The sequence below is a fragment of the Enterococcus italicus genome, assembly GCF_023743875.1.
In the GTDB taxonomy this organism is placed as follows: domain Bacteria; phylum Bacillota; class Bacilli; order Lactobacillales; family Enterococcaceae; genus Enterococcus_G; species Enterococcus_G italicus.
Genome location: NZ_JAMRVB010000001.1, coordinates 622893 through 680563, shown reverse-complemented (window position 1 = coordinate 680563; position 57671 = coordinate 622893). Strand labels below are relative to the sequence as shown.

At 39.8% G+C, this 57671-nt stretch carries 55 protein-coding genes and 1 pseudogene (1 of these 56 only partly in view); 4 read left to right on the top strand and 52 right to left on the bottom strand.

The genetic code is table 11. The features are described 5' to 3' along the window. Window positions 1-1456 carry the 5' portion of an excinuclease ABC subunit UvrA gene (gene uvrA / locus NE257_RS03285; protein WP_251885762.1) on the bottom strand. 1367 nt of this gene lie to the left of the window's left edge, so the window shows 1456 of its 2823 coding nt (coding positions 1-1456); its start codon is at window positions 1454-1456; its stop codon lies off the left edge, out of view. An 11-nt stretch (window positions 1457-1467) separates the two neighbouring features. Beyond that, window positions 1468-3462, bottom strand: a complete 1995-nt coding sequence (uvrB, locus tag NE257_RS03280; RefSeq protein ID WP_276532297.1) for an excinuclease ABC subunit UvrB — start codon at window positions 3460-3462, stop codon at window positions 1468-1470. Window positions 3463-3706: 244 nt separating this feature from the next. On the opposite strand from uvrB, the gene NE257_RS03275 reads away from it, so the two are divergent. Continuing rightward, a complete protein-coding gene (locus NE257_RS03275) occupies window positions 3707-5875 on the top strand; it encodes an amino acid ABC transporter substrate-binding protein/permease (protein ID WP_251851403.1) in 2169 nt (722 codons plus the stop codon). A 1-nt stretch (window position 5876) separates the two neighbouring features. After that, window positions 5877-6614, top strand: coding sequence for an amino acid ABC transporter ATP-binding protein (locus tag NE257_RS03270; protein ID WP_251851402.1), 738 nt, complete (start codon window positions 5877-5879; stop codon window positions 6612-6614). A gap of 146 nt (window positions 6615-6760) precedes the next feature. Here NE257_RS03270 and NE257_RS03265 read toward each other — a convergent pair whose 3' ends face one another. The 24 genes and pseudogenes from NE257_RS03265 to NE257_RS03155 all read right to left on the bottom strand — a co-directional run bounded on the left by NE257_RS03265 (window position 6761) and on the right by NE257_RS03155 (window position 32265). Beyond that, on the bottom strand, window positions 6761-7297 hold the full coding sequence (locus NE257_RS03265) for an Asp23/Gls24 family envelope stress response protein (RefSeq protein WP_251851401.1): 537 nt from the start codon (window positions 7295-7297) through the stop codon (window positions 6761-6763). Window positions 7298-7312: 15 nt separating this feature from the next. After that, window positions 7313-7510, bottom strand: a complete 198-nt coding sequence (locus NE257_RS03260; protein WP_007208540.1) for a DUF2273 domain-containing protein — start codon at window positions 7508-7510, stop codon at window positions 7313-7315. Window positions 7511-7520: 10 nt separating this feature from the next. Beyond that, on the bottom strand, window positions 7521-8096 hold the full coding sequence (gene amaP / locus NE257_RS03255) for an alkaline shock response membrane anchor protein AmaP (protein WP_251851400.1): 576 nt from the start codon (window positions 8094-8096) through the stop codon (window positions 7521-7523). Window positions 8097-8234: 138 nt separating this feature from the next. After that, window positions 8235-8840 (bottom strand): annotated as a pseudogene (gene hemH / locus NE257_RS03250) (ferrochelatase). Between the two features lie 17 nt (window positions 8841-8857). Next, a complete protein-coding gene (locus NE257_RS11640; protein ID WP_338127543.1) occupies window positions 8858-9160 on the bottom strand; it encodes a ferrochelatase in 303 nt (100 codons plus the stop codon). 88 nt (window positions 9161-9248) lie between these two features. Continuing rightward, a complete protein-coding gene (dnaJ, locus tag NE257_RS03245; protein WP_007208545.1) occupies window positions 9249-10412 on the bottom strand; it encodes a molecular chaperone DnaJ in 1164 nt (387 codons plus the stop codon). A gap of 123 nt (window positions 10413-10535) precedes the next feature. Further along, the gene (gene dnaK, locus NE257_RS03240; RefSeq protein ID WP_007208546.1) at window positions 10536-12362 is read right to left on the bottom strand and encodes a molecular chaperone DnaK; all 1827 of its coding nucleotides are present in this window, start codon (window positions 12360-12362) and stop codon (window positions 10536-10538) included. Window positions 12363-12394: 32 nt separating this feature from the next. Then, window positions 12395-12961 (bottom strand): nucleotide exchange factor GrpE, encoded by a 567-nt coding sequence (gene grpE / locus NE257_RS03235; protein ID WP_338127562.1) that lies wholly within the window; start codon window positions 12959-12961, stop codon window positions 12395-12397. Window positions 12962-12988: 27 nt separating this feature from the next. Beyond that, on the bottom strand, window positions 12989-14020 hold the full coding sequence (gene hrcA, locus NE257_RS03230; RefSeq protein WP_251885760.1) for a heat-inducible transcriptional repressor HrcA: 1032 nt from the start codon (window positions 14018-14020) through the stop codon (window positions 12989-12991). Between the two features lie 160 nt (window positions 14021-14180). Beyond that, a complete protein-coding gene (hemW, locus tag NE257_RS03225) occupies window positions 14181-15338 on the bottom strand; it encodes a radical SAM family heme chaperone HemW (protein WP_007208549.1) in 1158 nt (385 codons plus the stop codon). A gap of 129 nt (window positions 15339-15467) precedes the next feature. Then, window positions 15468-17285 carry a cation:proton antiporter family protein gene (locus NE257_RS03220; protein ID WP_251851398.1) on the bottom strand — a complete coding sequence of 606 codons (1818 nt, stop codon included), beginning with the start codon at window positions 17283-17285 and terminating at the stop codon, window positions 15468-15470. Between the two features lie 272 nt (window positions 17286-17557). After that, entirely contained in the window at window positions 17558-19297 is a 1740-nt protein-coding gene (locus NE257_RS03215) for an ABC transporter permease/substrate binding protein (RefSeq protein WP_007208551.1), read from the bottom strand. Continuing rightward, window positions 19290-20507, bottom strand: a complete 1218-nt coding sequence (locus NE257_RS03210; protein WP_040366759.1) for a quaternary amine ABC transporter ATP-binding protein — start codon at window positions 20505-20507, stop codon at window positions 19290-19292. The genes NE257_RS03215 and NE257_RS03210 overlap by 8 nt, the downstream gene beginning before the upstream one ends. Before the next feature lie 210 nt (window positions 20508-20717). Continuing rightward, window positions 20718-21353 (bottom strand): GntR family transcriptional regulator, encoded by a 636-nt coding sequence (locus NE257_RS03205; protein WP_040366763.1) that lies wholly within the window; start codon window positions 21351-21353, stop codon window positions 20718-20720. A gap of 16 nt (window positions 21354-21369) precedes the next feature. Beyond that, window positions 21370-22308 (bottom strand): riboflavin biosynthesis protein RibF, encoded by a 939-nt coding sequence (gene ribF / locus NE257_RS03200; RefSeq protein ID WP_007208554.1) that lies wholly within the window; start codon window positions 22306-22308, stop codon window positions 21370-21372. Next, on the bottom strand, window positions 22295-23233 hold the full coding sequence (truB, locus tag NE257_RS03195) for a tRNA pseudouridine(55) synthase TruB (RefSeq protein ID WP_251851397.1): 939 nt from the start codon (window positions 23231-23233) through the stop codon (window positions 22295-22297). The genes ribF and truB overlap by 14 nt, the downstream gene beginning before the upstream one ends. A gap of 160 nt (window positions 23234-23393) precedes the next feature. Then, entirely contained in the window at window positions 23394-23741 is a 348-nt protein-coding gene (gene rbfA / locus NE257_RS03190) for a 30S ribosome-binding factor RbfA (RefSeq protein WP_251851396.1), read from the bottom strand. Between the two features lie 16 nt (window positions 23742-23757). Continuing rightward, window positions 23758-26355, bottom strand: coding sequence for a translation initiation factor IF-2 (gene infB, locus NE257_RS03185; protein ID WP_251855007.1), 2598 nt, complete (start codon window positions 26353-26355; stop codon window positions 23758-23760). Between the two features lie 12 nt (window positions 26356-26367). Beyond that, on the bottom strand, window positions 26368-26670 hold the full coding sequence (locus NE257_RS03180) for a YlxQ-related RNA-binding protein (RefSeq protein ID WP_251855008.1): 303 nt from the start codon (window positions 26668-26670) through the stop codon (window positions 26368-26370). Next, window positions 26663-26959 (bottom strand): RNase P modulator RnpM, encoded by a 297-nt coding sequence (gene rnpM, locus NE257_RS03175; RefSeq protein ID WP_040366765.1) that lies wholly within the window; start codon window positions 26957-26959, stop codon window positions 26663-26665. The genes NE257_RS03180 and rnpM overlap by 8 nt, the downstream gene beginning before the upstream one ends. A gap of 19 nt (window positions 26960-26978) precedes the next feature. Then, a complete protein-coding gene (gene nusA, locus NE257_RS03170) occupies window positions 26979-28109 on the bottom strand; it encodes a transcription termination factor NusA (RefSeq protein WP_251855009.1) in 1131 nt (376 codons plus the stop codon). Between the two features lie 21 nt (window positions 28110-28130). Beyond that, the gene (gene rimP, locus NE257_RS03165; RefSeq protein ID WP_040366767.1) at window positions 28131-28604 is read right to left on the bottom strand and encodes a ribosome maturation factor RimP; all 474 of its coding nucleotides are present in this window, start codon (window positions 28602-28604) and stop codon (window positions 28131-28133) included. A 198-nt stretch (window positions 28605-28802) separates the two neighbouring features. Then, window positions 28803-30755: a threonine--tRNA ligase gene (gene thrS, locus NE257_RS03160; RefSeq protein WP_251855010.1), complete on the bottom strand. Its 1953-nt coding sequence runs from the start codon at window positions 30753-30755 to the stop codon at window positions 28803-28805. 313 nt (window positions 30756-31068) lie between these two features. Then, window positions 31069-32265, bottom strand: coding sequence for a peptidoglycan bridge formation glycyltransferase FemA/FemB family protein (locus NE257_RS03155; RefSeq protein WP_251885759.1), 1197 nt, complete (start codon window positions 32263-32265; stop codon window positions 31069-31071). A 145-nt stretch (window positions 32266-32410) separates the two neighbouring features. Between NE257_RS03155 and helD the strand changes: the two genes are divergently transcribed. Then, the gene (gene helD, locus NE257_RS03150) at window positions 32411-34684 is read left to right on the top strand and encodes an RNA polymerase recycling motor HelD (protein WP_251855012.1); all 2274 of its coding nucleotides are present in this window, start codon (window positions 32411-32413) and stop codon (window positions 34682-34684) included. A 159-nt stretch (window positions 34685-34843) separates the two neighbouring features. Here the strand turns inward: helD and budA are convergent, their stop codons facing one another. Both budA and alsS read right to left on the bottom strand, forming a co-directional pair. Continuing rightward, window positions 34844-35545, bottom strand: a complete 702-nt coding sequence (gene budA / locus NE257_RS03145; protein WP_251855013.1) for an acetolactate decarboxylase — start codon at window positions 35543-35545, stop codon at window positions 34844-34846. A 16-nt stretch (window positions 35546-35561) separates the two neighbouring features. After that, window positions 35562-37226, bottom strand: a complete 1665-nt coding sequence (gene alsS / locus NE257_RS03140; RefSeq protein WP_251855014.1) for an acetolactate synthase AlsS — start codon at window positions 37224-37226, stop codon at window positions 35562-35564. Between the two features lie 327 nt (window positions 37227-37553). Here alsS and NE257_RS03135 point away from each other — a divergent pair, with 327 nt between their 5' ends. After that, entirely contained in the window at window positions 37554-38246 is a 693-nt protein-coding gene (locus NE257_RS03135) for a hypothetical protein (RefSeq protein WP_211205539.1), read from the top strand. 180 nt (window positions 38247-38426) lie between these two features. On the opposite strand, the gene NE257_RS03130 is transcribed toward NE257_RS03135, so the two are convergent. The 24 genes from NE257_RS03130 to fabT form a co-directional block, all read right to left on the bottom strand. Next, complete coding sequence (locus NE257_RS03130) at window positions 38427-39149, bottom strand: YebC/PmpR family DNA-binding transcriptional regulator (protein WP_251851384.1); 723 nt, start codon at window positions 39147-39149, stop codon at window positions 38427-38429. 90 nt (window positions 39150-39239) lie between these two features. Beyond that, on the bottom strand, window positions 39240-40400 hold the full coding sequence (locus NE257_RS03125) for a nucleotidyltransferase (RefSeq protein ID WP_007208570.1): 1161 nt from the start codon (window positions 40398-40400) through the stop codon (window positions 39240-39242). 141 nt (window positions 40401-40541) lie between these two features. Continuing rightward, window positions 40542-41270, bottom strand: coding sequence for a class I SAM-dependent DNA methyltransferase (locus NE257_RS03120; protein ID WP_251885758.1), 729 nt, complete (start codon window positions 41268-41270; stop codon window positions 40542-40544). After that, complete coding sequence (gene rsfS, locus NE257_RS03115) at window positions 41270-41629, bottom strand: ribosome silencing factor (RefSeq protein WP_338127542.1); 360 nt, start codon at window positions 41627-41629, stop codon at window positions 41270-41272. Before rsfS ends, NE257_RS03120 begins: the two co-directional genes overlap by 1 nt. Before the next feature lie 13 nt (window positions 41630-41642). Further along, a complete protein-coding gene (gene yqeK / locus NE257_RS03110) occupies window positions 41643-42239 on the bottom strand; it encodes a bis(5'-nucleosyl)-tetraphosphatase (symmetrical) YqeK (RefSeq protein ID WP_251851492.1) in 597 nt (198 codons plus the stop codon). After that, window positions 42229-42864, bottom strand: coding sequence for a nicotinate-nucleotide adenylyltransferase (locus NE257_RS03105; RefSeq protein WP_251855292.1), 636 nt, complete (start codon window positions 42862-42864; stop codon window positions 42229-42231). Before NE257_RS03105 ends, yqeK begins: the two co-directional genes overlap by 11 nt. Window positions 42865-42877: 13 nt before the next feature. Beyond that, on the bottom strand, window positions 42878-43189 hold the full coding sequence (gene yhbY / locus NE257_RS03100) for a ribosome assembly RNA-binding protein YhbY (protein WP_007208575.1): 312 nt from the start codon (window positions 43187-43189) through the stop codon (window positions 42878-42880). Window positions 43190-43201: 12 nt separating this feature from the next. Beyond that, entirely contained in the window at window positions 43202-44311 is a 1110-nt protein-coding gene (gene yqeH, locus NE257_RS03095) for a ribosome biogenesis GTPase YqeH (protein WP_251885757.1), read from the bottom strand. Continuing rightward, window positions 44308-44835, bottom strand: a complete 528-nt coding sequence (locus NE257_RS03090; protein ID WP_007208577.1) for a YqeG family HAD IIIA-type phosphatase — start codon at window positions 44833-44835, stop codon at window positions 44308-44310. The genes yqeH and NE257_RS03090 overlap by 4 nt, the downstream gene beginning before the upstream one ends. Window positions 44836-44921: 86 nt before the next feature. Beyond that, a complete protein-coding gene (locus NE257_RS03085) occupies window positions 44922-46397 on the bottom strand; it encodes an amidase (RefSeq protein ID WP_251885756.1) in 1476 nt (491 codons plus the stop codon). A 20-nt stretch (window positions 46398-46417) separates the two neighbouring features. Beyond that, window positions 46418-46942, bottom strand: coding sequence for an acyl-CoA thioesterase (locus NE257_RS03080; RefSeq protein WP_007208579.1), 525 nt, complete (start codon window positions 46940-46942; stop codon window positions 46418-46420). 219 nt (window positions 46943-47161) lie between these two features. Continuing rightward, window positions 47162-47857: an amino acid ABC transporter permease gene (locus NE257_RS03075; RefSeq protein ID WP_251885755.1), complete on the bottom strand. Its 696-nt coding sequence runs from the start codon at window positions 47855-47857 to the stop codon at window positions 47162-47164. 16 nt (window positions 47858-47873) lie between these two features. Then, window positions 47874-48725, bottom strand: coding sequence for a transporter substrate-binding domain-containing protein (locus NE257_RS03070; RefSeq protein WP_251885754.1), 852 nt, complete (start codon window positions 48723-48725; stop codon window positions 47874-47876). A 193-nt stretch (window positions 48726-48918) separates the two neighbouring features. Continuing rightward, window positions 48919-49704 carry an acetyl-CoA carboxylase carboxyl transferase subunit alpha gene (locus NE257_RS03065; protein ID WP_007208582.1) on the bottom strand — a complete coding sequence of 262 codons (786 nt, stop codon included), beginning with the start codon at window positions 49702-49704 and terminating at the stop codon, window positions 48919-48921. A 2-nt stretch (window positions 49705-49706) separates the two neighbouring features. Then, a complete protein-coding gene (gene accD, locus NE257_RS03060) occupies window positions 49707-50567 on the bottom strand; it encodes an acetyl-CoA carboxylase, carboxyltransferase subunit beta (protein WP_007208583.1) in 861 nt (286 codons plus the stop codon). A 12-nt stretch (window positions 50568-50579) separates the two neighbouring features. Next, on the bottom strand, window positions 50580-51944 hold the full coding sequence (locus NE257_RS03055; protein ID WP_251885753.1) for an acetyl-CoA carboxylase biotin carboxylase subunit: 1365 nt from the start codon (window positions 51942-51944) through the stop codon (window positions 50580-50582). A gap of 8 nt (window positions 51945-51952) precedes the next feature. Continuing rightward, window positions 51953-52381, bottom strand: a complete 429-nt coding sequence (fabZ, locus tag NE257_RS03050; RefSeq protein ID WP_007208585.1) for a 3-hydroxyacyl-ACP dehydratase FabZ — start codon at window positions 52379-52381, stop codon at window positions 51953-51955. Window positions 52382-52384: 3 nt separating this feature from the next. Continuing rightward, complete coding sequence (accB, locus tag NE257_RS03045; RefSeq protein ID WP_251851377.1) at window positions 52385-52852, bottom strand: acetyl-CoA carboxylase biotin carboxyl carrier protein; 468 nt, start codon at window positions 52850-52852, stop codon at window positions 52385-52387. Next, window positions 52849-54090, bottom strand: a complete 1242-nt coding sequence (fabF, locus tag NE257_RS03040; RefSeq protein WP_007208587.1) for a beta-ketoacyl-ACP synthase II — start codon at window positions 54088-54090, stop codon at window positions 52849-52851. The genes accB and fabF overlap by 4 nt, the downstream gene beginning before the upstream one ends. A gap of 12 nt (window positions 54091-54102) precedes the next feature. Continuing rightward, on the bottom strand, window positions 54103-54840 hold the full coding sequence (gene fabG, locus NE257_RS03035) for a 3-oxoacyl-[acyl-carrier-protein] reductase (protein ID WP_251885752.1): 738 nt from the start codon (window positions 54838-54840) through the stop codon (window positions 54103-54105). A gap of 9 nt (window positions 54841-54849) precedes the next feature. Next, window positions 54850-55779 (bottom strand): ACP S-malonyltransferase, encoded by a 930-nt coding sequence (gene fabD / locus NE257_RS03030; RefSeq protein WP_251855288.1) that lies wholly within the window; start codon window positions 55777-55779, stop codon window positions 54850-54852. A 53-nt stretch (window positions 55780-55832) separates the two neighbouring features. Beyond that, entirely contained in the window at window positions 55833-56057 is a 225-nt protein-coding gene (locus NE257_RS03025; RefSeq protein ID WP_007208590.1) for an acyl carrier protein, read from the bottom strand. A 31-nt stretch (window positions 56058-56088) separates the two neighbouring features. Continuing rightward, a complete protein-coding gene (locus NE257_RS03020) occupies window positions 56089-57042 on the bottom strand; it encodes a beta-ketoacyl-ACP synthase III (RefSeq protein ID WP_040367358.1) in 954 nt (317 codons plus the stop codon). 9 nt (window positions 57043-57051) lie between these two features. After that, window positions 57052-57492, bottom strand: a complete 441-nt coding sequence (gene fabT, locus NE257_RS03015) for a fatty acid biosynthesis transcriptional regulator FabT (protein ID WP_251851373.1) — start codon at window positions 57490-57492, stop codon at window positions 57052-57054. Between the last annotated feature and the right edge of the window lie 179 nt (window positions 57493-57671).

Sequence of the window (57671 nt, the reverse complement as noted above, 5' to 3'; positions counted from 1 at the left end):
TTCCAGAAGAGCGACTCAATGTTAAATAATCCAAGCCCACATTTCTTAAAAAACTCAAGCGGTCGCGAACTTCTTTTACGATTGGTTTGGCGATTGTTTGTTCTTGCTCCGATAATGCAACTTGTTCAATAAATTGAAGTGTTTCATTGATTGGCTTTTCACTCAATTGACCCACATGAATGCCACCGACTTTGACACATAGCGCTTGTTCGTTTAGACGATAACCATGACAGGTCTTACACGTTAGTTCCGTCATATATAACTTCATCTGCTCACGGGTATAGTCACTAGCAGTCTCATGGTATCTTCTTGAGATATTTGTCACGACACCTTCGAACGGTACGTCAACATCTCGGACACCGCCAAAATCATTTTGATAATGAAAATGAAACGGTCGCTCACCTGATCCGTATAAAATCAAGTCTTGCTCTTCTTTAGGTAGCGCTTGAAAAGGTGTGTCCATATCAATAGAAAAACTACGACACGCTTGTTCCAACATTTGTGGGTAATACTGTGAACTAATCGGGTTCCAAGGGACAAGTACCCCTTCATTTAGCGTTTTTGTAGGATCAGGAATCACCAAATCTAAATCCACTTCTAATTTCATTCCTAATCCATCGCAGTCAGGACATGCTCCAAATGGCGCATTAAAAGAAAACAATCGTGGCTCTAATTCACCAACCGTAAAGCCACAATACGGACAAGAATAATGTTCACTAAATAAAAGTTCCTTTTCACCGATAATATCCACTACGGCATACCCCTCTGACAGCCGCAGTGCCGCTTCGAAGGAATCAAATAGTCTAGAGCGTATCCCTTCCTTCACTACTAAACGATCGATTACGATTTCAATTGAATGTTTTTTGTTTTTTTCTAGTGCTGGCACTTCCGAAAGATCAAAGACCTCTCCATCCACGCGCACACGCACGTAGCCTTCACGTTGTATTTTTTCAAATACTTTTTTGTGTTGTCCTTTTTTTTCATGCACAATTGGCGATAGGACTTGGATCCGACTTCTCTCAGGTAAGGCTAGAACTTCATCTACCATCTGTTCCACTGATTGACTCGTGATTTCTACATGGTCATTTGGACAAATAGGGTGTCCCACTCTGGCATATAACAACCGCAAATAATCGTTGATTTCCGTCACTGTTCCGACTGTTGAACGAGGATTTTTACTGGTGGTTTTTTGATCGATTGAAATGGCAGGACTCAAGCCATCAATACTGTCCACATCAGGCTTATCCATCTGTCCTAAAAATTGTCTCGCATAGGCAGATAGGCTCTCAACATACCTCCGCTGACCTTCTGCATACAGCGTGTCAAACGCTAATGAACTTTTCCCAGAGCCTGAAAGTCCCGTAACAACAACCAGTTTGTCACGGGGGATTGTCACATCAATATTTTTTAGATTATGTGCCCTTGCACCATGTATCACTATTTTGTCATTAGCCAACTAAAATCCTCCTAACCCAATTCCGCTTTTAATTCTAATATCGTATCTCGTAACGTTGCAGCTGCCTCAAAGTGCAAGGCCTTCGCTTCTTCGCGCATTTCTGCTTCTAGTTTTACAATTAATTCTCGCTTGTCTTTTTTCGATAAATCACTCAGCTTAGCCAGTAGCGGTTCTGGTGTGTCTTCGGCTACTTTTGAGACTCTGATGAGATCACGAATTTCTTTTTTGATTGTGACTGGAACGATACCGTGTTCTTCATTGTAGGCTTCCTGCAGGCCTCTTCTCCGAGCGGTTTCTTCAATTGCTCGGGTCATCGAGTCCGTCATTTTATCTGCATACATAATGACTTTCCCAGAAGAATTACGAGCTGCACGACCAATTGTTTGAATCAACGATCGTTCGCTACGTAAAAAGCCTTCTTTGTCGGCATCTAAAATCGCAACCAACGACACTTCTGGTACATCCAATCCTTCTCTTAATAAGTTAATACCGATTAGGACGTCAAATTTTCCTAAGCGCAAGTCTCGAATGATTTCCGTCCGCTCAAGTGTTTTGATATCGCTATGCAGGTACTTAACTTTTATTCCTAGTTCATACAAATAATCGGTCAAATCTTCGGACATTTTCTTCGTTAATGTGGTAATAAACACCCGCTCGTCACGATCGACACGCTCATTGATTTCACCGACTAAGTCATCTATTTGCCCCATAATCGGTCTGACTTCAATCAATGGATCTAACAAACCGGTCGGCCGAATAATTTGTTGCACGACCAAATCAGTATGCTCGTATTCATATGGTCCTGGTGTAGCGGATACGTAAATAATTTGATGCACATGCTTTTCAAATTCTTCAATCCGCAAAGGGCGGTTATCTAGAGCTGAAGGCAAGCGGAAGCCATAATCAATCAACATCTGCTTCCGTGCACGATCACCATTATACATTCCGCGAATTTGTGGCATCGTGACATGGGATTCATCCACGACAATGAGAAAATCATCTGGGAAAAAGTCGAGCAATGTATAAGGTGGCTCGCCTTCTTTCCGGCCATCCATATGACGAGAGTAATTTTCGATACCTGACGTGTAGCCCATCTCTCGCATCATTTCAATATCATAATTGGTTCGTTGTTCCAATCGTTGAGCCTCTAGTAGCTGGTTATTTTCTCTTAATACTGCTAAGCGCAAGGCCAACTCTTCTTGGATGGCTGCTATTGCCACTTCCATATGATCGCCATCAGTCAAAAAGTGCGTCGCAGGGAAAATGGAGACATGCTCTGTGTCGGCATACACTTCACCAGTCAGTGCATCTACTTCACGTATGCGATCTACCTCATCACCAAAAAATTCAATCCGTAAGGCACGCTCATCTCTAGAAGCTGGGAATACTTCGACTACATCGCCACGCACCCGAAATCTCCCGCGTTGAAAGTCAATATCATTGCGCTCGAACTGAATATCAATCAGACGACGCAATACCTCGTCACGTGATATCTCCATTCCTTCTCGAATGGAGACCACTTGCTTTTGATATTCAAAAGGAGACCCCAAGCCAAAAATACAAGAAACAGACGCGACAACAACAACATCATTTCTTTCAAGAAGTGAACTTGTCGCTGAATGTCGTAATTTGTCTATTTCATCATTGATACTAGCATCCTTTTCAATGTATGTATCACTAGAAGGAACGTACGCTTCCGGCTGATAGTAATCGTAGTAACTTACAAAATACTCTACCGCATTATTGGGGAAAAATTCTTTGAACTCACCATATAATTGACCCGCTAATGTTTTATTGTGAGCCAAAATTAATGTTGGTTTATTTACTTGCTGGATGACATTGGAAATGGTATATGTTTTTCCCGTACCCGTTGCTCCTAGCAAAATTTGTTCTTTTTTTCCTTCTTTAACATGCTGAACTAACTGTCGAATCGCCTCTGGTTGATCGCCAGCTGGTTGATACTCCGATACTAATTGAAATTGATTGGACATCACGCGATTGATCATCAACAACACTCCTTCAAAAAACTGTCTGGCCTTAGTTTACCATAGCGAACATATTTTCGCCATTTGTCTGAATTGAATTTGAGAAAGAAGTAGTTTGGTTCAATCTTTCTTGTTTTGTTAAATCATCTAACATGAGATGTAAGCAATCATTTTGAAAATTACGCATTTCTTGGTATAGTAAGCCAATGATTAAAAATATTTGGATAAACGAAATATTTTTAAGGAAATAAGGGGGAATTATTTAATGAAAAAAAGGTTGTTTTTTTTAACGCTTTTTTCTATCATGATGACGTTTTTTCTAACGTCTGTAACATCTGTTTCAGCTGATGAAAAAACGTATCAAATCGGGACGGATGTCACGTTTGCACCATTCGAGTTTCAAAACGATAACAAAGAGTACGTCGGAATTGATATCGATCTCTTAAAGGCTATTGCAAAAGATCAAGGGTTCGACATCAATATCCGAGCATTAGGATTCGATAGCTCGATACAAGGTGTACAATCAGGGCAATTGGACGGTATGATTGCCGGCATGAGTATTACGGATGAACGTAAAAAATCATTTGATTTTTCAGATCCTTATTTTGACAGTGGCATTCAAATGGCTGTCAAAGGTGACGATACGAGTATTTCATCTTATGAAGACTTAAAGGGCAAAACAGTCGGAGCGAAAGTCGGTACTGAAAGTGCAACGTTCCTAGATGAAAACAAAGACAAATACGGCTATTCCGTGAAAACTTATGACGATGCAACTGGTTTATACGGTGCGATTGACAATGGTACTGTCCAAGCTATTTTTGATGACTATCCTGTTTTGGGGTATGCCATTACTAAAGGGCAAGATTTGAAATTAGTCGGTGATGCAGAAAAAGGAAACTCGTATGGCTTCGCAGTCAAAAAAGGCCAAAACACTGAATTATTAGAAAAATTCAATGCCGGCTTAAAGAAGTTAAAAGCATCTGGCGAATATGACAAAATTGTCGCCAACTATATTTCATCTACAACAAGCACTTCAGATAGTTCAAGTGAAATGAAAAAAATCACTCCTAAAAAAGACACATACGTGATTGCCAGTGATTCTGCTTTCGCACCGTTTGAATTTCAAAATTCATCAAATGAATATGTAGGAATTGACGTTGACTTATTGAAGCGTGCTGCTGAACTACAGGGGTTTAACATTGAATTTAAGTTCATTGGATTCTCTGCAGCCGTTCAAGCTGTTGAGGGCAATCAAGCAGATGGTATGATTGCTGGGATGACGATAACGGATGAGCGTAAAAACTCATTTGACTTTTCAAATGCTTACTTCCAAAGTGGCATCCAAATCGCTGTTAAAAAAGACAATACTTCCATCAAATCCTATGAAGATTTAAAAGGAAAAACAGTTGGTGCAAAAGTTGGTACTGAAAGTGCTGATTTTCTAGCAGCAAATAAAGACAAATATGGCTTTAAAGTAAAAAATTATGATGCTGCCGATCAGTTGTATGAGGCAGTCAAAGTCGGTGCAGTCGATGCCATCATGGATGACTATCCAGTAATTGGTTATGCAATTTCTCAAGGTCAAGAACTCGCTACACCTATTGCCAAAGAATCTGGTGGTGAATATGGCTTCGCAGTGAAAAAAGGCCAAAACTCAGAGCTGATTGATATGTTCAATGAAGCGTTGGCAGAAATGAAACGGACCGGTGAGTACGATCAAATCGTAAACAAATATATCTCCGATGGTAGCGAGACTGCTGCAGAAAAAACAGAGAAAGCTGATAATTCAACACTCTGGGGTATTCTTCAAAACAATTACCAACAATTGTTAGCAGGTCTTGGTAAAACAATGGTTCTTGCATTGGTATCATTTGCATTGGCTTTAGTGGTTGGTGTTATCTTTGGTCTAATGAGTGTCGCACCAATCAAAGCCGTTCGCATCGTCGCTTCAATCTATGTTGATATTATCCGCGGTATACCGATGATGGTACTGGCCTTCTTTATCTTCTTTGGATTATCAGGAGCAACAGGTATCACCATCCCTGACTTTGCAGCTGGGATTATTACGTTGACGTTAAATGCAAGTGCCTATATTGCCGAAATCGTTCGTGGTGGTATTAATGCTGTTCCAGTCGGACAAATGGAAGCATCTCGTAGTTTAGGTTTGTCTTATGGTCGTACGATGCAAAAAATCATCTTGCCTCAAGCAATCAAAATTATGATTCCTTCATTTGTTAACCAATTTGTTATTTCATTAAAAGACACAACCATCATTTCCGTTATCGGAGTGGTCGAGTTATTACAAACTGGGAAGATTATCGTTGCAAGTACACTCCAAAGTACGTATGTGTACTTTATTATTGCAGTGATGTATTTAATCATCATTACAGCATTGACCCGAATTGCAAAATTATTAGAAAAGAAGGTGAAATAAAATGGCTGAAAAAATACTCGTTGAAAATTTAGTAAAGAAATACGGTGACAATACCGTACTGAATGATATTACAGCGTCGATCAATGAAGGCGATGTTGTTTGTATTATTGGTCCATCGGGATCAGGAAAATCGACTTTCCTACGCTGTTTAAATCGTCTGGAAGATCCGACAAGCGGTGCCATCATCGTCGATGGCGCTGACTTAACAGATAAAAATACCGATATTAATTTGGTTCGCCAACATATCGGTATGGTTTTCCAACACTTTAACTTGTTCCCTCACTTATCCGTATTGGAAAATATTACACTTGCACCAACTGATCTTGGCAAGCTATCAAAAGCTGACGCTGAAAAACGAGCCATTCAACTACTGGAAACAGTTGGTTTAGCCGAGAAAAAAGATATGTATCCTGACAACCTATCAGGTGGTCAAAAACAACGGGTCGCCATTGCACGTGCATTGGCAATGAATCCTGATATTATGTTATTCGATGAACCAACCTCTGCACTTGATCCAGAAATGGTCGGCGATGTGTTAAACGTCATGAAAAAATTAGCAAAACAAGGAATGACAATGGTTATTGTTACTCACGAAATGGGATTTGCGAAAGAAGTCGCTAATCGTGTGATGTTTATTGACGGTGGTAATTTCCTAGAAGATGGGACGCCCCAACAAATCTTTGAGAATCCTCAAAATGATCGAACCAAAGATTTCTTGAATAAAGTTTTAAATATTTAAAAGATATAGAACATGGTTTAGCTCTCCCAGTCTTCAAAAGTTCCAAATTGATTCGCAAATAGTTGAGAACTTTTGAAGGCTGTTAGAGCCAGTTTTACCCATATTAAAAAGGGAGTGTGACGAAGTCACACTCCCTTCTATTTGAATTATTCGACGCGTGGTTCTAAGTTTTCTTTTACATTTTCTGTTCCACGGTCAATTGATTTTTTCGCTTTGCCTGCTTGTGTAGAGATGTAACTTCCAGCAGTTCCAGCAGCGTCACTTACTTTATCTTGAACTGTTTCGCTGTCTTTTTCATACTCTTCTTTTGTTTTAATATCAACAACATTCACGTTAATTTCAATCACATCTAGGTGAGTCATTTTATCGACTTCAGTTTTGATTACACGTTTAATTTGGTCGTAAATGTCACGAACATCTCTACCGTATTCAACGACAACGTTTAAATCAACAGCAACTTGTTTCTTACCAACTTCTGTGCTGATTCCTGAAGTAACATTATCAGTGTTTACTAATTTTTCTGCGATATTAGAGAAAAATCCGCCATCGACTGTCAATAAACCTGGAATATCTTTTAATGCAATCCCAATAATTTTTTGAATCACTTTATCCTCATAAGTTAATTCACCGTTTACGTTTTGTTCTACTTTCTTTGTTTCATGTGGTAATGTTTTGTTTTCCATTCTTCATTCCTCCTGTTATTTGTTCTTATTGTTCATAAATTCTTGGAACAAACCATTTCTTTCTAAATATTGACCTAGGAAAAATCCTCCCACGGTCAAGAGCAGTAAAAAAATAGTTCTAAAAAAACCTAATGTTAAAAATAATGCTGCTAATACAAATCCACACCCAGCGACAGTGAGCGGATATGAATTATCATAAAAAAACTGTTTCATCGTATCCCTCCTATATCACTCTTGCTGTTTCCCGGTCGCTTGCATCATTAGCCTGACGTTCAGCTGTATTCTTCAGTTTTACATGTACTGCGATAGATTGCTGCACTCCCAGTAAATTTTTCAACTGCATTTCTAATGAACGAGCCCATGCCTCTTGTTTACCAATAAGATCTGATGTCCGCTTAATGTCACCACTCACACGGATTTTTACCGTCTTCTTGTACAAATGGGCGTTAACTTTCGGCGATTTTACAAAATCTGCCTTATTGATACTTGATGCTACAAATCCTTCGATTGCTCGCTTGGTAATCGTCAAGTCGCCATTCTCTGTTTTTACTTCTAAATAATTCGTACTCTTCGGATAAAAAATCACTAAAAGAAGAATTACCAAGAATGCAATGAATAAAAAGAATGTGAGCCCAAAAATAAAGGTTCCAAAATAATTATTTCCAAGTATAAATAGCTGCAAATTTCTTACATCCCAGTTCCAATTCGAGACTGGAAAATAAATAAGAAGAAGTGTGCCAAAAACTATAAGAAATAACAAATCGACAACGATCCATAAAAATTTCTCTGCACGATTCATCTAAGCCCCCCCTTTCTGATAAAAGATCGTTAAAAATATTGGTTACGATTATTATTATATATTCTTTGTTACCTAACGTAAAAACTCAGCAATTCAAATAGAATTACTGAGCATATAGTTTGCTTATTTGGTCGGATTTCAATATAAGTCGACAACGATTTTTGCTAATTCTTTATCCGCATTAAATGGTGCGAAATAACGATACGCCTCTCCACCTGCCTCGATAAAGTATTCTCTATTTTCCTCTCCTAGTTCTTCAATGGCCTCTAAGCAATCAACGACAAATCCAAGAGCGACGACTAATACTTTTTTATGCCTTCCCTTTAAACGGTCAGAAGTCGCGGGTTGAAGCCATTTTCCTGGTCCAAATTTTGATTAAAAAGACACATGAGTAGGAATATTAGGAAGCTTTTCAACTAGCAGGTCGGTCGTTTTCCGACACTCAATTTGATAGGTATCGCCATCTTTTTCATAACGTTCTGGAATACCATGATAGGAAAAAAGAATCGCATCAACGGGTTCCTCTTGGATTGTGTTCTTAATCTTGCTTACATAATAGTCAATATATAACGGATGGTTGTAAAAATTGCGAAAAAAAGTTAGGTTGATTATTTTATCACTTTTTACAAAGTATTTCGAAACTGTATCAAATATTGAACCAACTGTTGTGCCAGAATATTGCGAATATAAAGGGACAATTGTCAGTGATTCCGTACCGTTTTCTAATGAAGCGATCCAAGACATCCTCAATGAAAGTTGAACTATACGACATCGCATATTCTACTTGTAGATCTGATAATGCTTCTTAAATCGTGGCTGCCTGTGCCTTGGTGTATTCGAGAAGAGGAGAGGAGACCCATTTTCGGTCCATATTTTTGATATAATGCTGCAGATTTTTTGGGTCTAACTTGCATGATCATGCCATGAAGAATAGCTTGCCATAGTAATCGTGGCATTTTAATCGCACGCTGATCGCTTAAAAATGACGCTAGAAATTCTTTTACTTTTTGAGGATTCGCTTCATCAGGTGTTCCTAAATTAACTATCATTAATCCTTTTTTCAATTAACTCATCTCTTTGATTTAAAATAAAAAAAACCAATCCCAGTTAGCTACTGTACAGCACAACTAGCTACAAGGATTAGTTTTTTACTTATTTCTTTTTGCCTCCAAAGGCATCTTTCACTTTGTCAAAGAATCCTTCAGGTTGTTGCTCTGATGTACTTAGTCCTGAGACTTTAGCAAATAATCGCAACGCCTCTTTTTGCTCCTCGTTCAAATTCTTTGGTGTCAAAATTTTAACAGTTACTTGTTGGTCACCTGTGCCATTGCCTCTTAATCTTGGTGCACCTTTGCCACGCAAGCGGAATTTCGCTCCTGTTTGTGTGCCAGCAGGTATTTTCAACTTAACTTCACCATGGACAGTTGGTACTAAGACTTCATCACCTAAGGCCGCCTGTACAAAGTTTAATGGCAATTCATAGTAGATTTCTGACCCATCTCGATCAAATATATCGGAAGCTGCGACTCTAAAGACCACATACAAATCACCATAAGGGCCGCCATTCGTACCCGCCTCACCTTGGTTTGCTAGGCGCATTTGTTGATCATCTTCGACACCAGCCGGTACATTGACTTTCACCTTATGCGTTCGTTTTTCTCTACCAGTACCATGACACGTTTCACATGGATGCGCGATTTCTTTTCCTGTACCATGACACACATCACACGTTTGACGGCTCATCACGCGTCCTAGTGGTGTTTGGCGTTCAACATTAATCGTTCCTGATCCTTGACACTTTTTACATGTTTCCGGTTGGGTTCCTGGTTTGGCACCATTTCCGTGACACGTGTGGCATGTTTCTTCACGCTTGTATTTTAGTTCTTTTTCGACACCGAAAATAGCTTCCTCAAAGGTCAAATCAACCATATACTGTAAATCTGCACCTTGTCTTGGTGCATTCGGATTTGCATTACGGCCGCCGCCCCCACCAAAGAAGGATTCGAAAATGTCTTCAAAGCCACCAAAACCTGCACCCGAGAAGCCACCATTGCCAAAGCCACTGAAACCGCCGGCGTCACCATAGTTTGGATTCGTTCCAGCATGGCCGTATTGATCATAGGCTGCTCGTTTTTGCGGATCACTTAAAATCTCATAAGCTTCAGATATTTCTTTAAACTTATCTTCTGCATCGGCTTCTTTGTTGATATCTGGATGATATTGTTTGGAAAGCTTGCGATACGCTTTTTTGATTTCATCGTCCGAAGCCCCTTTTTGCACTCCAAGGACTTCATAATAATCACGTTTTGTTGCCATTGGCTTCCCTCCATCTTTCTATTTCATACTGTAATAGTTTACCATATTTTTCTATACAATGGCATGCAAATTAATTCAAAGAAAGAGCCAAAGTGAATGACTTTGGCTCCCTCAATAACAATATTATTTATCGTTATCTACTTCTTCAAAATCCGCATCAACCACGTCATCCGCGCCGCCTTGAGCTGCTTCTGGATTTTCTTGTGCTTGTTGTTGAGCAGCTTGTTCATACAATTTTACTGTTAAGTTTTGTACGATTTCGTTTAAAGCATCGCGTTTTGCTTTCATATCTTCAATGTTGTTTGCTTCAACAGCAGCTTTTAATTCATCGCGCGCTGTTTCTGCTTTCTTTAATTCTTCTGCATCAACTTTGCCTTCTAATTCTTTCGTTGTTTTATCAACAGTGAACAATAAAGAATCAATTTCGTTACGTAAATCAACTTCTTCTTTTCTTGCTTTATCAGCTTCAGCATTTGCTTCCGCATCTTTCACCATACGATCAATTTCTTCATCTGTTAAACCTGAAGAAGATTTAATAGTGATTTTTTGTTCTTTTTGCGTACCTAAATCTTTGGCTGATACATTTACGATACCATTTTTGTCAATATCGAACGTTACTTCAATTTGTGGAATACCTCTTGGTGCAGCTGGTATATCTGTTAATTGGAAACGACCTAATGTTTTGTTATCCGCTGCCATTGGACGTTCACCTTGTAATACATGAATATCTACAGCAGGTTGATTATCAGCAGCTGTGGAGAAGACTTGTGATTTACTTGTTGGAATGGTTGTGTTACGGTCAATTAATTTTGTGAACACGCCACCCATTGTTTCAATCCCTAGAGAAAGAGGTGTAACATCTAATAAAACGACATCTTTTACATCACCAGTAATCACACCGCCTTGGATCGCAGCACCCATCGCAACCACTTCATCTGGGTTTACAGATTTATTTGGTTCTTTACCAGTTTCTTTACGTACTGCTTCAACAACAGCTGGAATACGTGTTGATCCACCAACTAGAATTACTTCGTCGATTTCTGATTGTGAAAGACCAGCATCTTTTAATGCTTGACGGACTGGAACTTTAGTACGTTCTACTAAGTCGGCTGTTAATTCATCAAATTTCGCACGAGTTAACGTCATTTCTAAGTGAAGAGGTCCTGCTGCGCCAGCTGTAATAAATGGTAAGCTGATTTGCGTGCTTGATACACCTGATAAATCTTTTTTCGCTTTTTCAGCAGCATCTTTCAAACGTTGTACAGCCATTTTATCTGAGCTTAAGTCAATGCCGTTTTCTTTTTTGAATTCAGCAACCATGTGGTCAATAATTTTGTTATCAAAGTCATCCCCACCTAGATGGTTATCACCCGCTGTCGATAATACATCAAAGACGCCATCACCTAATTCAAGAACAGAAACGTCAAAGGTACCACCACCTAAGTCAAATACTAGGATTTTTTCGTCGCGATCCGTTTTATCTAAACCATAAGCTAATGCTGCAGCAGTTGGTTCATTTACGATACGTTCAACTTCTAAGCCAGCAATTTTACCTGCGTCTTTCGTTGCTTGACGTTGTGCGTCGTTAAAGTAAGCAGGAACAGTAATAACTGCTTTTTCAACTTTTTCACCTAAGTAATCTTCAGCAAAACCTTTGATGTATTGTAGAATCATTGCTGAAACTTCTTGAGGTGTATAAGATTTTCCTTCAACTTCAACTTTGTAGCCAGCTTCGCCCATGTGGCGTTTGATTGATGAAATCGTGTTAGGGTTTGTCACTGCTTGACGTTTTGCTACTTCACCTACTTGAATTTCACCATTTTTAAATGACACAACAGATGGCGTTGTTCTATTTCCTTCTGGGTTTGTAATAATTTTTGCTTCTCCGCCTTCTAATACGGCAACAGCAGAGTTCGTTGTACCTAAGTCAATACCGATAATTTTAGTCATAATAGATTCTCTCCTCTTCTTTTATCTCTTTATTATTGAGCAACAATGACCATACTTGGTCGTAAGACGCGGTCATATAATTTGTAACCTTTTTGAAGTTCTTCAACAATTGTATCAGCCTCTTGGCCTTCTTGCGCTGGCACCGTTTGGACTGCTTGATGAAGAGTTGGATCAAATGCTTCACCTTTTGCTGGGATTTCTTCAATTCCTTCTTCTTTTAAGGCGTGACGCAAGCTTTCGAGTACCATTTCAACACCTTTTTTTAGGTTTTGGCTGTGCTCATCTTTGGCCTCGATTGCCATCGCTCGTTCCAGATTATCTAATGCTGGTAAGACTTTTTTTGCTAAGTCTTGTGAACGATATTTTTGCAATAATTCACGTTCATTGCGATTACGAGAAGTAATGTTGGCAATTTCAGCTGAAGCTCTTAGAAATTTGTCTTCCATTTGGTCGACTTGTTTCTTCAAGTCTTCCACTTCAGCTAAGATGGGATCGACTTCTTCAGCAATTGCTTCTTCTGTCGCATCCACTTGTTGCTCGTCGTTAGTTTCGGGTAACTCTTGCTCTTGTGCTTCTTGTTTGTTTTCTTCTGTCACTATACAAACTTCCTTTCCAATATTATTGAATCATTCTAATTCTTGGTAATACCCATTTAGTTTCTGAGAAAGTTCTTTACTGAATGTATCCAATAATCCATACATTTTTGAATACGGCATACTTGTCGGACCAATTAATGCAATCGTACCTAAGCCATGATCTTTTATCGAGTAGTTGGCTTGAATCAAACTCATATTATGAAGCATCTTAACCCCTATCTCATCACCGACTCGAATTTGAATATCTCCTTCTCTGGATGAGAACAGCTTGGTTAATTGCTCCGAGTTCTTCATGAATGAGTACATGGATTTGATGGCTCGTGAATCAAGGGTTGTTTCATAATCCAAAAGATTCATCCGTCCACCGACATATACTCGTTCTTCAAACGCCTTTCCTAATACATGCTCGAAAAAGTCTAAAATGCCATCTGTCGTTTGAAAATAACGACTCATGGTCATTGGTATTTCAGTCCGCAAGCGCTGATAGACAGTCCATAATGATTCATTAACCATGCGGTCATTGATAATTTGGACAATTTTCTCAACATCCGTTGACTGAAATGTTGCTGGTATTGTGTAGACTTGACTTTCAACATTGCCTTTATCTGTCACAATAATCGCGACAATTTGACGATTGTTCAATGGGACAATTCGAAATCCCGTCAACATTCGATCTGTTAAGTTTGGCCCTACCGATAAAGCAGTGTAGTTGGTCAGTTTTGACAAAACAGTAGCCGCATATTGAATCACATCATTTATTTCGTGGAACTCACGATTCAATCCACGTCTAATCTGCTCAACATCCCCTTTTGAAGAAGTCATCGGCTCCAATAGATGATTGATGTAATAACGATACCCTTCAATCGAGGGGACACGTCCCGAAGAAGAATGTGTCTTGGTTAGTAAGCCAAATTCTTCTAGAGCCTTCATCTCATTTCGAATTGTTGCAGAACTCGCTTCAATTCCCGATTCCATCAACTTTTTTGAACCAACCGGAATTTCATTTTCGGTATAGCTCTGGATGATAAGACGCAAAATATCTTGTTGTCTCTTCGTTATCATGTCATCACCCCTTGTTAGCACTCGATATATCTAAGTGCTAATACGATTATAAATATACCACATCTCTATAGAATGTCAAGAGATTGCCCTTAAAAAATTAGCACTCTTAACAAAAGAGTGCTAATCGATTTTTTTATTCTATTTTATACTGTTCGCTGCATCAATTTATCTCCTTGTCTAGCAAAAATTGCTCAAAGACATCATTTCCGACATACATTCCTTGCTTTGTTAGAGCGACGTGTTGATCATCTGTTAGTAACCAGCCTTTTGCTACAAGACTGGTCACGACATCTCCATAGATTCCATCAAACGATTGGCCAAATTTTTTTTCAAATGCCTTCTTTGATACACCAGCTAACTTTCGTAAACCTAAAAATAATTCTTCTTCTATTTGTTCTTTTCTTAACACAGACTCACTCTGATAGATTGGTAATGTTCCTTCGCGTAAAGGCTTCAAATAATGCTGGATTGGCCCAAAATTACGATATCTCTTTTGATCAACATAGCCACTTGCCCCCGCACCAAAACCGTAATACTCCTCATTGTCCCAATACATTAGATTGTGCTGAGATTCATATCCCGGTGTAGCAAAATTACTAATTTCATATTGAAATTTGCCCGCCTTGGTCATCGCGTCAATTGTCTCTTCAAACATTTGCAACTCGACTTCCTGTGAAGGTAGGACCATATTACCTTTTCTCATCCAATTCATAAACATTGTTTTATTTTCCAAAATCAAGGAATAAAGCGAATAATGGGGCAAATCAAAGGTCAGTGCTTGCGTTAGTGTTTGGCGAAAATTATCCAGTGTCTGTCCAGGTAGGGCATAAATCAAATCAATACTCACATTCGAAAAACCCTTCGCTTCCAATAAATGCAAAGTTTCTGTCACATCTTGCGCCGAATGTTTCCGACCGATTTTTTTTAATAAGCGATCATCAAAGGATTGTACGCCCATCGATACGCGATTTACGCCATAATTTTGGATGATTGCCAACTTTTCCTCCGTCAAATCGCCTGGGTTAGCTTCAATCGTAAATTCTTTGGTGTCTGCTAGCGATACTCGCTCGGTAATTCCCGCTAACAGCTTATCAAGTTGGGTGGCCGTTAAAGATGTTGGTGTACCTCCGCCAATATAGATTGTCGGAAAAGAGGTAGTTTTATTTTTTGTTCCCCATTCAATTTCGTCAAGTAAACGATCAACATATTCATCTACTGGCTGCCCTTCAAGAAATACTTTGTTGAAATCACAGTAATAACAGATGTGTTCACAAAATGGGATATGGATATACATTGATTTTTGTTTGTTGGTGTTCATTATGCCATTCCTTTGGTCTTATTTGCACAGAAAAAGAGAAAGCCATTTGACTTTCTCAAATTTTGCTACTTTCTTTATTGGAACCTAGTGTACCATTAATCACGCAGATAATCGAATGATTGGAATTTTTTAGTTCGTCAAGCTCAATACATGCCGTAATTCTTTGACTGTTTCTTTGTTACCTGTAAAAATCAGGTGATCACCCAGTTCGATAACCGTATTTCCACGGGGGGCAATGAATTCATTGTTGCGGTAAATACGACTGATTGTAATTGCTTCAATAAATGGCAATGATTTGATAGGAATCCCTGTGTATCGACGATTGTTTACCGATACTTCATATAGTCCTGACTCCGTATCCGTCAGCATTTTCAGTGTAGATGGTGAGTCGATCATTTCCCTTAGTAAACTAATATTTACATCAAAGGTATTAAACAACTCCGCCCCCTTGGCTTGAAGCTGCTCGTACTTCGTATCAGTTAAGTCATGTGACTCTAAGCGGACAATCACTCGTGGGACTTCATATTTCGCTGCAAGCTGAGCCATTTCATAATTAATGGCATCGTCACGATACCCAAGTACCAATACATCAGCATCGAAGATTTGTTTGTCAAACAATGTCTGTTCTTCGCGATTTTCCAAAAATAAGACATGATCCATCGCACTGCGAAACGTTTCATAATGCTCGCGATCGTCCGTCACCATTTGAATATCATACCAGCCTTTTGCAAGTTGTTGAGCAACAGGGATTGTTAGCACATTGGTGCCAAAAAAAGTCACTTTGGTTAATTGTTCTTCTTCTTCGGTAGATTGGTAAAATTTATTAAAGAAAATAGGTGCAAGAATACAACAAAGGACCGCCGCTAACGTAAATTCGCCTACTTGGACTTCCGTAATTTGATCCAAATGTGCTGCTACCTCTAGCGTTGGTAACACCAACGTAATAGTTGTCGCAGAAATACATGCGCCGGCCAGTGCATTGGTGCGATTGAAGGACTTTTGCATAGTAAAAAAGAGCCCTGCTTTGGCTACCATAAAACAAACAAATAATAATAAAATCATTAACCATGCTTCTGGTTGGATAAGCAGACTTCTTAGCTCCAACTTGGCCCCGGTCATAATAAAGAATACTGGAATAAAAAAGCCATAGCCGACTGAGGTTAACTTCTCTTGCGTACTTTCACTTGGTTGCAAGAGCTTCATCACAATCCCGGCCAAAAATGCCCCTAAAATATTTTCTGCACCGACTGTTTCAGCCACAGTAACCAAAGTAAAGACGATAAAAAATGCCAAGCGGATATCGAGTTGCGTCGTCGATTTATCAACCTTTGCAAAAAAATCATAAATCCCACGAAAACGCCACAGTAACAGGATGGCTACCAAGAAAATCACTAGTATCAGCCAGATTTGCTCCGACTGTCCGCCATTCAATGCAGCATATGCCGATAAGGCAAGCAAAGGAATGATTTCACCTAAAACGGCAATTAGCAATAGCGTTTGTCCATAAGGTTTGCTTAATAACTCTTTTTCCTTTAGTGCCGCAATCACGACACCTAAGGCAATCGTTGAAAACAAAATTGTCGAAAGCATAAGATTATCAAAAATACCAAGAAATTTCACGACAAATGCCAATAGCACGGATGTCCCGAGTATCGCAACAAACGAAAGTATCGCCATCGGCAACGGCTGCGTTCCCTTTTCTTCAGATGATTTACTTTTAAATAAGCTAAAATCAATTTCCATACCGGATAAAAAAATTAAAATAATCACCCCTAAGCTAGAGAGAAATGATAAATTATTCGTCGTTTCAACGAATTGAAACCCCGTTCTTCCGATAATAATTCCCACAATAATTTCCGCAATTGCTGTTGGCACAGCTGTAATCTTAAAGCGCGCCATCGCAAGTGGAATCATTAATGCAGCAAATAATACAATTAAAAGTGACATTGGTTTGACTTCCTTTCCAACCTTATTGTTTTATTATATAGATATTTATTAAATATGAAAAAATATATGATTAAAAATTTGCTTTAACAATACCTGTTAGCATCGACCAATCCTCTCAAACATCCCGCTCGCCTTCCTCATTTTTTGTGTATTGCCATTTCATACATGGAACGCAAAACAAAAAGACCAGCAAATTCAAAAGTTTGAGCAACTTATGAATTTCCGGTCTTTCTGGCTTTTAACTGAACCATATTGACTCAGCTTTTATCATCTTATTTCGTCCATTCGTCGACTTTCTCTTGGTTCGCCTCGATCCAGTCTTTCGCAGCTTGTTCTGGCGTTTGACCATCGTTTATGGCCAACATCACAGATTCAATGTCATCTGTCGTCCATTCAAAGTTATCCAAAATTTGGTTTGCTTCGGGAAAATCATCAGCGAACCCTTTTCTCGTCATTGTATGGATACTTTCTTCGCCACCCATTGTGCCTTGTGGATCTTCTAAATACTTCAAATCATACTTAGCAAACATCCAATGTGGTGACCAACCAGTAATGACAATTGGTTGTTGGTTTTTATACGCTTGTTCTAAGGCGACCATCATCGCACCTGAAGAAGAAGTCGAGACGGTCCAATTTGAAAGATTAGCATAGGTTTGTTGCGTCGTTTCTGCTGCAGCAACAACACCCGCACCAGGCTCAATCCCTACAATCGTTTGATTCGCTTGATCGGTTAGATCTTCGATTGAATCCACATCCATATAACTAGGAACGACTAGTCCCAGTTTTGCACCTTCTAGGTTTGCACCTAAATCAGTGACCTGGTCTTTGTACTTATCATATTGCGCTTTATGCGTGTTAGGTAACCAAGCAGCTAGCATCGCATCAGATTGTCCTTTAGCGACAGACTCCCACATAATCGCATTGTCTAACGGTGTGATATCTACTGTGTAGCCTTGCTCTCTCAATATTTCAGCCATGACGTTCGTTGAGGCAACTTCAGTGTCCCATTCAACATAAGCTAGATGAATGGTTCCCTTTGATGCATCATTGGCTGATTGAGTGGTTTTCGTTTGCCAAACATTAACAAAAATGGATCCTAAAATGGCTACGACTGATACCAATGCTACGACACGTTTGGTTTTTTTGCTGATCTGTCCTTGTTCCTTTTTGTGTGAGGGCTTATTAATTAATTGGGTGAAGCGGTCCATCACGATAGCCAAGATAACTAAAGCTAGCCCATTAACGAAACCATTGCCTACTTGGGCATGTTGCAATGCTGATAAGACACCTCTACCTAGCCCAGGTGCACCAATCATTGAAGCAATGACGACCATGGATAATGCTAACATTGTCGTTTGATTAATCCCAGCTAAAATTGTGCTTTTGGCAAGCGGTAACTCAAGCTTAAACAACCGTTGCTTGCCTGTACTACCAAATGAATCTGACGCTTCGACCAATTCTTTCGGAATTTGACGAATCCCTAAATTCGTGAAACGAACAGTAGGTGGCAATGCAAAAATAACTGAAGCAAAGACCCCAGGCACCATACCAATGCCAAAGAAGGCTACGGCTGGAATCAAGTACACAAAGCCGGGCATCGTTTGCATAAAATCAAGGATTGGCTGAATGATTTTTTCAGCACGATCGCTTTTCGCCATCCAAATACCAAGCGGTACCCCGATAATGATCGACACTACGCTTGAGACAATAACTAAGGTCACGGTACTCATCAAGTCTGACCATAAGTTTTGATTGTAGATATATAAAAGGCCAATCAAACTAAACAACACTAAGCCCCATTTTTTCCCGGAAATGATAAACGCAATCAGGCTGACGACTAGAATCAGCACAAGTGGATGAATCATCATAAGGACATCCGTAAAGCCATTCATCACGCTAGAGCCACTGTCTTGAATGACCTGAAACAGTCCTGAAAAGGTATTTGTCACCCAATTTGTAGCCCTTTCAACCCAATTTGCAACAGGTATTGCTTGTTGTAAAAAGTTACTCATTTGTCACGTCTCCCTCTTTTTCATTTACTGAAGTCTCCGTGTCCGCTAAAGCTTCAATGACACTCCCGCGAATCACGACGCCCATCAAGCGATCTTGTTCATCAACAACGGCTAATGGCGTCGGTGAATCATAAATTAATTTAAAGATGTCGGTTACTAAAGTATCTGGATGAACTTTTTTGACATTTTTATCGATGACTTCTTTTAGTGCTTGACCATTTTTACGGGCATCAAGTGCCGACTCAGCGGTCAAACTACCTTTCAGTTGGCGCTTTTTGTCCGTCGCTAATAGCATGCTGACTTCTTCTTTACGCATCCGATTTAAGGCAACATTTGGTCCATCAATTTCAATATTGGTGGTCAACGCTGGCACCATAATGTTCGCAGCAGTCAGAACTTTAGAACGGTCGACATCTTCGACAAATTCTCGTACAAATTCGTTGGCTGGATTGGTTAAAATTTCCTCACCTGTACCAATTTGCATAATTTGACCATCTTTCATTAAAGCAATTCGATCGCCAATTCGTAGTGCTTCATTCAAATCATGTGTAATAAATATAATGGTTTTTTGAACTTTTGATTGTAGCTCCAAGAGTTCATCTTGCATTTCTCGACGAATAAGCGGATCTAAAGCTGAGAATGCTTCATCCATTAGTAAAATCTCAGGATCATTTGCTAATGCTCTTGATAAGCCTACACGCTGCTGCATTCCACCGGAAAGTTGGTCAGGATATTGGTCTTTAAAAGAAAGTAATCCTGAGTTTGCGAGGGCTTGTTCAGCTTTCACCGTTCGTTCTTCTTTCGGCACACCTCTTACTTCTAATCCATACTCAGTATTTTCAAGAATCGTTCGATGTGGAAACAGACCGAAATTTTGAAAAACCATATTAATTTTATGGCGACGAATGTCACGCAAGGCTTCTTTATCCATTTTTGCGATATCTTCTCCATCAATAAATACATCGCCATATGACGGTTCAATCAAGCGATTAATTAAGCGTACCAAGGTTGATTTCCCACTGCCGGAAAGCCCCATGATCACAAATATCTCGCCTTCATTCACTTCAAAGTTGGCATCGTACACCCCAACTGTCGCGCCTGTTTTTTCTAAAATTGTTGTTTTGGCTTCATTTTTTTTAACAAGTTCGAGTGCCTGTTGCTGACGCTTCCCGAAGACTTTAGTTAAATGTTCTACACGAACTTTGATCAAATCTTTCACACTCCCTAAAAATTTTCATGTTTTATTCAAACTGACCTTTCAATGTTAACATCGTGTGGTCACTTTGTCAAAAAATTAAGAAGCAATTAAGACAATATCTGCAGCTATATTCAATTAGCTACAACGAAAGACCAGAAAATCCAAAAGCTTGAGAAGCAACTTCTGGATTTTCTGGTCTACTGAACTATATTTTCTAGTTTATTACTCATAAAAGAAGCGCTGAACGCGATCAAAAACAGTCTCTGTCCCTACAAAATACAAATGATTCCCAATACTAAGCTTGGCGTATGGCCCAGGTGACAACAAAAGTTCTTTATCCGTCTGAATTGCAACGATCGTGGCACCTGTTTGATGCCAAAAATTTAGTTCATTAATACTTATTTCTAAATTTTGTGCCTGAGAAGTCAATTCTATTTCATAAGGAACAAAGGGCAATTGATCGTGAACATTTTTAGTACGTGCAACGAGTTGGTCTAATAATTGATTTAAGTGATTGGTTTCTGTGCGCTGCCTCTCGATGCTCGCTTGCATCTGTTGGCGAATGGATAAAATAGACTGACTGGCTTTAAACTGTGTAACATATTCCGCCGCCTTCTCCTTGGACACAACAAAAGCACCACTGCCATGCTTCACATCCATTATCCCTAAATCAACCAATATACTGATCGCTTTTCGGGCTGTCTCAGCAGAAACATTAAAATGAGTAGCCAATGTCGAACGCGCATGAATTTTTTCCCCTTCAACATATCGGCCTTCCACAATCCGCTCCGATATTTCAACGGCTACTTGCTGGTAACGTGGTAGCTGACCCACTCGCTCATTTGGTTGCTCACTCATCTGGATTCCTCCTTGCTCAATTTCCGAAATAAGTCCGTGTATCTTTTTCATCTTGTTGTAACTGATCAATCAATGCCTCCATCGACGGAAAAGCGACCTGTTCTCTTAAATAATGTACCCAGCGAACGCGAACATGCTCGCCATAAATATCTTGATGGAAATCTAAAATATTTATTTCGACAGTTACCGGACGATTTTGTTCAAAGGTATTATTCGTGCCAATCGATCCCATTGAAGGGAACCAAGTGTCTCCTACTAAGATCTCAGTCACATAGACCCCTTCTTTGGGCAGTCGCACACTCGCCTTTGTCTGAATATTGGCTGTCGGATAGCCTAATGTGCGGCCTCTAGCATCGCCATGAACGACAATTCCTTCTGTTTCATACGTTGTTCCTAACATTGCGGTCACTTCTTCCATTTCTCCATTACTTAACGCTTCACGAATATTTGTTGAACTCACTTTTTCTCCTGCCAACGTCTCTTTCGGTACAGTCACAATCTCAAAACGATTTTTAGCGTATTCTGCTAAATGTGGCATATCTGCGATGTCTTTTGGACCGTATGTATAGTCAAATCCCGCTACGACAACTTCCGCATGCCAACCAACAATATATTGATCTACAAATTCTTGCGGCTTTAATCCCGCAAAAGCTGACGTAAAATCAACAAAAAACAAGAAATCCACACCATTTTCGGCCATTTTTTCTTCTTTTTGCTTCAGGCTAGTCAAGTACTTCATAGTGTCAGGATTGATTTTTTGAAAGACGATGGACGGGTGTTGATTAAATGTCATAACTGCCAATTTCAGGCCTCTTTGATTGGCAATTTTGCGACCTGTTTCAATTACTTTTTGATGTCCTTTGTGTACGCCATCAAAAAAGCCCAAAACCAAAACGATTGGTTCGTCTGGTAGCTGATCTTGATGGTAAGGATGTCTAATTTCAATTACGTTCATCTTCCCACTCATTTCGTATAACTTTTAAAGGTTTTAATTGATCACTGTCTTCACGATAGGTAGCATAAATACTGACCACTTTTTCTTGATAGAAAATGGCGATCGGTTGGTCCGGTATCTGAGTTAAACCAAAATCCGCTGCACTTAGGCGCATACCATTTTTCACTTTGGACCATAAGGCATCAGAAATGGCGACTTGTTCAAAATTTTTCACACCAAATTCAATTGGAAGCAAATACTTGTCAACTATGCCAGCCTCTTTATAAGTAGCTACTTGTGCAAGTGTGATGGCTTGCTCTTTCGTAAATCCGCCACTTGCTAATCTAGTCAGCTGTGACATATGGGCGGGATAACCTAATGCTTCACCCAAATCAACTGCCAATGTACGGATATAAGTTCCCTTACCGCAATGGACTTGAAATTTCCAAGATTGAGTTTGTTGCTCCTTGTTCCATTTGGGTTCTGAGATGCGTGTGAAGGAGTTAATGGTTGCTTTGCGGATGGGGCGTTTAACTTCCTCATTGTTACGCGCGTACTCGTACAGGCGCTTGCCCGCGACTTTGACTGCAGAGTACATCGGCGGAATCTGAGTGATTTCCCCAATAAATTGAACCATCGCATGATCAATCTGATCTTTTGTCAACGGCTCAGTAACAGGCTTTTTCTGTACTACTTCGCCGGAAAAATCTTCCGTCGTGGTACTGTAACCCAACGTTACTTCACCTTCATAAACCTTTCCTTCGTCAGAAAGGAATTCAATGACTTTTGTTCCTTTGCCAATAAAGATTGGCAATACACCAGCGACATCGGGATCAAGCGTACCCCCATGACCGATTTTTTTGGTTTGCAATAGTTTTCGTAATTTAAAAACGCAATCATGACTGGTCATGCCAGGTTCTTTCCATAATGGTAAAATGCCGTCCATGCGTTCACTCCTTTTTCTTATTCAACTTTTCTATTATAGCATATGATAGAAATCGGTCCCATGCAATTGCTTTCTCTTTACAAGTAAAATTTGTTCAATCCTAAAGAAATACTAAAAAAAGAGCGTGTGACAAACATCGGTCACACACTCTTTTATGCAGTTACTCTTTATTTAGATTACGTAATAGTTCATCGATTTTGTTTCCATATTGAACGGATTGATCCAATTCAAAGATCAGCTCTGGTGTTTTATATAGTGACAATCCTTGTCCTAATTCTCTACGAATTAAGCCTGTTGATTTTTCCAAGCCAATTTGTGCTTTTTGGCGATCAGAAGCTAAGTCTGAAAGGATACTATAATAAATTGTCGCTTGTTGCAAATCACCTGTCACATGAACATCGGTAATCGTTACTTCTTGCACACGTGGATCTCTTACTTTTTTCCGTAAAATATCATTTACTTCTCTTAAAATTTCGTGCGCCACTCTTCTATCGCGATAGTTGGCCATAAGTCATCCTCCTATACTAGTCGACTTTAATTTCTTCCATGATAAAGCCTTCGATGACATCATCCATTTTTAAATCATTGAATTTTTCGATCATCGCACCACATTCAAATCCCATGCGAACTTCTTTCACATCGTCTTTGAAGCGTTTCAAGCTTGCTAATTGTCCTTCATAAATAACAATGCCATCGCGAATAACGCGGACACCACTGTCACGGCGGATAAAGCCTTCAGTCACATAAGCACCAGCAATGGTACCGACTTTCGATACTTTATACGTTTCGCGAACGATCATTTGACCAGTAATTTTTTCTTCAAATTCTGGATCAAGCATCCCTTTCATCGCTGTTTCGATTTCTTCGATTGCTTTATAGATGATGCGGTGTAAACGAATGTCGACTTCTTCAGCATCGGCTTGTTGTTTTGCTTGGGCTGTAGGTCGAACGTTAAAGCCGATAATGATTGCATTACTTGCGGCTGCAAGTGTCACATCACTTTCGTTAATCGCACCAACAGCTGAATGGACGATGTTTACTTTCACGCCTTCAACGTCAATTTTTTTCAATGAGGCAGCTAATGCTTCAGCTGAACCTTGTACATCTGCTTTGATGATAACATTAACGGCTTTTAGTTCGCCTTCTTTTAAGCTATCAAATAAGTTTTCTAACGTTACACGGCTACTTGAAGCACGGTGTTCTAGCAATGCCCGTTTGGCACGCTCTTCACCGGCAGCACGAGCTGACTTTTCGTCTTCAAATACTACAAAGCGATCACCCGCTTGTGGTACATCGTTAAGACCAGTAATTTCGACTGGTGTAGCTGGGCCAGCTTCTTTGTCACGGCGACCAAGGTCATTAGTCATGACACGGACACGACCAAATGTATTACCGACAACAATCGGATCCCCTACACGTAGCGTTCCTTGTTGAACCAATAAGGTTGATACTGGGCCTTTGCCTTTGTCTAAGCGAGCTTCAATGACTGTACCGATTGCTCGTTGTGTTGGATCTGCTTCTAAGTCTTCCACTTCAGCAACCAAAAGAATCATTTCAAGCAATTCTTCAATGTTTTGTCCAAATTTGGCTGAAATTTCTACAAAGATGGTGTCGCCACCCCATGATTCAGGAATCAATTCATATTCACTAAGTTCTTGCATCACATGTTGTGGATTCGCACCTGGTTTATCAATTTTGTTTACAGCAACGATAATTGGTACTTTCGCTGCTTTCGCATGGTTGATTGCTTCAATAGTCTGTGGCATAACACCGTCGTCGGCTGCAACGACCAAGATAGTGATATCGGTAATACTTGCACCACGAGCACGCATGCTTGTGAAGGCCGCATGTCCTGGCGTGTCTAAGAACGTGATTGGTTTACCGTTAATATCAATTTGGTAGGCACCGATATGTTGGGTAATTCCGCCTGCTTCACCACTTGTTACTCGTGAATGACGCAAGGTATCTAACAAGGTAGTTTTCCCGTGATCGACGTGTCCCATAATCGTTACGACTGGTGGGCGTGATTCTAGGTTTTCTTCGTTTAATTCTTCTGGTTCAAAGAATTTGTCGATATCAGCAATATCCACTTGCACTTTTTCTTGGGCTTCCATCCCATAATCAGTTGCCAATAATTCAATTGTATCTTTGTCTAATGGTTGGTTTTGGTTCACCATCACACCTAACATAAATAACTTCTTAATTATTTCTGCAGGCTCGCGGTGAATTTTTTTCGCAATCTCAGCCACGTTCATGCCTTCTGTATACTCTAAAACATCAGGTAATTCACGGAATTTACGCGCCGGTACAGCTGGTTTTCTTTCTTGCGATACATTTTGGCGTCCTTTTTTGCCGCGTTTATTAAATTTTGAGCGGTTTTGGTTGTTGCCAAAATTGTTATTTTTGTTGCGGTTATTTGAGCGATTTGCTGGTTTGTTACGATCTTGCCCATTATTGCTCGCGTTGTCAAATTTTGTTGCCGGTTTCGCTGGACGCGTAGCTGTTTGCGCTGGGCGATTCGTTGTTTGGCTCTTTTGCGCAGCAGGTTTTGCTGTTGATTTTGTATCTCGAGGTGCATTGTTTTTTGGTTTTGATGTTGCTGTAGGTTTATTTTGATTCATATTTTCGCTATTACGTCCTTGGTTTGTATTCCGATTTTGAGGACGATTGGTTTGATTCGCCTTTGCTTGACCAGTATTCGGTCGTTGATCGGTACCTTTGTTTTCTGTTGGTGTTGGTTTGATGGGTGCTTGAGTTGGTTTGGTATCTTTTGTTTCCACTTTAGAAGTTGAATTCATCCGATTACCTGCATTCCCTGTAGCACCCTTAGTTCCTCGGTTATTGGTATTGATACGTGGTGCTTGATTTTTTCTATTTTGAAATTTTGGATTATTTCGTTGCGATTGAAATTTTGGTTCAGGTGTATTGGTCGGATTGGTCGATTTTGTTTGTCCCTCAGTTTTCTTCGGTTGCAGTGACTGCCGGAGCTGCTTCTCTTGTGTTTCTGAGATAGCACCCATATGGTTTGCCACATCAAAGCCTAATGATTGTGCTTTTTCAACTAATGATTTATTTGAGGTATTCAATTCTTTGGCTAATTCATAGATTCTTTTTTTTCCCATGTAATCACCTTCCTATCCTAAGATTAATTCCTCGATTCTGCTTGCAAAGCCTTTATCTAGGATGCCGATTACCATTCTTGGTTTTCCGATGGCATTGGTCAGCTCCTCAGCTGTATAACAATCAAAAACAGGAACGTTGTAATACGAGCATTTATCTTTTACTTTTTTCTGGGTGTTTTTTCCTGCATCACTTGCTAGTAGCACGACTTGCGCTTTATTTGAGCGAATGGCTTGGATTGTCAAGTCTTCACCAGATATGATTTTGCGCGCGCGTGTAGCTAATCCTAGTAGGTTTAATACTTTTTGCCTATTCATTAGCAAATAGTTCTTTTCTTGCTTTTTGATGCGTCACGTAGGCCAATAGCTCTTCGTAAAAGGCATCTGTTAGCTTGACTTCTAAAACACGGTCTAAAATCTTCTTATCCCAAGCTGCTTGTGCTTCTTTGGGATCCAAAGCAATATAAGCACCCCGACCAGGCATTCTACCTGATGGATCGATGGCTACTTCGCCTTCTTTCGAACGCGCAATGCGGACCAATTCTTTTTTGGGAAAAAGCTCTCCGGAGACAACTGATTTTCTTAAAGGAATTTTTCGTTTTTTCATCATCATCCCCCTTTTTTTGTTACTCTTCCGTTTGCTCTGCTTCAAGTGTCGCTACTTCGGTGTCTTCACTCACACCAGCCTGTGCTTCTTGACGATCTAGTTCTTCGTAAAATTCAGCCATATCTGATTCTGATTTAATGTCGATCTTATGGCCAGTTAATTTCGCTGCTAGACGCGCATTTTGGCCACGTTTACCAATTGCTAGTGACAATTGATAGTCGGGTACAACGACTGTACAAGCTTTTGGATTCGTTGTATCAAATAATACGTCTGTGACTTCTGCAGGGTTTAAGGCATTTGCGATAAAGATAGCTGAATCTTCATCCCACTCCACGATATCCATATTTTCCCCTTTTAATTCGTTTACCAATGCTTGAACACGTTGGCCTTTTGGTCCGACACATGTCCCTACTGGATCGATATTATCATCGTGTGAACGAACGGCAATTTTTGAACGATCGCCGGCTTCACGTGCAATGCTAACGATTTCGACTGTACCATCATAAACTTCTGGTACTTCTTGTTCAAATAAACGACGTAGTAAATCTGGGTGGCTACGACTAACAAAGACTTGCGGTCCTTTTGACGTATTTTCAACGCGTGACACATATACTTTGATCCGGTCATGTGGTTGGTAGAATTCATTGGCCATTTGATCTTGTTTAGAAAGCACGGCTTCGATTTTCCCAAGGTTAACGTAGATGTAGCGACTATCCTGGCGTTCAACAATCCCTTGCATAATATCTTTCTCATACGCACTAAACTCATTATAAATAATGGAGCGTTCTGCTTCACGGACACGTTGTAAGATGACTTGTTTTGCCGTTTGAGCAGCAATTCGTCCAAAATCTTTTGGTGTCACTTCGAAACGGATTTTGTCGCCAATTTCGTATGCAGGATTAATCGTCATTGCTTCTTTTAAGGACACTTCAAGCTGCGAATCCATTACTTCTTCTGTCACTTCTTTCACAGCATAGACATGGATATTTCCTTTTTTACGGTCAAACTCCACTTCAACATTTTGCGATTGTCCATAGTGACGTTTGTACGCTGAAATTAATGCGGCTTCGAGTGCATCGATAACAATATCTTTTGAAATTCCTTTTTCTGCCTCTAACGCATCTAGAGCGTTCAACATTTCTTTACTCATTTTGTGATTGATCCTCCATTATTAAAATTGAATTGCTAAACGAGCTTTCGCAATATTTTTTCGTTCAAAGGTTTGGGTTTTGGTACGTGTTTTGATTCGATAAGTCAAAGTCAATGTCTCCGCCTCAACCGCATCTAAGATTCCTTCATATTGCTTTTCCCCGTCAACAGCTTGGTAAAGCGATAGATGGACAAATGAACCCACAGCTTTTTCATAATCTTTTTCTTTCTTTAGCGGACGTTCCGCACCGGGTGAAGAAATTTCAAGAAAATACGCTTGCGGAATTGGATCGGGATCAATGCTATCAAGTTTTTCACTTAACATCTCACTTACCCAAGCACATTCCTCAATATCAATGCCTTCTTCTTTGTCTATAAAGACTCTTAAAAACCAACTCTTGCCCTCTTTGACAAACTCTACTTCTACTAATTCAAAATGCTTTGAATCTAAAATAGGTACCACTAAATCGGTCACAGTTTGAACCACTGTACTCAACAGCTATCGCCCCCTTTTTATTGAATACTAGGCTATCATTTCATTAAAAAGAGTGAGGGATAAATATCCCTCACTCAACCTAAGTATCATTACATTCGTAATCATAGCATATTTTCCTTCTAAATTCAACCGTTTGTGATTAGATCACTCTTTTGCCAACAGTTGATCCTGTTATTAGAATGAATACTTATACGCTACTTATTTGTTATCGTTACCAGTACGACTGTAATTTTGAACATCTGCAACAATTGCATCTACAAACATATTAAGCTCTTCAACTGCTGTTTCTTTGCTGCCATAGCGACGGATATTGACTGTCGTGTCATTCATTTCTTGATCACCAACAACTAATTGGTACGGAATTTTTTGTGTTTGTGCTGCGCGAATCTTGTAGCCCATTTTTTCATTCCGATCGTCAACTTCGGCACGAATCCCTTTTCCTAGTAAGCGTTCTTTCACTTCGTAGGCATATTCACTGTGTGCATCGACTGATACTGGAATAATTTCGACTTGGACTGGTGCTAACCAAGTCGGAAATGCACCTTTGTATACTTCAGTCAAGTAAGCAACAAACCGTTCCATCGTTGAAACAATTCCGCGGTGAATCATCACTGGACGATGGCTATTTTCGCCATCTTCACCGACGTATGTTAATTCAAAACGTTCAGGAAGTAAAAAGTCTAATTGAATAGTAGACAATGTTTCTTCCATCCCTAGCGCTGTTTTTACTTGAACATCTAATTTTGGTCCGTAAAAGGCTGCTTCACCTTCTGCTTCAAAATAATCCAATCCTAATTCGTCCATCGCAGCTTTGATCATTTTTTGCGCATTTTCCCACATTTCATCATCATCAAAGTATTTGTCTGTATTATTAGGGTCACGGTAACTCAAACGGAATCGATAATCGTCAATCCCAAAGTCTTTGTAGACAGCAGTCATTAAATCCAATGTCCGCTTGAATTCGTCTTTGATCTGGTCCGGTCTCACAAATGTATGACCATCATTTAATGTCATTTCACGTACCCGTTGCAAACCAGATAACGCACCCGATTTTTCATAGCGGTGCATCATACCTAGTTCCGCAATGCGGATTGGCAATTCACGATACGAGTGAATATCATTTTTGTACACCATAATGTGGTGTGGGCAATTCATTGGTCTTAAGACCAACATTTCGCCATCTCCCATGTCCATTGGTGGAAACATATCTTCATGATAATGATCCCAGTGACCAGAAGTCTTATATAGATTCACGTCTGCCATAATTGGTGTATAGACATGCATATATCCTAGGCTGACTTCTTTATCTACGATGTAGCGTTCAATGATGCGGCGAATAGTGGCACCTTTTGGTAACCAAAACGGCAAGCCAGAACCAACTTCTTTTGAAACCATAAATAAATCTAGTTCTTTTCCTAATTTGCGGTGGTCGCGTTCTTTTGCTTCCTCGCGCATACGGATAAACTCTTTTAAGTCTTTTTTGTCAAAAAATGCTGTTCCATAGATTCGTTGCATCATGTGATTGTCAGATTTCCCGCGCCAATAAGCACCGGCTACTGATAATAATTTGAAGACTTGAATGCGACCAGTTGACGGCACGTGTGGGCCACGGCACAAATCAACGAAATCACCTTGCTTGTATGCTGTAATCACTTCATCTGCAGGCAATTCAGTAATTAATTCCACTTTGTAGGGATCACTAGCAAACAATTCCAGTGCTTCCTCTTTCGATAGAACCATGCGTTCGATTGGATGATTTTCTTTGATTACTTTCATCATTTCTACTTCAATTGCAGGTAAGTCCTCAGCTGTAATCGGATGCTCCCCATTATCAGTATCATAATAAAAGCCTGAATCAATCGCTGGTCCTACACCAAAATGAATTCCTGGATACAATCGGTGCATCGCATGCGCCATTAAATGCGCAGATGAGTGACGTAATAAAGGCAGAGCATCTTCATGATCAGGAGTCACGATTTCAATTTTTGCATCTTCTTCTAATGGAAGAGTTAAGTCAATTAATTTGCCATTCACTTTACCCGCTAGTGCTTTTTTCGCTAGACTTTTCGAAATGCTCTCGGCAATCTCTTTTGTTGTTACTCCTTGTTCAAATTCTTTTACAGCTCCATCAGGAAATGTAATTTTTATCATCAGTCTTCCTCCTTATTTTCCTCTGTTGTAAACAAAAAGTCCTAGTAGAGTCGTGACTCTACTAGGACGAATAAACGTGGTTCCACCTAATCTTTAAATACCAAACTGGTATCTCTCAACGTGATAACGGTGCGACCGCTTCTGCTTCAACAGAAGTCTCGAAAGTGGTCCGCAGTTGGTTTTCTTCCAAGAGTGTCTCAGCCTAGCACTCTCTCTCTGATGGAGGACTCTCAAATTTGGGTGTCTTTCTCTTCAATCTTTATGGATTTATTTAACCACTAATTAAACGCAATTGCAAGAGCTAGCTTTTCAATTACCCTCTCATTTTAACTTGATAGGCCTTTTTCACTGCTTTGTAGATTAGCCAATTAGAGGTTCGTAAGTTAAATTCTCCTGAATACTCACAAATCAGTGGTTGGAAATTCTTTTTAAACTGAATCAGACCATCATTAAGGTGGCCATCAATTCCGCCTAAATTACAATAGCTATAACCCTTCTTGCCAGCTTGAACAATTGATTCATACCACGTGTAGTAAGCTGGCATATAATGCTTAAAGGCTTCATCCATGCCTGCATAAAGCAATTCACACGTATCGCCATAAGGGACGGTCAACGTTCCACTGATGTAGCGTTCTTTCTCCCCATGTATTGTAATATCTTGCTCAAGTTGCGCGAGTTCTTTTTCTAAACTATGTTTTGTTTCGACTAATTTATTCTTTTTCTTTGTTTGGTTTTCAGCGAGATTTGCGATTGCTTGCTGATTTTCAGCTAATAATCTTTGAACCGCTTGTCGCCGTTTTCCGGGATTAATTTTCCCTACTATCAGAAAAGAATCTGGATAGACTGTTAATAATTTACGAAAATAAGCTTCATTTCTAAGAGAAATGCCTTTTCGTTCGGCAGTTTTTTTCATTAGCTCAGCAAATATAGCAACTTTTTCCACGCCGCACATTTCAAGTTCCACTCCGCGTTTTTTGGCCGTTTGTACGCCTTGGCGCCCTTTTTTGGTCAAACGTTGCAACTGATACTCCTTGCATTCAACGACTGCTTGGAAGCGAGGTTGAATGGTCGCATGCAAATCCAAAGTTAACGGCTCATGCTCAAAGCCAGCGTCTACAAGATTTTGAACTTTCCCTTGATTGCTAATCACTGGTTTTTCGTCCATCTTAAAAGCAGAACGCAAAATAGGTGGATCTAGACGAACAAAGACAGCGTGATGCTCTTTAGCAATTCGTTTTAATTCTTTGACAAAACCTGTGACCGTTTCTTTTTCATATGCCATGATTGGACCTTTAGGAATGTAAAAAAAGGATTGCCGTAAAGGTAACTTTTTTTTTAAGATTAATACTGTCCCGATCAATTTTTGATTCGCATAAAATCCAAAGGGTAAGCTTTGCCAACCAGTTTTAATTTCTCCCCATTGATACGATTGCAAAATTGTTGCTTGTTCCAAGCGATGATGGGCAAGCGAAAATTCTTCTTCAGAGATGTGTTTTAACTCGTAGTTCACAAATTCTTCCTCCTAATACTATGGAAATCAAACAAGCCTTATATTAAAAGAGATGCCTTCGAAAGTCAAACAAAGGAAAGTTTCTTGATGGAATACGTGCAAAACTATGCTATACTTTTAAAGCATCTTTAAGGAGGTACTTTCTATGAATGAACGAGATTACGAACGAAAACACCTAAGCAAAACGATTGATCTGATTTCAGGTGAAGAAGCGTTAATCGAAAAACAACAGCAAGAATTAACGACAAACTTACAGTCAAAATTAAAAGAGTTAACTGACAATAAAATCAATACCGGTAACGAAGAAGCATTTTATGAATCCGTGATAGCTTATCAAGAACATGAGAAAGAAGTGCAACTAACCTACCAAACAACCGAAGCAAAACAAAAACGTCTTACTACGCTTGCAACAATGAAAAATGCACCGTATTTTGCGCGTATTGATTTCACTGAAGATCAGGATGCTAAAGAAACGTTGTATCTAGGGATCGCATCCTTGCGCGATATGACTGATGAACCTGTGATTGTTGACTGGCGTGCCCCGATTGCCAATTTGTATTACGAAGGCGAGCTAGGTGAGACCTACTATGAAACCGATCAAGAGCGCTTTGATGTGACACTCTCATTAAAAAGACAATTCAAAATTCAAGATGGTCAACTGATTTCAATGGTTGATACATCAGAAGTTATCAATGATGAATTTTTGCTAGAAATATTAGATGAAGCATCCAGTTCTCAAATGAAAAACATTGTGAGCACCATTCAAAAAAGTCAAAACGAGATCATTCGTGACACTGAAAATCGTATCGTTTTAATTGAAGGGATTGCGGGCAGTGGTAAAACCAGTGCCTTGTTACAACGTGTCGCCTTTTTACTTTATCGCCACCGCAAATGGTTGAAAGATTCGCAAGTCTTACTTTTTAGTCCAAATCATTTGTTTTCAGATTATATCTCGATGGTTTTACCTTCTTTAGGAGAAAGTGAAATACCGACCAAAACCTTTGTCGAATTTCTATATGAATTATTACCTAACTATACACTGAAGCAAAAAGACACTCAGGAAGAGACCTTTTTAACAGGTGACGAAAATAAAATTGAAACGACGAAAAATAGTTTGGCCTATCTGCAAAAAATCAAACCCTATATTCAAAGTATCCAAGCATTTGGTCCTCTTTTCAGAAACATTAGCCTGAATGGAAAAGTCTACATTGATAAAAAGACAATTCGCCAATGGTATTTGCAAACCAATGACTTGCTCCCTTTATACCAACGCACGCAATTATTACAAGAAAAGCTACTAAAAAAACTAGGTGGCTTAGTGATGGATGAAATGCGCCAAGATTGGGTCAAAGAATTAGCAGACGAAAAGCTTATCCAATACATGAAAGATCATCCGCATCAAGAATACACGGAAGCATCTGAAAAAACGCTCTTAAAAAAAATTAAGCGCAGTATTGTGCAAAAAAGATTTGCAGCGATGAAGCGTACGATTCAGTCTTTCCGTTTTATTCATTTGCCGATGCAATACCTTCATTTCTTGCAACAAGTGACACCGACATTGGAAAAAGACTTACAAGTAGCGCCTGAACAGTGGGCCGAACATCTCAATCAATTAAAACAAGATTTCCGAGACAAAGCACTAGCAAGTGAAGATGCCGTATTGTTTTTCTTATTACTAAAAGCAGTTTTCCCAATCGACGTGGCCCAAAAAGCACGCTTTATTTTTATCGATGAAATGCAAGACTTTCCACCAGCCCAAGTCGCCTTATTGAAGGAACTTTATCCAGATGCCGCTATGACCTTATGTGGAGACTTAAACCAAAAAGTTCTAGGTAACGATACGATTGTCGCCCATTTGGCCAACCTTTTCCCAACGCAGAAGGTAAAAAGGTATCAATTAACGACGAGTTACCGTTCAACAGCCGAAATCACAGCCGTGGCCAATCAATTTTTATCTCAAGACGACACAGTGAAGCTGACTGCTCGAAATGGCGAGAAGCCACTCGTATGTCTAGGATCAAGTGAGGCTCAACGCACCTATTTACTAAATGAGCTAGCACAAAGACAAAGCCAGCCTACGCATTGGCGCACAGCAATCATCACAAAAACAGTCGCCGAAGCACAAAATTTGTATGAACAATTTGATGAAGATACCAAACAATTCGTACAGCTAATCGATACAGAAGATACCTTTATGAAACGATCCACAATTATTATCCCAGCCTTTTTGGCTAAGGGCTTGGAGTTTGATGAAGTATACGTTTGGAATATTTCAAGCGACTTTACATCGACACATGATCAGTTAATCTTATATACAATGATTAGTCGTGCGATGCATCAGCTAACCATTCTAAGTGACAATCAATCACCGTTACTTAGCAAAATCGATAAAGAATCAGTTACCTTCAAACCCATTTAAAAAGGGATTGTGACAAAAGAATTTTGTGCCACTGATTCTGAATAAAACTATAAATCATCTACACGTAAAAAGGTAAAAAGACCAGAAAATCCAAAAAGTTTGAGAAATAACTTCCGGATTTTCTGGTCTTCCTTTGTAACTCGACATTTTTTTGCCGCTTTATTCTGATAAACTAATTTCTTCTGCTATATTTGAATAATCAAATTCAGTATCTAAAAATTCAGCTTCTTTAGGAAAGTCTTGAATAAGGTTTGCATAATCTTGAATTTCAACTGTTACATCTTCCACTACATAATCAAGAACATGTCCGCCAAATTTTTGATCATCCGAAATAAAATGAATATGGAACCCAGCTACTGAGGTGCCATGAAACAACGCCGGTGAATAGAACCCAACAATCGATCCTTTTATTTCGTCTGCATAGAAATTAGGTTGCTCTACTTCCGAAAACCGAATATAAGGAGGTTCTTGCTTAGGCATAGCGCGAGTATGCATTTTTTTAAATGTACCTGAAATTTTCACACCGGCAAAAAGATTTTTACTGCGCATTTTATCTAAAATCAACGCTTCAATCGCTTCATTATCAAGCTCATCTTGAATGGTGAACGTATGATTCGCATGAAAATGTGCAATCGCTCCGTACGGTAATTTTTCTTCTCCTTCTAAGTGAACAACATAACCTTTCGCACTCATCTTAAAAGCTTGACCATCTAAAACGACTAATTCGCCATCGACGCCATCCATCGTTCCAATTCCGAAATCACCATGTTTTAAGAAATCATTAATGGTATCTGTACCATCCATAGCCCCTGCCATTAAGGAGCCAATTGTTCCGTATTGATATAAAGAATTTTTTGACATTCTTTTTCACTCCTAATTAATAAAATTGATCGGGCAAGATTGATTCACCTAGCTCTTCGTTTGCTGAGTAGTCGACAGGAATATCAATAATCACTGGACCTTCCGTCGCAAATCCTTCTTGAATAGCTTTCGCTAATTCGTCTTTTGATGTTGCTCGTAGTCCTTTTGCACCAAACGCTTCTGCATATTTCACAAAATCAACTGGTCCAAAATCCACTCCTGATGAGCGATCGTACTTCATCACTTCTTGGAACTCAACCATATTGTAACGACCGTCATTCCAAATAAGATGTACAATGTTTAGTTTTTTGCGTACAGCTGTTTCTAAATCTTGAGCTGAGAAAAGGAAGCCACCATCACCTGAAACAGAAATAATTTGCGTATTCGGACGAACCAAGGCTGCACCAATTGCCCAAGGAAGCGCCACACCTAACGTTTGCATCCCATTACTAAATAAGAGCTTACGTGGTTCATAACTTCTAAAATGACGAGCCATCCAAATATAGTGACTACCTACATCGACCGTCACTGTCATTTCGTCAGTAACCGCATTTTGTAATGTATCAATAATATCTAAAGGATGCAATAATCCTTCTGTTTTGATTTCAGGAACTTCATCTCGTTCGACTAGTTTTTGTTGCAATTCTTTCAAGTATTCTTGTGAATCGTTTGGTAGTTGGTACGTTTTAATTTCTTCCGTTAATAAATCTAACGTATCAGAAATACTACCGATTAATTCTCTTTCTGGTTGCATGTATGGATCAATTTCAGCTGGGATTTTATCTATTACTATTATACGAGCATCTTTTTCTGCGTTCCAGTTACGCGCTTCATATTCAATCGGATCATACCCAACTGCGATCACTAAATCACTACGTTTTAGTAACATGTCTCCTAATTGGTTTCTAAATAAGCCGACACGACCGAAGAAACGATCTTCCAATTCTCTGGAAATGACGCCTGCTGCTTGGAACGTTTCAACGACTGGCAATTTCGCTGTAGATACCAATGAACGAATGGCGTCACTTTCAGCCTCACTAGATCCACGCATACCAACTAGCAATACAGGTAATTTTGCTTCTTTAATGCGTTTGACCAAATAAGCAATATCTTCTTTTGATGCAGAACCTAGTCGTGGTTTACTTAATGGTCGAATGCTTTCGCCTTTGACAGGTGCATCTACCACGTCTTGCGGAATACTAATAAAGCTAGCGCCCTTTTTATTGGTGCGCGCATTACGATACGCATTGGCAATCACCTCAGAAATTGTTTCTGGATCTTGAATTTCAGCAGTGTATTTTGTGATTGGTTTAAATAATGCTGCATTATCCATACTTTGATGTGTTAATTTAAGTAGATCGCTACGTTTTACTTGACCAGCAATTGCTAATACTGGGTCTCCTTCTGCTGTAGCTGTTACTAATCCGGTTGCCAAATTACTTGCACCTGGGCCACTTGTCGCAATAACGACTCCCGGTTTGCCTGTAATACGTCCAACAGCTTGGGCCATAAAAGCCGCATTTTGTTCATGACGAGTAACAATCAGTTCCGGCCCTTTATCCTCTAAAGTATCGAATACTCGATCTATTTTTGCTCCAGGTATACCAAATACGTAATCAACATCATGGTTAATCAAACTATCGACAACCATATCTGCTCCATGTTTTACAACAGCGGACATCTGTAACACTTCTTTCTTTAATTGTTATATTTTTTTATTGTTTTTGAAAAAAAAAACCATTAAATTGGCGTTTTTCTGTTTCAATAAATGCAGTATAACACAAGAAAATAAAAATGGTTAGTGTTTTGTTTCAGAAAATAAAAGTATTTTTTCAAAAAAAGCGTCTCTTAACAGCTCCCTGGCAAAAAAATTAAAAAAATTTTCAATACTATTTTGTTTTTTCTTATTTCTCTTTCTTCTATCCATTTTTGTCCTATCATCTTTGTTTTTTTATATGTCACAAAAATAAAATATGATATGATAAGCACAAGATCTTTATTGAAGAGGGTGAATGAATTGTTCGGAGATGCTATAAAGTTGCAACCTTTTGACCGTATCTTAAGTGGTTTTGATAAGCTAACAGAGCTTGCCGTCTCTATTTCTGATTGTTCCAAAATTACTGAGAAATATCGCTATCTAGGAATAACCGGCTACAAGATTGGGGATTTTTCTGGTAATTGTTTTATAAATCGTTATTTACCTTGTGAGTTTTACCGTGTACCAATGTTGATTTATCGTTCTCGCTATTTGATTCCATTGGTCTTTCGCGATTCACCAGAGTCACACTTACTTTTTCAAGAATCATATCGTATTCCATCGTTAATTCAGCTAATTGATTGGGAACTACACTTTAATCCTAAATCAATCATTATTGATTCAGTGGCGAATAACTATTCCTATGCAGAAAAAGAATTGTTTGTACTTGATACAGGCTACCTCACATTTCGTTTGGCCGAAATTATAGATGTGGCAAGTTTCCCTGTCAGCAAGATGGCTTCTTATGAAGAATTTTTAAGTTGGAATCGCGAGGCTCATTTGTTGGACAATGGTCATAAAGGACGTCATAGTATGATTTTAAATATTGATAATGACCGTGAACGCACGGAGTTACAGTTAGTATTAGCAATCATTCAAAATAAGTACCCACATAAACAATTATTTCAATTGCCACAAATAAATAGAATTTCAGAAAAAATCTGATTTCTTCTATCTTTTGTAACTATTAAAGAGTGCTGGACAGAAATAATTCTTTGGTTTAACCAAAACGGCGAGACAGATTAGCAAGTTAGGAAAAATAGACCAGAAAATTCAAAGGTAAGAAATACCTTCTGAATTTTCTGGTCTATTTACTTGTTACTGGACAGTTCTGTCTCAGCCTTTTTATTCTTCGTCTAATTCCACATTGTGGTAAATATTTTGCACATCTTCTAAATCATCTAAGACGCTGATCATTTTTTCAAACTTCTCTAAATCATCACCCGCGAGAGTAACTTCGTTTTGAGGAATCATTTGCATTTCAGCGATACTAAATTCAGTGATTCCTTTTTCATTCAATGCTGTTTGAATTTCGTGGAAATCTTCAGGTTCACCATAAACAAAGATTTGATCCTCTTCCGCAGTCACATCGCGAACATCAATATCTTTTTCCATTAAGTACTCAAGAATCTCATCTGCATCTTCACCAGCAAAACCAAATAAAGCTGTGTTATCAAACATGTAAGAAACAGCACCAGAGACACCCATATTCCCACCATTCTTACCAAAAGCCGCTCGTACATCTGCAGCTGTGCGGTTCACATTATTGGTTAATGTGTCAACGATAACCATTGAGCCATTCGGACCAAATCCTTCATAACGCAACTCAGAAAACTGTTCGTCACCAGATCCTTTTGCCTTTTCAATTGCGCGATCAATAATGTGTTTTGGTACATTATATGTTTTGGCACGATCAATAACAAATTTTAATTTTTGGTTTGCATGTGGATCTGGATCCCCTGATTTTGCTGCTGCATAGATTTCGATACCGAATTTGGCATAAATTTTACTATTATTTGCGTCCTTCGCAGTTTTTTTCGCTACGATATTTGCCCATTTACGACCCATAATTTCACTTCACTTTCAATTTTTTCGTTCTTATTCAGTAAAACATCGTCCTTATTATACTTGGCTTAGGTCAACTTGTGAAGCATTTTGTTATGGTTTCTTACTCAAAAAAGCATAGCGACCAAAATTTTGTTCTACTACCAAGGGATTAGCTAGCTGATACATGCGGTCTGCTTTCAGTGTCAATGGAAAGGCTTGCGCTTCTTTCTTGGCAAAGCGAGAAACAATTGGCAGCTTTCCATTTGCCTGTTTTAGTATCTGTTTCCCCTTTTCGTTAAATGCTAACGGCCGAATCGCTGGATGCTGCCACTGCGCCTGCATTTGTTCTGTCGAAATTGCCAATAATGTATATAGACAAAGTCGTTGGACTCTGGCTTTCGCATAACGCTTAGAGGAGACGCTTTCCATAAATTCTGAAAAGCCAGCGCATTCATTGGCCTTTTTTTGCAGTCGATACTCAAGCCCGTCCACCATTTGATAGATGCCTTTAAGCTGCTCTAGGCTATCCATTTGCAATCGGTATTTTAAAAATGGCCATAAGCTCTCCCAGTCATGTACACTTGCTTCTAAAGAAATCATCGTCTCTTTCGGTACAAACGAACAAACAGATTGCTTATTAGACACGGCCAAACGAATTGCCGTAGCACTTGCAATTTCTCCTTTTAATTCTGTCGAATGATATTCGGCTTGCTTTCTGTCGATTGCAAACAACTCCATTGGGTGAACTAATTCTGCATTCTCTTTTGCATAGCTCAAAGCAAGAATGTGATTCGGTTGATTTTCCTCAAAATTCATATCAGGAAAATGGTTCGTCATGCTTTGCATCATTTTTTGTGCATAAGATAACCGCGGATCAGTTATTTGTTTAAAGCTTTCTTGGATATTCGCTTTATTTTCTTTATACAGTTGTCCAAAGTGCGCATAATCAAATGATTGACTAGAGTCTGAACCAAAACAAAGCGCAGTACAGCCTATATCTGCCAAAAGCTGAATCGCACCTCTTGCAAAAAAATCTGCTGATTGCACCGCCCACTCAAAAGGCAATTCAATCACTAAATCCACCCCGTTAGCCACTGCAGCTTGTGCTCGTTGCCATTTGTCGATAATGGCTGGCTCTCCGCGTTGCAAAAAATTACCCGACATCACTGCGACGATGACGTCAGCATTCGTTTTTTCTCTCGCCATTTGGACATGGTAAGCATGTCCATTATGAAACGGATTGTATTCGGCAATAATTCCACATACCTTCACAGCTACTCGCCTCTCTTACTTTCGAAAAAGGAGTGTGACAAAAGTCCGTCACACTCCTTTATGGATCGACGGTGTTTTAAAAGCAGCACTCCTTACATCGGAGCTAAACTTTTTATCCTAACCGCTCTAACTATTATCCCGTTATTTTTGACAAACAAAAAACCAACGGCGACTTTTTTCATTTGGTTCACTATCAATAAAATCAGCATAGGTTTCCACTGATGAAAAGCCTGCATTTTCAAGCATGCGGACATATGTTTCTAATGGATAGGTTCGCTCCTGATGCAGTTCATCTGCACGTTCAAACTTTCCTTCTTGATCCGCTACAAAAAATGTTAAGAAATGCTCGATACTATGTGGCGCTTCCCCTTTATAACTTTCCCAAAGAAATGCAAAATCATCAGTCTGATAATGATAGTTGTAATCAGGAAATACCTCATCAATTTGATAGGTCGAATGAACATCAAACAAAAATCGTCCATCCTCTTCTAAGATTCCATAGACCCCATCAAATACTTGCTGAACATCCTCTTCTTCTTTCATATAGCACAGTGAATCAGAGAAACAAGTAACGGCTTGGTAAATTCCGACATTGGTCAGATCCAACATATCACCTTCGACAAATTGAACCGTCACATCTTCTTCAAGGGCTCGTTGAGAAGCAATCATCAGCATTTCTTCTGATAGATCCAAAGCCGTCACGTCGTAGCCTTTACCGGCAAACTCGACCGCTAATGCTCCCGTGCCACATGCTAATTCCAATAATTGGTTGCGATTTCCTAAGTGACGCTTTGAGAAATCAAACCAACGCTGATACAACTGACTATCCATTACCTCGTCATAGACAAAGGTAAACGTCTCATAAGACATTACTCATCAATCCATTCACTAACGTTAACTAAAGGTGCATCGGACCATAATTTTTCTAAATTATAAAACGTACGCTCTGAGTGACTGAAAACATGCACAATCACATCGCCTAAATCAATCAAGACCCACTTTGCGGAATCTTTGCCTTCAATTTGTTTGATTTGGACTTGTGCTTCACTTTCTTTGTCAATAATTGTGTCAGCAATCGCTTGAATTTGACGTTCATTTGTTCCTGAGCAAATCATGAAGTAGTCAGCTAATAGTGACACCTCTTTCACATCTAATACTAAAATATCCTCTGCTCTTTTTGAATCCGCAGCTTTGACCGCAAGTTCTATCATTTTTTCGCTTGTAATCATAAATCCTCCTAAATTACTGTTTTTGCGCTACCCAACGATTGTACGTTTCAATCGTTTTAGGGTAAATACGTGCTTCTTTTTCAATTAAAAATGCAAGTGTTTGTTTTGTTTCATAGGCTACTGCAGCATCCAAATTTTCTTTGGCTAGTGCGCGTGCTTTGTTGACACCTGGAAAGTCTCTACCGGGCTCGATATAATCAGCAACATAGATGACTTTGTCTAGTGGTGTCATTTCAGCTGCACCAGTCGTATGAACGGTGATCGCATGCAAAATATCAGTATCATTAATCCCAAGTTCTCGTTCTACTAAATATGCACCCACTACACCATGCCAGATTGCATTACTCCACTCTTTTAAATCTGGGTCTAACCCTTCTGAGTCAATCACAGCAAAAAAATCTGCTTGTGAGCGTTCTTTAGCATAATCATGTGTCAGAGCTGCGATACTCGCTTTTTCTACGGAAACGCCATTGTCTTTGGCCAATTGCATAGCGGCTTTTTCTACACCTAACACATGTTTGAAGCGTTTTTCGCTCATGTGACTTTTCACGTGCTGCACTAACTCCTGGCGGGCTTCTTCTGAATAATTAGCAACAAAATCAATCAAGATACAGACCTTCTTTTGTGATATAGTTTTGAACTTCTCTTGGTAAAAAATAATTGGTCGAGCACCCTTCATGTAGCTTCTTTCGAATAATACTCGAACTAATATCGATGAACGGCACATCAATCCAAATGATTGGGTAAGGTGACTCTGTCGGGTATCCTGAGCGTTTGACACCAACGAAACGAACCAGTTGACTTAACTCATCAATTTTGTACCATTTTGGCAAATAGGCAACCATGTCGCCACCAATAATAAAATAATAATCCGTGTCAGGATTTTGCTCCGTTAAGTCTTTCATCGTGTCATAAGTATAGCTCTTCCCGCCTCGAGTAAGTTCGCTTGTCTCGATGGCCAATAAAGGGTTCGTTTCAATCGCCAACTCAATCATTTTTTGCCGATGAGCGCCAGCAATGGTCGGTTTCTTATCCACATGAGGGGGCTCACTTTCAGGCATTAGGTATACTTTTTCAAGTCCTAATGCATGCCCTACTTGGTCAGCAACTGTCAAATGTGCAAGATGAATCGGATTGAAGTTTCCTCCTAAAATGCCGACTTGTTTCCTTTGAGAGTGATCTGCTGCATAAGGAAAACTTTCGGTTTCAACACCTTTTGTCAGACATACCTTCATCAAAAGTCCCCCCTTACAATTTTGCTAATTCATTAGAGATAGCTTGGTTTTTTTCTTTTGAAGATGGCTTATACACGACCAATATACGGCCAATGATTTGCGCAATGCTACAGCCCACTTTTTCTTCTAGCACAGCTGCCACATCGCTTGCTTCTTCATCTGTATTTTGTAAAAGTGAGACTTTGATCAGCTCTCTTTTTTCAAGTGCTTCACCGATTTGGACGAGCATCGCGTCATTTACGCCACCTTTACCGATTTGGAAGATGGGGTTTAAATGATGTGCTTTGCTACGTAAAAATCGTTTTTGTTTTCCAGTTAAGTTCATAATATTCTCCTCTTATATTAAAGCTTTGCGAATGACAACATTCACGCCTTTTGGTGCCCAGCCAGCGATAACGCCTGGTTTAGTGATAGTAATCCAACCTAAGCCAGCAAAGACCAAATCTGACCGTTCCTTAATTGAAAACTCAAAGCGTACCAACTCAGGAAACTCCGCTAGTTCATCCTCAGCTGGTGGTTGCAATAATCCGCCGACATGCTTTTCATAGAAGGCATCCGCTTTCTCCAACTTGGTACGGTGAATGAGTAAGTCATTCGCAAGATAGGCAGTAAAGGAACTTTTTTCCCCTTTAATAAAATCAAAACGTGCAATGCCACCAAGGAACAAGGTTTGTTGTGGTTGCAATTGATACGTTTTGGGCTTAATTTCTTTTTGTGGTGCAACAATTTTTAGATCCTTTTTCCCTAAATAATGGGCCATTTGATGGCGATGGATAATTCCTGGTGTATCAATCATTACCGCTCCATCTTCTAAAGGAATCTCGATTTTATCTAGCGTCGTTCCAGGGAAACGAGAAGTCGTAATCAACTCTTTTACACCTATTGCTTGTTGGATAATTTGGTTAATTAAGGTCGATTTACCAACATTGGTTACACCAACAATATAAACGTCGCGCCCTTTTCGGTATTGCTCGATGGTCGCTAACAAACGCGTGATTTCTTGATTTTTCTTTGCACTAGTCAATAGAACTTCTACTGGACGCAACCCTTCTTCAAAGGCACGTTCTTTCATCCATTGAATCAGCTTAGGTTTTTTTAGTGATTTAGGAAGCACATCCACTTTGTTGCCGACCATAATAATGGGATTATCCCCAACAAAACGGTGCAAACCTGGAATCAATGAACCATTAAAATCAAAAATATCCACCACATTAACGATTAATGCATCTGTTTTCCCAATTTCATTTAGTAATTGTAAAAAATCATTATCCGTCAAGGCAACATCTTGGATTTCATTGTAATGTCTTAGACGAAAACAACGCTGACAATACATTTCTTCATTCTCAAGACCTTTTTCAATTGCTGCTTTCGGTGTGTACCCTAACTCATTGGGATCTGTCGTCTGAATGGTCACACCACAACCTATACAATGCCACTGCTCTGTCATTTTATTTCTCCTTGCCATATCATATCAGGATTCTTTTTTTGGAGATGCTTCATTATTTTACGTTCACATAAGCGATTAAATTGTGTTTTCCAACTATCTGTTTGCACGATTGGTCGCACTAAAATACTGCGAAGACCCACACGATGAGCTGCGCGAATGTCAGTCATAATTTGATCACCGATCATTACGACTTCCTCTTTTGGCAGACCTAGATGCTCAACACCTTCACGAATTCCTTTTCCTAGAGGCTTCAATGCTCGTGCAACAAAATCTACCTCGAATTTCTCAACTGCCACACGTACACGAGCGTGATTATTATTTGAAATGACAATGACCGGAATGCCTGCATCTTGTAGACTCTTTAGCCAACTTTTTAATTCCTCTGTTCCATCTGGATTATTCCAAGCGATTAATGTATTGTCTAAATCTGTTAAGACACCTTTAATGCCATGTCTCTTTAGTTGTTCGGGGGTAATTTGATAGATGGCATCCACCATCCATGTTGGTTTAAAATTTGAGAACATAGTAACTCCTTATCCAAAAAATGAAGGAGTACAATTGTACTCCTCATACGCTGATTATACACGATTTATTCCTAAATTAAAAGATTTCAAGAGCGAGTGACTTCTAGTTGCTTTGTCGGATGCAAGAATTGAAACGCTCCTTCATTCTCTAATTCATAACCTAATTGGAATAATAAGTCTTCGCGACCTTTCGCTGACTGTAATTGAACACCGAGCGGCAAGCCATTTTCAGCCACCCCCATCGGTAAACTAATGGCAGGTTGACCAGTCAAATTAGCTAATTGGGTGTACGGCGTTAGATGAAGACTTTTTTCAAACATATTATAAACGACCTCTTCCGTCTGACTAAAAGGTAGTGTTTGGATTGCATGCAGTTGTTCACGAATAGCATCGCTTTGCAAATCGGTCGCAAGCTTAGGAGCAGTCGTCGTAGCGGATGGTGACAACAACACATCATAGTCTTGGAAAAATGCTTCCATACTTACAGCTGCTTGATCCCACACATGTAATGATGCTACATATTGTGAAGCGGGCATTTTTTTTCCTGATTGATAAATCCCCCAAGTCATTAATTCCATATCCTTCATTGTAAGCGGACGCCCCATTTGCTGTTCAATACTTTCAAACATCGCAGCGGTGTCAGCACCATTCATCCGATAGTAGGCTTGCATCAAGGCTTTGCCATCGATTGGATACGAAACTTCTTCTACTTCATGCCCTTGTTGAACAAGCAAGTCAATCGTCCGTTTCATCACTCGCTTGGCGTCTTCACTGACCCTATTGCCAATTGGTGAATCGATAAAAAAGCCAATCTTTCTTTTTTTATGGGGAGCCGCTTGATGATGCTGCCACTCGGCCCATGGTGCTTGATAGGGTGATTGATTCTCCTTATCTCTTAGCAAATAAAACAACGTCTCGGTGTCTCGCATTGAGCGGGTCATCGCAAAACTGACTGAAGCCCCTTGCCACGAACGGTAATCACCTGGCCCAACAGGCATCACGCCTCGGCTAGGTTTTAAGCCAATTAACCCAGAAAAGGAAGCAGGAATGCGGATTGATCCCCCGCCATCGCTAGCTGTGGCAATCGAAAACATTCCAGAAGCGACTGCCGCCGCCGCTCCCCCACTTGAGCCACCGGGAGAATATGCTGTATGCCACGGATTTTTGGATACGCCATATAATTGCGGATCAGTGACATTTTTAAAGCCAAACTCTGGCGCATTGGTCTGACCGAATGGGATAAAGCCCAGCGTTTCTAATCGATGGACAAAGTGACTTGTCATACTAGCCTTTTCATCTTTAAAAAGGATTGAACTCGCTGATGCAGACCATCCCTTTTTGACGTGTCCTAGAATTTTTAATGGAATTGGTAGCCCTGCAAATGGCAAGTTTTGCCAATCGGTCTGTTGCAATTGCGCAACATATGCTGTTTGATCATAGTGAACCAACGCGTTTAATTGTTCATTTTGCGCACCTATTGATTTCATACATTCCGCAAGTAATTCTTGATGACTGATTTTTTTAGTTTTCAAAAGCGAAACCAAAGATAGTGTATCGTACATATTTTTTCCTTTCTCGTGCCTTATTGAATCCAAGGGAGGTCAACAGATAGACTTTGATGGAATTGCTTGGCCGCTTGCCTCTCGATTTTTTTCGTAGCTCGTCTTTGTTCGTAGCCACTGCAGACCATTTTTTCTTCATCACTTTGCGCAACCACGAAGGGCACTTGGAAATCAGGCTCTTCATTCATAAATGACACAATCGCTACATACGTAACAAAACAACTCGCTGCCAAATAGCGCTCACCGGTCACCAAATCTTCTCCGATAACCTTCACAAATACTTCCATCGAGCGGTGATGAACACCAGAAATAAAGCTTTCCACGCAGCAAGAGTGATTGGCATGCAGGGGATGAATAAAGGTCAACTGATCGACTGAGGCTGTTACAGCACCTCGCCGACAATGCCGTGATACTGATATAGAAGCCGCATCGTCAATGTAGGTCATTAGCTTACCACCAAAAAGATACCCAAACGGATTTAAATCAAAAGGAAAAACGCGATGGGTTTGAATAACTTTTGATTCCTTGCAATATTTTGTTTCCATTTTTTCACCTCATATTTAACCATTAATCGTTCAACTCATTATACCTATAAATTTAAAGAATTGACAAAAAGAAAAAGAGTTGTGACAGAATTGTTCCGCTACAAGCAAAAAGACCAAAAACACCCAGAAGTTAGCTCTCGTACTTTTGGGTATTTCTGATCTTTTCGTAATTGCTATCTTTTACGTCAGGATTTAGTAGCACAAAACAAGTCTTCAGATTTACCGGACTTGAATGTAGCCTTTACCTAACTTGTTTTCCCATAATTTTAATAGCTGTGAGGTCACAAACGTCATAAAGAAATACAAAACCGCTGCCACGTAGAGTGGTTTTAAGGGAATGAACGAAGAAGTAATCACAATCTGCGCGCTATTCATTAATTCATAAATCCCCAACGTTGAAAGCAAGGAAGAATCTTTGATTAAGACAATAAATTCATTGCCAAGCGATGGCAAGATATTGCGTAATGCTTGCGGAAAAATAATGTAACGCATCGTTTGCGGTCCATTCATCCCCAATGATCGCGCAGCCTCAAATTGCCCACTATTAACCGCATTGATGCCACCACGAACAATTTCAGCGACATAGGCACCAGAGTTCAATGACAAAGCTAAAATTCCTGGAAATAATCGGCTAAAATCAATTTGCAATACACCAATTGTAACAGGTGGCAGCGTGACTACTTGGTGAAACAAACCGTTGGCAATTAAGATTTGAACAAGCATGGGTGTTCCTCGAAAGACAGCGATATAAGTAGATGCTACCCATTTTAAAGGAGCAATGCTCGACCGTTTCATCAAGGCTAAAAAAACGCCAAAAACTGTACCAAAAACAATCGTAACGACTGAAATCATCATTGTTATGACGGAACCTGAAAGAAAATAAGAATAATACTCCTTTAAAAATGAATAATCCATGTGCTACCCTCTTCTCTTAATTTGATGCATTTTCGTTTGCTAAATCTGTATTTTTTTGTACATATTCTTTGATCGTACCGTCAGCAATCATTTTTTCTAAAGCTGAATTGATTTTGTCTGCAAGTTCTGTGCTTCCTTTTGGCATTGCAATGGCATAAGCATCTCCCTCAGCCGTTTCCAATTTGGCATCAGCAATTGCTAAATCGTCATTTTGAGCCACATAAGATTGAGCAACGGCACTTTCGACGACCGCAGCATCAATGGAATTTTGCTTCAACTCAACCATTAAATTCGGCACTTTCGCTAAAGAAACAATCTGGGAATCTGGCAGTTGATCTTTAACAATCGATTCTTGAATGGAGCCTTTTTGGGCGCCAACTCTTTTGTTTGCTAAACTATCTAAAGTCGTATACTTACTGACATTGGCTTTATTGACAACTACTAATTGCTCAGGTATAAAATAATTGACCGAAAAATCGAAAGTCTTCTTTCGTTCATCCGTCGCTGAAATACCCGAGACCGCAATGTCAACTTGACCTTGCTCTAGTGAAGCTAGTACGGCATTGAAATCCATATCGACGTATTCTACTTTTACCCCTAATTCTTTACCGATTGCATCCATCATATCAATATCGGCACCGACGATCGTGTCTTTCCCATTCACCATGGTATGAAATTCAAATGGTGCAAAGTCTGCAGAAGTTCCAACTTTAATGACACCCGCTTTTTTAATTTCACTCCATTGATTGGAGGCATCTGAAGAAGACTTCGTACTGGAAGAACTAGAGGAACTTGTCGTAGATGAACTACATGCTCCTAACACCATCAACGCTACCACACTTACCAAACCAATTAACCCTTTTTTCATCTCATTCGCCCCTTTTAATTTTTATACAATATTTTTAGATATTTTTAATATATATGCATAATAACATAGATTAGATGCAGAATAAAGGACATTTTTATAAAAAATTTGGATAATCTTTATATTTATTCAAAAAAAGGAATGTGACAAAATCCCGTCACACTCCTCTTAAACATACCTATCTTCCAATAAACGTTTAATATGCACGGTACCGATTGTACCTATTTTGTACCAATTCCTCTTCATCCAAAGCCATCAATTCGGTTAATTTTCTTGATATGTCCTCTTTCAAACGGGTAACAATCTCTTCTTGAGGAAGAGGACGACCACGAAACGTCTCTGGAATCACACGCTCGATGACCTTCATTTGCTTTAGCTCGCTTGCGGTGATTTTCATTAACTCAGCCGCTTCCGGCGCTTTCTTGCCATCTTTCCATAAGATTGATGCAAATCCTTCAGGTGATAATATCGCATAGATCGAGTGCTCCATCATCCATACTTCGTCTGCTGCGGCTAGAGCTAAGGCACCACCACTACCACCCTCACCGATAATGATGGCTAAAATAGGTGTTTTAAGGTCAGACATTTCGAGTAAGTTTCTAGCGATGGCCTCGCCTTCTCCGCGCTCCTCTGCCCCAACCCCGCAAAATGCACCAGCTGTATTGATTAGCGTCACGATGGGGCGCTGGAATTTCTCTGCTTGCTTCATCAAGCGCAATGCTTTACGGTAGCCCTCTGGATGAGGTGACCCAAAATTTCGGCGTAAATTCTCAGGTAAATTTTTTCCTTTTTGAATACCTACTACAGTCACCGGCTTGCCTGCCAAAAGCCCAACACCACCAACAATTGCTTCATCATCTGCATAAAGACGATCCCCATGAAATTCTTGAAATTGATCAAAAACTTCCTGAATGATATCAAGCGAGGTCATGCGGTCTTTGTCACGTGCGAGCGACACGATTTCATAAGCGTTCTTTTCCATGCTTACCAGTCCCCCTTTTGGTGCAATTGAATCAACGTAGCTAAACGAGATTTTATTTCTAAACGGGGGACGATTTGATCAATGAAGCCGTGCTTTAATAGAAATTCCGCTTTTTGAAAATCTTCAGGCAGCTCTTGTTTAATCGTCTCTTCAATCACTCGACGCCCGGCAAATCCAATCAACGCTTGTGGCTCTGCTAAAATAATATCGCCTTCCATCGCGAAACTCGCAGTCACTCCACCAGTCGTAGGATCTGTCAAAATAGCTATGTACACTAACCCTGCATTACTATGACGCTTGACAGCTGCTGAAATTTTAGCCATTTGCATCAAGGAGAAAATACCTTCTTGCATCCGAGCACCTCCGGAAGCTGTAAACAAAATAACCGGTAATTTTTCACTTGTTGCTCGTTCAAAGAGCCGAGTGATTTTTTCTCCAACAACCGTCCCCATACTTCCCATAATGAAATGGGAATCCATAATGCCAATCGCAATTTCTTTTTGATCAAGTAACGCTTTGCCAGTTAATACCGCTTCGTTTAAATGCGTTTGTTTCTGTGCTTTGACAACTTTCTCACGATATCCAGGAAACGTCAAAGGATCTTTCGTTACCAAATTTTCATCCCATTCTTCGAAACTTTGCTCATCAATCGTTAACGCCAAGCGTTCCCATGCACGAATGCGGAAATTATAGCCACAGTTAGGGCAGACTTTTTCAGCTCCCATTTCTTTGGTATATAGGATATGTTTACAGCTCGGACATTTCGCCCACATATTGTCAGGCACGCTTGGTTCAGGATTCGTTGGTTGATGTCTATTTGGAGAAATGCGAATATAATCTTTTTTCTTCTTGAATAATGCCACTACGCCTCACCTCTAATCTTCAGGTTGCCAATTTGGTAGAAAGTCTTCTTGTAAAAAGGCCGTCGTATAATCACCGGCAATCACATTTGGATGACTAATCAAATCCATTTGAAACTCTGCATTGGTTTGTACACCTTCTGTTAATAATTCACCCAGAGCTCGTTGCATTTTCATTAACGCTTCAAAGCGATTCTCACCATGGACAATAATTTTTGCAATCATCGAATCATAGTATGGCGGAATTGTATACCCTGAATACATCGCACTATCCACTCTAAGCCCCATCCCACCACTTGGAAGCAATAAATTTGTAATCTTTCCTGGTGATGGCGCAAAATGAAAAGCAGGGTTTTCTGCATTAATTCGGCACTCGATGGCATGTCCTGTAAATGAAATATCCGCTTGTTCAAGATTCAATGGTTGTCCATCGGCAATTTCAATTTGCTTTTTGACAATATCGACTCCCGTCACCATTTCAGTGACAGGATGTTCCACCTGGATACGGGTATTCATTTCCATGAAATAAAAATGGCCGGCTTCGTCTCGTAAAAACTCAATTGTTCCGGCATTTTGATACTTCACTGCCTCTGCTGCTTTCACAGCTAGTTCGCCGACATAGGCACGATCACTAGTAGACAAAGCGACAGATGGCGATTCTTCGAGCACTTTTTGGTTGTTTCGTTGCAGTGAACAATCACGCTCACCTAAATGAACGATTGACCCATACTCGTCACCTAAAATTTGAACTTCAATGTGACGAGCTGGATAGATGATTTTTTCCATGTACATATCGCCATTGCCAAATGCTGCTTGGGCTTCTTGTTGAGCGGAGGAGAATAGACTTGCTAGTTCTTTTGGACTCGGTACTTTACGAATCCCTTTACCGCCACCACCAGCTGCTGCTTTCAGCATGACTGGATAGCCAATCTCCTCTGCTAATGTCAACGCTTCATCCATCGTTTTTAGAACACCTTCAGACCCAGGAATCACCGGTACTTTTGCATCAATCATCAATTGACGAGCATGAATTTTATTGCCCATTTCATCGATGGTTTGACTATTTGGCCCGATGAATTTGATTTGACATTCTTCACACATTTCGGCAAACCGGCTATTCTCTGATAAAAAACCAAAACCAGGGTGAATCGCCTCCGCTTTGGTCACGATGGCTGCGCTCAAAATTTGTTGCACATTTAAATATGAATCGGAAGCTTTAGCAAGGCCAATACAAATGGCCTCATCAGCTAGCTCCGCATGAAATGCTTCTCGATCTGCTTCGGAATAGACAGCTACTGTGCGTATACCTAACTCGCGACAGGCACGAATTATTCTGACCGCGATCTCTCCACGGTTTGCAATCAATATTTTTGAAAACATGTGTTCACCTATCCAATCATAAAGGTTAGCTCAGCTTCAGCTACTTTCTTCCCATCGACTTTGGCAATTCCCTTGCCCATGCCAGCATTGGCTTTCACTTTTAATAATTCTACTTCTAGTATCAGGGTATCACCAGGTGTAACTTTTTTGCGAAACTTCGCTTTATCGATCCCACCAAAATAAGCGGTCTTGCCTTTGAATTCCTCAATCGACAGTAATGCTACCGCGCCAGCTTGGGCCATCGCTTCAATGATTAAGACACCTGGCATGACTGGTTCATGCGGAAAATGTCCCTGAAAGAAAGGTTCGTTAATCGTTACATTTTTTTTAGCAATAATGCGTTCTCCGACTACTAACTCTTCTACACGATCAATTAATAGCATCGGATAACGATGAGGAATAATTTCTTTGATTTCTGTAATTGATAGACTTGTCATCGACTAACTCTCCTTTATTTGAATCAATGGTTGACCAAATTCTACCACTTCTTCATTTTCAACGTAAATTGCCGTTACTTCACCATTCACATCACTGACAATTTCATTCATGACTTTCATCGCCTCGATAATACATACTACTTCACCAACTTTAACTTGATCACCGACTTGTTTAAAGACGGGCTTATCGGGATTTGGTTTTAGATAAACGACTCCCACAAGTGGTGATTCAATCTGGTGGCCGCCTTCACTGGCTACAGGGGCTGAAGCTGGTGTTTCTTCAGTTGGTTGAATCTGAGGAGCAGCTACTGGGGCGCTAGGGCTATAAGCAACCTCTTCTTTTCGCGAGGATGCTCCACATTGTTGATTTTTATTTAAATACAATTCAAACTGTTGTTCTTGCATGCGAAATTCAGTTAATTTCGAGTCATTCACCAAAGAAATAAGCTCTTTTATTTCTGAGAAGTTCATTTTTCTTCTCCCCATTTCTTCATTAAAATAACGGCATTGTGTCCGCCAAATCCCAACGAGTCGCTCAATGCGTACTCAAAAGTTGCAGGAATACTCGTATTTTTTACGACGTTCAGATTTATCGATGGATCTTGTTCATTCACATTGATATTCGGTGGAATAAATTGGTGCTGTAAGGCCAAAATGGTCGCAATCGCCTCTACACCTCCTGCGGCCCCTAGTAAGTGACCAGTCATTGACTTGGTACTACTTACATATGTCTCCAAATAGCTATCACCCAATCCATATTGAATAGCAGTCGCCTCTGCACCATCATTCGTAGGTGTGCTTGTGCCGTGTGCATTCACATAGCCGACTTGCTTGGCTTTAATGTTCGCTTCGGTCAATGCTTGCTTGATTGCTTTGCCGGCACCTGACCCATCAGGATTTGGCGCTGTCATATGATAGGCATCACAGGTGGCACCATAGCCGACTACCTCCGCTAGAATGGTGGCCCCTCTTTTTTGAGCATGTTCTAATGATTCGAGCATAACCACCCCAGCTCCTTCACCCATTACAAAGCCACTTCGTTCATTATCAAACGGAATGGATGCTCGGTTAGGATCTTCTTCTGTTGTCAAGGCGGTCAAAGAAGCAAAACCAGCAATACCAATTTCGCAAATCGTTGCTTCGGATCCTCCAGCTAAAATCAAATCTGAATACCCATGCTTAATATTACGGAATGCTTCGCCGATTGCATTGGTTCCTGTCGCACAAGCGGTTACCGGTGAATAACAAACGCCTTTCGCTCCGACACGCATGGCAATATTTCCTGACACCATATTGACGATTGAAAGTGGGACAAACATCGGTGATACGCGCTGAGCTCCCTTGGCATTCATGCGCGTTACTTGATCTTGAATGGTCGGTAATCCACCGATACCAGACCCAACAATGACACCAAAACGATCTGTATCAATCTCGTCAATCGAAATGTTCGCCATCGCCAATGCATCTAGGGCTGCATGAATACCATAAATAGAAAACATTTCCATTCTCTTAGTATCTTTTTTAGTAAAATATTTCTCTAAAGGAAACTCTTTCACTTCACCGGCAACATGAATGCCCGTTTCCTCAGCGTCAAATTTCGTTATCGGTCCAATGCCGTTTGTTCCCTCTTTTAGGCTTGTTAAAAAGGTGTCTGCATCATTTCCAATTGGAGAAACGACGCCAAATCCTGTAATTACTACTCGATTCATTTTTTTCCTCCTTTAATCATGCATGACTAGACCGCCATCAACATTGACGACCTGTCCTGTAATGTACGGGCTTTTTGCCAAAAACACAGCTGTTTGCGCAACATCTTCAACAGTGCCAAATGATTGCAATGGAATGGTTTGTGTCACTTGTTGTTTGACCTTATCAGAAAGCACCTCTGTCATATCGGTCTGAATAAACCCTGGAGCAATCGCATTACACGTAATTCCTCTTGCAGCAGCTTCTCGGGCCACCGTTTTCGTAAAGCCAATCACCCCTGCTTTACTTGCAGCATAGTTGGCTTGACCGATGTTACCAATTAATCCCGAAACACTTGATAGATTGATGATTGTCCCGCTGCGTTGCTTCATCATTTTCTTAACGATTAATTGGGTCATATTAAATGTCCCGACTAGATTGATTTTTAAGACATCTTCAAAATCACTAGGTGCCATACGCAACAATAATTTATCATTCGTAATTCCCGCATTATTTACCAACACAGAAATAGCTCCTAATTGAGATTCAGCTTGCTCGATCATTTCTTTAGCAGCGTCATAATCTGAGATATCACCACTAATTCCAATACAAGTCACCCCATAGGAAGCAATCGAGTCAATCATTTCCTTTGAAATGTCTTTACGACCATTTAAAATGATGTTCACTCCTTCTTTAGCAAATGCATGGGCAATTGCTAAACCAATCCCTCTTGAACTACCAGTAATAAATGCTGTTTTTCCTTTTAATTCCATCGCTTCCTCCTATCGACAATTTGCCACTGTCTCATTTAGTGTAGGTATATTTTCGATATGACTTGTCGTAAGGGTCTTATCAATTTTTTTCATAAAGCCTGACAATACTTTTCCAGGACCAATTTCGATAAAGTTCGTCACACCTAATTGTTGCAATGTTTGGATACTATCGTAAAACCGTACAGGTGACATTACTTGTTTTTCAAGTAGTGGAATAACCTCTTCATCTGTCAATACTTCAGCGGTCACATTGCCTACCACAGGAAGTCTCATTGGTGAAAAGGATACCCGTGCCAACTCCGCTTTCAAATCACTTGCTGCTTGTTTTAGTAGCGGTGTATGAAAGGGACCACTTACTTTTAGTGGCACGCAACGACGAACACCTGCTTCTTGTAACTGCACCACTGCTTGGTCGACCGCTTCTGTTTCGCCACCAATCACAATTTGTTGGGGCGTATTGTAGTTAGCAGGAGCAACAATTTGACCAGTCTCAGAGGCAACCTTGCGACAAATTTGTTCAATTAATGCAGGATCAGCATTCATGACCGCAACCATCTTGCCAGATCCTTCAGGTGCACAATCAGACATGAACTTTCCTCTTTTAGCAACCAGTTGGACCGCTTGAGAAAATGTAAGTGCTTGACTAGCTACCAAAGCAGTATACTCTCCAAGACTTAGACCAGCGACAGCCTCTGCCGTAAGCCCTTCTGCTTGTGCCACCCGCAAAATTGCCGTGCTTACCGTTAGTATGGCTGGTTGTGTATATTCAGTGAGGTGCAGACGATCATTTTCTTCAAAACAAAGAGCGGCCATATCATATCCCAGACAATCACTTGCTTCTTCAAATTGTTCACGTGCCAATTTGAAATTTTCATATATATCTTGACCCATACCTGTATATTGCGACCCTTGGCCACTAAATAAAAAAGCAGTCTTCATGTATGTATTCCTTTCTAAAAAGAAAAGCCAGGCTTTCGCCCAGCCTCTAAGTATTATGCTTGTTGGTTTTCTACATATTTCACTAAATCTTCAACTGTCTTGATGCCATCTTCTGTTTCAATCTTCACATCAAACTCATCTTCAATTTCGTTAATAATTTGGAACAAATCTAAGCTATCCGCTTCTAAATCTTCTTGAATATTTGTTGTTAATTTGATTTCTTCTTTTTCTTTACCTAATTCTTCTGCCACAATTGCTTGAATTTTTTCGAATACCATTTATACATTCCTCCAAAGATTTCTTTTATAGTTATACTTGTAGCAAAAGATTGCCCCAAGTTAATCCACCGCCAAAACCAGTCAGGATAATTTTTTGCTTCCCGCCTAGTATAATCGTACCATCACCCACTGCTTCATCTAGCAATAATGGAATGGTTGCTGCCGATGTATTGCCGTAGTGCTGAATATTTTGTAAAAATTTCTCACGCGGCACTTGTAATTTTTTCGCAAAAATATCAAGAATCCGCGCATTTGCTTGATGCAACAAAAAGTAATCCACAGATTGTGCCTCATCAGCTAGTAATTCTTTGACCGATTGGACAACAGTCCGAGTCGCAAAATCAAAGATTGCTCGCCCTTCCATTTGTAAAGGATGGACGGTCTTTTGATAATCCGTCGTCTCTACTAATCCCGAGGTAAGTGCCTGACCTAGCGAGCCATTTGAATAAAGCTTTTCTTTAACAATCATCGGTTGATCACTTGCTTCAAGCACCACACCTGCTGCACCATCTCCAAACAATACTGCCGTCGAACGATCTTGCCAATCAAGCATCTTTGAGAGTACTTCTCCGCCAATCACCAATCCACACTTAGCTCCTGTTTGGATAAGTTTATTTGCCAATGATAGTGCATAGACGAATCCTGAGCAGGCGACACTAATATCAAATGCATAGGCATTCGTCGCTTGAATTGCTCCTTGCACCATGCAAGCTACTGAAGGGGTGTGATAATCAGGTGTCATCGTCGCAATAATAATAAAGTCAAGGTCACTACTTTGTTTCTTCACTTTTTGTAAAAGTGTGTTGGCGACGTGAATACATAAATCTGACGTATTCTCATTTTCTGCGATGTGTCGTTGTCTAATACCTGTTCGGCTAGCAATCCATTCATCACTTGTCTCCATCACTTTTGCTAAATCATCATTTGTCACTACTTTAGGCGGAAGGTAACTCGCAGTTGCCGTAATCCGTCCATAACTAACCATCTCATCCACTCACTTGTACTCTTGCAAAAAATTATGCAAATTATCTAGCGCTTTAAGTAACGCCGAAGATTGTTCTCCATCCATGCCCTCGATAACAGCTTTAATCATTTCTCGATGAAAGTGTTGATGAACACGAAAAATTAATTTTCCTTTTTTTGTCAAACCTAATTTCACAACACGTCGATCATCTTCACTTCGAATTCGTTCGACATATCCTTTTTTAACTAAGCGATTAATCGCAATTGTTAACGTGCCCACAGTAATAGATAGTTCATTTGCCACTTCCGTAGTTGTTTTCTTCTTGTACATACCTATCGCTTCGATGGTATGCATTTCAGTAATCGATAAATCTTTGAATTGCGATTTTTTTAATTCAGATTCTTCAATCACCAAAATATCATTGAATACTTCTACTAATAAATCGTTAATTTCTTCAAAATTTTGTTCCATAATGTGCCCACCCGGATAGTTTGATTGTCAAATGATTTGATAATCAAACTATAAATTAAGAAAATAAAAAAAGCAAGTATTAATTTATAAAAACCACTTTTCCTCATGAAAATGTGCGTATATAACTACTTTCTTTATTAAAAAAATCTTAAAATAATTTGATTGTCAAATTATTATTA

Excerpts from the sequence above, each read along its gene's own strand:
- yhbY (WP_007208575.1), bottom strand. The coding sequence starts at position 43,189 with ATGAACTTAACTGGAAAACAAAAACGATTTTTACGTAGCAAAGCACAT.
- rbfA (WP_251851396.1), bottom strand. The coding sequence starts at position 23,741 with ATGGCCAACTATCGCGATAGAAGAGTGGCGCACGAAATTTTAAGAGAA.
- NE257_RS03270 (WP_251851402.1), top strand. The coding sequence starts at position 5,877 with ATGGCTGAAAAAATACTCGTTGAAAATTTAGTAAAGAAATACGGTGAC.
- NE257_RS03105 (WP_251855292.1), bottom strand. The coding sequence starts at position 42,864 with ATGAAGGTATGTCTGACAAAAGGTGTTGAAACCGAAAGTTTTCCTTAT.
- alsS (WP_251855014.1), bottom strand. The coding sequence starts at position 37,226 with ATGTCCGCTGTTGTAAAACATGGAGCAGATATGGTTGTCGATAGTTTG.
- fabZ (WP_007208585.1), bottom strand. The coding sequence starts at position 52,381 with ATGACAAGTCTATCAATTACAGAAATCAAAGAAATTATTCCTCATCGT.
- budA (WP_251855013.1), bottom strand. The coding sequence starts at position 35,545 with ATGTCAAAAAATTCTTTATATCAATACGGAACAATTGGCTCCTTAATG.
- fabD (WP_251855288.1), bottom strand. The coding sequence starts at position 55,779 with ATGAAGACTGCTTTTTTATTTAGTGGCCAAGGGTCGCAATATACAGGT.
- NE257_RS03020 (WP_040367358.1), bottom strand. The coding sequence starts at position 57,042 with ATGGTTAGTTATGGACGGATTACGGCAACTGCGAGTTACCTTCCGCCT.
- ribF (WP_007208554.1), bottom strand. The coding sequence starts at position 22,308 with ATGAACGTAATTGAAATTAGACATCCTTACCATCAAGATCAGCTACCA.
- NE257_RS03055 (WP_251885753.1), bottom strand. The coding sequence starts at position 51,944 with ATGTTTTCAAAAATATTGATTGCAAACCGTGGAGAGATCGCGGTCAGA.
- fabF (WP_007208587.1), bottom strand. The coding sequence starts at position 54,090 with ATGAATCGAGTAGTAATTACAGGATTTGGCGTCGTTTCTCCAATTGGA.
- NE257_RS03260 (WP_007208540.1), bottom strand. The coding sequence starts at position 7,510 with ATGAAACAGTTTTTTTATGATAATTCATATCCGCTCACTGTCGCTGGG.
- fabG (WP_251885752.1), bottom strand. The coding sequence starts at position 54,840 with ATGGAATTAAAAGGAAAAACAGCATTTATTACTGGTAGTTCAAGAGGG.
- hrcA (WP_251885760.1), bottom strand. The coding sequence starts at position 14,020 with ATGATAACGAAGAGACAACAAGATATTTTGCGTCTTATCATCCAGAGC.
- NE257_RS03070 (WP_251885754.1), bottom strand. The coding sequence starts at position 48,725 with ATGAAAAAAGGGTTAATTGGTTTGGTAAGTGTGGTAGCGTTGATGGTG.
- helD (WP_251855012.1), top strand. The coding sequence starts at position 32,411 with ATGAATGAACGAGATTACGAACGAAAACACCTAAGCAAAACGATTGAT.
- hemW (WP_007208549.1), bottom strand. The coding sequence starts at position 15,338 with ATGAACACCAACAAACAAAAATCAATGTATATCCATATCCCATTTTGT.
- NE257_RS03275 (WP_251851403.1), top strand. The coding sequence starts at position 3,707 with ATGAAAAAAAGGTTGTTTTTTTTAACGCTTTTTTCTATCATGATGACG.
- amaP (WP_251851400.1), bottom strand. The coding sequence starts at position 8,096 with ATGAATCGTGCAGAGAAATTTTTATGGATCGTTGTCGATTTGTTATTT.
- rsfS (WP_338127542.1), bottom strand. The coding sequence starts at position 41,629 with ATGATTACAAGCGAAAAAATGATAGAACTTGCGGTCAAAGCTGCGGAT.
- fabT (WP_251851373.1), bottom strand. The coding sequence starts at position 57,492 with ATGGAACAAAATTTTGAAGAAATTAACGATTTATTAGTAGAAGTATTC.
- NE257_RS03205 (WP_040366763.1), bottom strand. The coding sequence starts at position 21,353 with ATGAGTGAGCAACCAAATGAGCGAGTGGGTCAGCTACCACGTTACCAG.
- dnaK (WP_007208546.1), bottom strand. The coding sequence starts at position 12,362 with ATGACTAAAATTATCGGTATTGACTTAGGTACAACGAACTCTGCTGTT.
- NE257_RS03265 (WP_251851401.1), bottom strand. The coding sequence starts at position 7,297 with ATGGAAAACAAAACATTACCACATGAAACAAAGAAAGTAGAACAAAAC.
- NE257_RS03085 (WP_251885756.1), bottom strand. The coding sequence starts at position 46,397 with ATGTACGATACACTATCTTTGGTTTCGCTTTTGAAAACTAAAAAAATC.
- NE257_RS03025 (WP_007208590.1), bottom strand. The coding sequence starts at position 56,057 with ATGGTATTCGAAAAAATTCAAGCAATTGTGGCAGAAGAATTAGGTAAA.
- NE257_RS03090 (WP_007208577.1), bottom strand. The coding sequence starts at position 44,835 with ATGTTCTCAAATTTTAAACCAACATGGATGGTGGATGCCATCTATCAA.
- thrS (WP_251855010.1), bottom strand. The coding sequence starts at position 30,755 with ATGATAAAAATTACATTTCCTGATGGAGCTGTAAAAGAATTTGAACAA.
- rnpM (WP_040366765.1), bottom strand. The coding sequence starts at position 26,959 with ATGAAAAAACGAAAAATTCCTTTAAGAAAATCAGTTGTCTCCGGAGAG.
- nusA (WP_251855009.1), bottom strand. The coding sequence starts at position 28,109 with ATGAGTAAAGAAATGTTGAACGCTCTAGATGCGTTAGAGGCAGAAAAA.
- yqeH (WP_251885757.1), bottom strand. The coding sequence starts at position 44,311 with ATGACAGAGCAGTGGCATTGTATAGGTTGTGGTGTGACCATTCAGACG.
- NE257_RS03130 (WP_251851384.1), bottom strand. The coding sequence starts at position 39,149 with ATGGGTCGTAAATGGGCAAATATCGTAGCGAAAAAAACTGCGAAGGAC.
- truB (WP_251851397.1), bottom strand. The coding sequence starts at position 23,233 with ATGGACGGCATTTTACCATTATGGAAAGAACCTGGCATGACCAGTCAT.
- accB (WP_251851377.1), bottom strand. The coding sequence starts at position 52,852 with ATGAACTTCTCAGAAATAAAAGAGCTTATTTCTTTGGTGAATGACTCG.
- NE257_RS03075 (WP_251885755.1), bottom strand. The coding sequence starts at position 47,857 with ATGGATTATTCATTTTTAAAGGAGTATTATTCTTATTTTCTTTCAGGT.
- NE257_RS03080 (WP_007208579.1), bottom strand. The coding sequence starts at position 46,942 with ATGGAAACAAAATATTGCAAGGAATCAAAAGTTATTCAAACCCATCGC.
- infB (WP_251855007.1), bottom strand. The coding sequence starts at position 26,355 with ATGGGAAAAAAAAGAATCTATGAATTAGCCAAAGAATTGAATACCTCA.
- NE257_RS03215 (WP_007208551.1), bottom strand. The coding sequence starts at position 19,297 with ATGAGTAACTTTTTACAACAAGCAATACCTGTTGCAAATTGGGTTGAA.
- dnaJ (WP_007208545.1), bottom strand. The coding sequence starts at position 10,412 with ATGGCAACAAAACGTGATTATTATGAAGTCCTTGGAGTGCAAAAAGGG.
- NE257_RS03220 (WP_251851398.1), bottom strand. The coding sequence starts at position 17,285 with ATGTCACTTTTAATTGTATTATTTGCTGCATTAATGATTCCACTTGCG.
- uvrB (WP_276532297.1), bottom strand. The coding sequence starts at position 3,462 with ATGATCAATCGCGTGATGTCCAATCAATTTCAATTAGTATCGGAGTAT.
- NE257_RS03180 (WP_251855008.1), bottom strand. The coding sequence starts at position 26,670 with ATGAATAGGCAAAAAGTATTAAACCTACTAGGATTAGCTACACGCGCG.
- NE257_RS03065 (WP_007208582.1), bottom strand. The coding sequence starts at position 49,704 with ATGGAAAAGAACGCTTATGAAATCGTGTCGCTCGCACGTGACAAAGAC.
- NE257_RS03120 (WP_251885758.1), bottom strand. The coding sequence starts at position 41,270 with ATGTCTTATGAGACGTTTACCTTTGTCTATGACGAGGTAATGGATAGT.